This window comes from Geobacillus zalihae, from assembly GCF_030414215.1.
In the GTDB taxonomy this organism is placed as follows: Bacteria; Bacillota; Bacilli; order Bacillales; family Anoxybacillaceae; genus Geobacillus; species Geobacillus zalihae.
In genome coordinates this window covers 280,001-337,671 of the sequence record NZ_CP129217.1, presented here as the reverse complement: position 1 = coordinate 337,671, position 57,671 = coordinate 280,001, and the positions used below count along the sequence as shown (strand labels likewise).

Here is a 57,671-nt window from a genome sequence, read left to right as displayed (position 1 = left end):
GCGTCAAAATCATCTGGATACCGTCCCGACACCCGCCCGAGCAGCGGGTAAAGGACGATCATTCCGGTGTCGTGCTCCACATCGGCCATGCGCCATTCGTTGAGCGCCGCAAGCATTTCGCGGACAAGCTCGACAGCCGACATGTCGCGGTACGTTTTCCCCCACCCCGCCCCGTAACGGCGCCGGCAATCGGCAAGCCAGGCGGAAAATTGTTCAAACGTCAACCGGATGCGGCCGTATTCATCCGGCGGATATTCCCCAAGCCGCTCGCGCACCAAGGCAGAAAAATGAAGGATGATCTCCGACGTTCCTTTCTGGTCGGGAAATGTCGTGTACGGCGCCTGCCGCTCAGGCAGCGTCAACATGGCGGCGTTTTTGTACAACTCGTACCGAAACGGCGTATGCGCTTCGATGTCATCGCGCAGCCGATGGCGGAAGTTGCGCAAGTAGTAAAAGTCTTGCTCGTCCCCTTCCGTCCGATGCACCGCCGGGGATAAAAACAGCTTCCGATACAGGCGATGGCGCCGATAATCTTGCGGCGAGGCTTTCCACTCCTCGGCGAGCAATTCGTCGATCGATTCATATTGCAACAAATCTTTCGGATACGTGCGCATAAAATAACGGGCGAGCACCGGCACTTCGTACAGCGCCTCTTCCTCCACATGCTGGGCGAACGCCTCAATCTCCCCATCCATCCGGCGGACGAGTCCGATTTGTTCCGCTGTCTTCAACACGCGGATGAGCGAGCGCCGATGCGAGTAGTTCGTCCAATCGACCGGTAGATCCCCCGGGTACATGGCGCGAATTTCTTCGCATACGTCAGAAAGCAAAAACTTTTCTTCCACCGTTTTTCCTTCCAAATACGCCATCAAGCAGCAAAACAGCGCATAGTCAAGCGGCTCTTGAAACGACTCGATTCCCATCCACGGCTCCGGTTCGGCGGGAATTTTCTCGAGCTTGGCAAAATAGCGGTGAACGATGAGCCGATAGCCAAACTTCTCCTCCACATACCGTTTCAACACATGTTCGCGCTCACGGACGAGCTGGTACAAATCCGGCTCTTGGTCGCGAATGATCCAAAACTGCTCAAACAGCGCGGCGAGCGCTTCTTTCGCCTTGTCGTCAAACGCCGTTTCCATCCTCACTCACCTCCCGAAAGCACATGAATTTCGTAGTTCGGCATCACGAGTTCCCCATCTTCTGCGCGAAGGCAAATCGTCCCCTCTTTGTTCACCACTTTGACCACCCACCCGTTTTCCGTCTTCATTGCTTGCCCCTCGCGCCCCATCGCTTTGGCGATCCAGCCGAGCAGCGTTTTCCGTACGTATGGGGTCACCTCGGGAAGGTCGGCAAGCACGATTTTCCCGTCGGTCACAAGCTGTCTGAGCGCCGCTTCCTCGCGCGCTTTTTCTTCCAAATAGCGAAGGCGGGCTTCTTCTTTCTCCCGTTCTTTGTCTTCAATCGCCTGCGGCTTTTTCTTTTCCCCGTAATGGCGGACGCGCGGCTTCGTCACCCACTCGGCTGGCGGCTCGTCCCATACGTCGCGGTATATGTTGTCGGTTGCTTCCGTGTCAGCGACGAGATGTTTCGTATGGAAGCAGCCGAATACGACCGCTGACAGGCAGTGCGCCTCTTCAATCGATTCAAGGCGGGAAAACCAACGGGCCAAATGCAAGTAGTCGCCTTTGCGGCTGCGAAAATGATGATGCCGCTCGCCAAGCCGCTGCACGACGCGCGTCAGGCGGCGAATCGCCTCATTCGTCTGGTATTGCAAAAACGAAAGCTCGCTCTCGCGCCCGTTGCGGCCTAAAAACCATTCGCACAGGCTGCGCCACGTCTCCCATTTTTCTTCAATCTGCACAGCGCGCGGCGGCAGCGCATCGGCAAAGCGCGGGATCGACCGCTCATAGTCGACGACACGCTCGATGAACTGCCGAACCCCTTCTTCCGGCAGATCTTCAAGCAATTGTTCAATCTGCATCGACGTTTTTTGCAAGGCGACGATAAAATCGCGCAAGTACGCCGTAAACTGCTCTTTATAGACGAGAAACGACTCGGACGTCATCCGCTCTTCCAAGTTTTCACTGTGCAAATAAGCGATATAGTCGGCGGAATTTTGGATGATTTTCTTAAAATAATCGAACGTCTCTTCCCATACTTGATGCATTTCATCCGCTTGTTCTTGAAAATCAGAAGCGATGATCGCCTCCATGCGGGAAAGAGATGCATACAAACGGTCGAACCGTGTTTTCTCGAGGGACCCTCCGAACGAATCCCCGAGCTGCTCAAGGGTACGGATCATCCGCTCGATCTCCACCGTGTACGGGCTGCATTGGTAGCGAAACCGCTTTTTCTTAAACTCTTCAATCGTCCGGACATGGGACGTCTCTTGGCGGGCGATCAAGTTGTTCCATTTGACGAGCTGGTCGAGGTCTTGCTGCAAGTCATCTTCCGTGTAATCCGCAAACTCCTCGTGCTGCTTTAAAAAGGCGTACACTTCTTCCGGAAACAAAAATTGGCGCATCCGCTCGTGCTGGATGTAGAAATAGCGCAAAATCGCCCGGTAGCGGTGCGCGTTTTCCGTTGATAAATATTTTGTTTCGACAATCGGCTTGAGCCATGTGGCGTCCATTTCCGTCCACCTTTGCTTCGGTTTTTTTCCTATGTTTATTGTAACGATTCTCTCCGCTCTTTTTCTAGCAAAAACCGTTTTCCTATTTTTTCTCGCCATCGGCGCGCGTTTTTTGTAAAATAGAGGGGAAAAGGAGGTGAAACGAATGGAAGCGTTGCTGCGGGAAATTTTGCATGAAGTGAAAGCGACGCGCGCGGCGGTCGAATCGCTCGAGCAACGGGTTGGCGCCTTGGAGGGGCAAGTGGCCCAGCTCAATGAACGAACAGGTGCTCTTGAAGCTCAAATGACCAAGCTGAATGAGCGCACGAGCGTTCTCGAACGCCAGGTCGCACAGCTTAACGAACGAACAAGCGCCCTTGAGCAGCAGTTCACTCAGTTGAATGAGCGGACAAGCAACCTTGAGCACCAAGTTGCTCATCTCAACGAACGCATGGGCACTATCGAACATCAAGTCGCCCAACTCAACGAACGCATGGGCACTATCGAACATCAAGTCGCCCAACTCAACGAACGCATGGGCACTGTCGAACATCAAGTCGCCCAACTGAACGAGCAGACGACCACGCTTGCGCAACAAATCGACTTGCTGGATGAGCGCACGAATGAAACGAAGGCGATCGTTGAAGCGCTCCGCCATGGGCAAGAAGTGCTGACCGCCAAATACGAGGCGATGGCGCACGACCTTCACCATATGAAAGGCGACCTCACCCATATCACATCCATCCTCGAAGACAAAGTGCTGCCTGCCCTCGCCGAACATGAAGCGGGACTGCACGTCTTGAACGCCCGCGTTTTCAAAACGGAAAGCACCCTTCATCGCCTTGTTCATGCCTAATGCGTTCCCCATAAAAAACGTTCCACACGGATTCCTTTTTCACCCGGCAGCCGTGGGCTGCCGTTTTTTTGTTCACGTGTCGATCCGTTCGTCTTCGCCATGGAGCCTGCCAACCTTTCGATCAACGGCGCGGGGGAATGCATAGCCAGCATGTTGATGGATAAACGGCGGGCTTGTTCGGACATCTCGAATTCGGAGCATTCTGAAGGATTCGCCAGCATTCCGGAGCATTTTTTAGGATCAAGGAGGAGAGGGCCATCATCACCGCGAGAGCAGGCGAGAGGCAAACATATCGGCTGATACCAAATTTGCCAGTTGCACCCAAATTGCGGTATCCTTTGTTTGTGACGCTTTTTCATCCCCTCCGCGTCTTGTTGCCGCCTTTTTTCATCCCCCTTTATTTGTATGACAACAGCCGAAAAAGGAGGAATTGTGTTGCGAAAATGGATTCGATCTTTGCTCGCTGTCGGGCTTGTGTTTGGGTTAGCGGCCTGCAGCGAAACGAGTGATGCGAAAGGGAAAATCGTCATTAGCGGGAAGAAGTTTACCGAGCAGGTGATTTTGACGCATTTGTTGGCCGAATATGTGAAAGCCCATACGGATTTGGATGTTGAAGTGAAAGACAGTTTAGGCGGCGCGTTTATGTTGCAGCAGGCCATTGAAAATGGCGATGTCGACATGTATGTCGAGTACACAGGGACAGGGTATTTGAACATTTTAAAACAGCCGTACGACCCCAAAAAGACGCCCGAACAAATCTACAATGAAACGAAGAAATTATATAAGAAAAAATACAACATCGCTTGGCTCAAACCACTCGGATTTAACAACACCTACGCCTTGGCGTTGCGCAAGGATCTTGCCGAGAAACTTGGGGTGAAAACGCACTCCGATTTGGCCAAACACTCGTCCTCCCTCACCTTCGGGTCGGACGCCGAGTTTTTTGAGCGAAGCGACGGCTATGACGGGCTTGTCGATACGTACGGGTTTCAATTCAAGAAAAAAGTGACAATCGATCCGGACTTGCAATACGAAGCGGCGAAAAATGGGGAGATTGACGTCATCACGGCCTATACAACCGATGCAAGAATCAAAAAATACGATTTGGTCGTGCTTAAAGATGACAAACACTACTTCCCGCCGTACCACGCCGTGCCGATCATCCGCCAGGAAGTGCTCGATGCCAATCCGGGTCTGGAAGAGAAGCTGAACAAGTTGGCCAATATTTTAACCGATGAAAAGATGATGGAACTCAACGGCCAAGTGAACTTGGAAGGAAAACGGCCGCGCGAGGTGGCGATCGACTTTTTGAAATCGGAAGGACTGATCGACTAGAAAGCGAGGAATGTGGATGATTCGATTTGAGAATGTGACGAAACAGTATGAGGACGGCTTTGTCGCCTTAAAAAATATGAATCTTGAAATCCGCAAAGGTGAGCTTGTCGCCTTGATCGGGCCGAGCGGGTGCGGAAAAACGACGACGATGCGGATGATCAACCGCTTGATCGAGCCGACATCGGGCAAAGTGTACATTGACGGGCAAGACATTTCCGAGCTCGACCCGGTTGAGCTGCGGCGCAACATCGGCTACGTCATCCAGCAAATCGGCTTGTTTCCGCACATGACGATCGCGGAAAACATCGCGCTCGTGCCGAAGTTGAAAAAGTGGGAAAAACACGTCTATGAAAAGCGGGTGGATGAGCTGCTTGAGCTCGTCGGATTGGATCCGTCCACATTCAAGCACCGCTACCCGTCAGAGCTCAGCGGCGGCCAGCAGCAGCGCGTCGGCGTCGTCCGCGCCTTGGCGGCTGAACCGGATATTATTTTGATGGATGAACCGTTCAGCGCGCTTGACCCGATCAGCCGCGAGCAGCTGCAAGATGACATCGTCCGCCTGCAGGAAGAGATTCAAAAAACAATCGTCTTTGTCACCCACGATATGGATGAAGCCATTAAAATCGCCGATCGGATCGCCTTGATGAAGGACGGGGAAATCGTCCAGTTTGCGACGCCCGACCAAATGCTCCGGCGGCCGGCGAACTCGTTTGTCCGCGAGTTTATCGGCGAGGATCGGCTGCGGACCCGCCAGACGGCCGTGCCGACGGCGGAAGATTTAATGTCGGCGGACGTCGCGACGATCTCGCCGCGCCGCGGTTTGGCCGAGGCATTCCGATTGATGAAAGCGAAAAAAGTCGACAGCCTGGTCGTGGTCGATAAAAAGCAGGCCTTTCTCGGCATCGTGACGCTGAAACAAATCGAGGAGCGCTATCGGGAAGAGCATTTGTTAGTCGCCGACATCGCCGATTACGATGTGACGACGTTGGCGAAAGAAGCGGACGTCACGAACGTCGCCGCTCTGTTCCAAGACCCTGATGTGCGCATCATTCCGGTGCTCGATGGCGACCGTCTTATCGGGGGGATTACGCGCTCGAGCATGATGCGCGCACTCGCGGAGTGGACGTTTCAGCAACACGCATAACGGGCAACGGAACATGCGCAGGCAAATCACAGCCGGAAAACTCGATGCCGCAATCGCCTCGCTTGAACAACATGCCTCATGTTGAAAAGGAAAAATGGCCTCGAGCGGTTTGTCAACGGAATTCGTTCTGCTTGCGAATAAAAAGGGATGACCGTTTTTATCTGAACTTCTCACGACGAAGCAGCAGCCATCCGCTGCCGCTTTTTCCGCCAAGGAGGGATACGATGGAATTGTTGCAGACGTTGATCGAACGAAAGAATGATATTTGGATCGCCTTTCAAGAGCATGTGCTCTTATCCGCTATCGCCATGGGCATTGCGATCGTCATCGCCGTGCCGCTCGGCGTCGCATTGACGCGGCATCGCAAACTCGCCGAGCCGATCATTGGCGTGGCCGCCATCATTCAGACGATTCCGAGCCTGGCGTTGCTTGGGTTTATGCTTCCGATTTTCGGCATCGGCAAACTGCCGGCGATCATCGCGTTGACGCTGTACGCCTTGCTTCCGATTTTGCGCAACACGTACACCGGCATTCTCGGCGTCGACCCGGCGCTGGTGGACGCTGGCCGGGGGATGGGGATGACATCGCGGCAAATTTTATGGATGGTTGAACTTCCTCTCTCGCTTCCCGTCATTATGGCTGGCGTGCGCACGGCAACGGTGCTGACGATCGGCGTCGCCGCCTTGGCGACCTTCATCGGCGCTGGCGGGCTTGGCGACTTGATCGACCGCGGCTTGCGCATCGCCGACAAAAACTTGATTTTAGCCGGCGCCATCCCCGCAGCGATCTTAGCGATTGCCTTTGACTGGCTGCTGCGCAAAGTCGAAAAGAAAGTGACGCCAAAAGGGTTTTGACAGGCCACCAGATGTTGACTTCTTCCATACTCTTCAGGCAACCAACAAACACAGTGGCCCTGACGCAAAACTTCCTAAGATGGAAGCCGTCTTGAAAAAGGTGTCCTCCAACAACTATTGTTGAGCTGATTTTTCATTCAATCACCAGCCTTCTAGGCATGAATATGCCCCATTAAGGCACGCGTATTTTCACTGAAACAAGTTCCTTGGAGAATTTTCTCTCCAAGGAACAGCTCCAAGATATAAGCCACTAAACTTGAGTATGGTCTGTAGATGAGCAAATTCACTAACATAAATAACATAAATTGACAACCAAACAAAAAAGGGGTTCATCACCAAAAGATGTACTTGACTTTTAAAGATAAACATGATAGCAATGTTGCTCAAAGAGATGTGTGGTATAAAAAGGAAAAATGCTATTTTGATTGTCTTTATCATAATCGTCTTTCTTTGTCAAGTACACTTTGTGGTGAAGAGCCAAATGTGGCTCTTCACCAAAAGTTGTACTTGATTTTTTCTGAACATACTCTATTTACGCTTGTGAGGGAAAATCAACAAATCAGTGATTTTTGCACATCTTTGGGCAGGAAACCGTATTGCTTGTCAAGTACATGTTGTGGTGAAGAGCCAGCAAATGAACGTTTTGGAAAAATCAAACCGCTTTTTGCCGTTTCTTTTCACGCAAAATTTCAGACTTAATCAAATTTTATACATCATTACTTCGTTTATAATGTGGGCTTTCATTGAAACAGAATTGTTAAAAACTTGTGAATAACTCGGTGTCTAAACTTTTATTAATTTCAATATTTTTTGTTTTTATTGATTCTTTAATGGTGCCTGAGGAATCAAAAACTTCCATTTGTATCATTATTCCAGTGTTTGGCTCTATATTTAATTTGAAAGTTTTTGCGTTATATCGTTTTGAATACTCACTATTCAGTTTACCTTCTATTACTACCGTCTTGACTCCTGCTATATTTTCCTGCCCTGTGATATCCCATCGTGCATCATCTGCTAAAAGTCCCATTGCTATATCTTCTGGAAATAAAGAAGTCTTCGCTATTCCCATATAGGACGGATCTATTCTGTGTATGTAGGCTTTTTCTCCATCTACTGTAGTAATCCGTTCATGGATGGTCGTGTTTTTTAAATAATTACGTTCCTTTTCACTCACTTTTCCTACTTTTACGATAGTTTTTATAGGAACATTGCTTTTAGTAACACTATTCGTTTGATAATCACTAGAACCACTATTGTAATTAATCAAATTTTCTCCATCATATACGCTCACTTCATAGCCTGGTTCAGCTGCAGTAGTTATACCATTCTTATTTTCCTTAGCCAGTCCGCGAACTTTTTCATAAGATTTGGGGCTGTCAGAAAGATCTGTTTGATAATCTACACTGATATGAAAATTACCTGATTCACTAAAATATTCAAACGATCCTTTTGCTGTTTTATAATGATCAATAGAATTTAACATCAAGGTTTGAATTTTAGTTTTTTGTTCATCTGTATTTTGCACTTTTACTTTTTGAATATTTGCGCTTGCCTGAGCCACGTTGTCTTGGCTTCCAGCAATATCTGTACCATTATATACCACTAATGAAACGGCTAATACCACACTAGCAACTCCAGCAATCAAAAATTTTTTCTTCAAAGCACTCACCCCTAATTAATAAGTAATTTTTGTAGCATCTGCTCCCACATTTCCTAACTTGGTAGTTAAAGATGTGTTAATTACAATCATATGATTCCACTCTTTATGGGTTTTAAGAAAATTCCAACCACCAGGTGCTGTATTTTGATTAATATACACAATACCGCCAAACTCATCTATTTGATAAGCTGTTCTTGGATTTGTAAAATCTTTATTGTTTAAGTAGACATAATGAGCGGCATTTTTGTCGTGTGCATAAAATCCCCAAATATACGCATAATCAGTATCAAAGCCATTAACGGTTGCCGAAACGATCCGATAATCATTGTAGTATCCAGAACCTGTCTTGTAGGTCCAATTTCCCTTTTGTTCACAGTATCCAGGGGCACTGCTTAAAGCATCATTATCAACGATATCAGTAGCTGCAAAAGTATTAGTTGAGAAGAAAGTGAATCCCATAACTAGCGAAAGAATAGATAAATAACCTTTTTTGAACATAAAATCCCCTCCCTTGTTCGATTTTTTATGATTCCTAATACTATAAAATGTAAATCAAAACGATCATTTTTTCACCGCCAACTTGTGTCGGAACCCCGCCATTTTTTGACGGTGCGCCCGCCAATTTTGGCGGACTAGACAAAAACGCCCTCATCCATCCGATGAGGACGTTAACAACATATAATGCTCTGGAATGAGTCCCAATTGTTTTGCTTTTTCCACCGCTTCTATCCGAGAAGATACACATAATTTTGAAAAAATACGCGATAGCTGTCTTTCTAGGCTCCGCTGGCTCATGCAGTGCTTTCTTGCAATCTCTTTATTGCTTAAACCGTTGGCAACCTCTATCAATATATTTTGTTCAAACATGTCGAGCGCGATATGTTCCTCCTCTTCTTCCATCCTAGCTTTCACTTCGAAAAGCCGCAGCTGGCGCAGTACATGCACAGGAATAACCGCCTCATCTCTTAACGCACAGCGAATCGCCGTCACTAATTGCTCGCTTGATGCGGTTTTACTGACAAAGCCTGTAATGCCTGATTCAATGAAATAATTTAAAAAAGGAACAATATCATATCCGGTATAGATGACAATTTTCGCATTTGGCTGTTTTTGGAGAATCCGCCTGCTTAATTCGATACCGCTCATATCCGGCATACGCCAATCAAGCAAAAACACATCATATGTACGTTGTTCCATCATCTGTTCCGCTTCTGTGCCAGATGTAACAAGTTCTACTTGGAAATCTTGTTCGCTCTCGAGCATATTCTTTGTCCCTTCACCAACAAGGCGATGATCATCGACAACCAAAATGTGAATCATCTAGTCATTTCTCTCCTTCCTATGCTTATAATGGAATGGTGATCCGTATATCTAGCCCCTCGCCAAGTTGTGATGTCATCTCGCAAGTTCCACCTAAGCCTTGCACACGCTCTTTTATGCCAAACAAACCAAGCTTTCCATCATAATGATTTAATTTTTTCATGTCTATACCTATACCATTGTCAACATAATGAAGTTGAACTTCCTCATTTTGAGTCTCCAATGTTAGTTGAATATACGATGCCTGCGAATGTTTCAGCGCATTGTTTAATAATTCTTGGATCATCCGATATATTGCAAGTTCTCGTTCTTCATCTAATTTGGTTGATACATGAATATTCCACTCCACTTTGATATTTGAACGCAAATGAAATCTTCTGATTAATTCGGCTAATGCTTCTCTTAATCCGACTTGTTCCAAAAACGGCGGTCTTAATTCATGGCACGTTTCTCTTGTTACATCAATCATATCTACGATTTCTTCTTCGATGTCGTTTAGCTGCTTTTTCATTTCTTCCATACGCATATTTTGAAAGCGCAAGCTCTCCACTTTTCGTTTTAAAACAATTAAATCTTGAAGAATCGTATCGTGCAAGTCAATGGCTAACTTTCTTCTTTCCTTTTCCGACCATTGAAAGATCAAACGAGTGAGCCAAACAGAATGGCTTCTTTCCTTTAAATTGTCTAACTCTTTGATGAAATCCTCTACTTTTAACATATTTTCAATCGTGACGCTGGCATAATAGACAATGGTGGATAACCAATCTTTTTGTTCTGCCCGAAATGGAATGGGATGTTTCTTTTTTCCTATCAATAGTAAAGGACTTTGTCGGAATGAGCCTACAAAAACCGCAAACAAACGCTTATTTTCAATCATTTTTCCAATCGAAAGTGGTTGACCATCCATCTTTTTGATTAACTTCATCCACTCTTTTTCATCGCAATGAAAAGGGGCTTGCCTATTTTGGACCGCCAATTGTACAAAAGCCAGATTCTCTATATCTAATACTTCCCTCACTTCTTTTTCCAAGCATTGGATGACTTCTTGCATATTTCTTTGTTTTTTTAATGCTTCACCGATTCGATATATACTTTCTTGATAAAAGTTTTTTTGTACATATAACTTCGTTCTTAATGTTCGATCAAAATATCCTTTTGAATAGAGAACAAGGATATTGATTACATAAATCAGTAAAAACAACAAAGTGAGTTCAGCAAATCTCCTTGCTTCATGAACAAATTTGGCATAAAGCAATGTAACAAGAAAAGCCGGAAATAATGATAAAAGAGCATAGTATACAAAGTGATTGATGGAAAACTGCAATCGAAATAGCCGATCCGTACAAATCAAATAAAGAAAGACGGAAGGCAACACAAAAAACGAAGTAACGGTTAATTCAGCTGGTAGTACCCATTTTCCAATGATTAGAACGGGGAGATCATAAAATAAAACAAATGGTGCGGCAGATAACCCAATTGCGAAAAACACCCCTTTAACCGTATGTCGCTGTTCATCTTTTTTAAAATAAACGAATCCTTTTCCTAACAAAGCGAGAATGATGACCATGTTGATAAAAAATGTCGTCAATAGCACTTCCGCTTCACTTATCGAACGAAACGATAAAGACTCGAGTGAGACAACAAACATCAAAAAGTTAAACCCATAAAGGGAAAAGACAATTTTTTTCGCAAACCACACTTTCTTTTCTTTTTCAAAATAATGATAAACGAAATGCAAAAAGACAGCAGGCAATATTAAAAATATACCGTTAAACATTTGCCGTCCAAACGGTGCATATTTCGCTGATAAGCTGGCACTTATATAACAAATCCCTATCAATAATAAAAAGCAAATAAGCACGGTTGCCGATTTGTCATTCGGCCGCAGACGAAGCAAAAAAATGCTTAAACTAATAGCGAATAGAAAAAAACCCGCCGGTAAGGCAATATAATACAGCCATTGTTCCGTTCCATGCGATTTATAGTCAACCTTCAATGTTTGGATTTGATTTTCTCTCTGAATCGTTATTGTTTTCGCTTGTTCAATTGTTTTGTATTCCCGGACAGTAAAATGGGAGAGCGGAGGCTTTCCATCCACTTTCAGCACTTGATCATTAATATGAATACCATGTTTTTTTGCCCAACCAAACTCGTAAATATCGTTAACAATAATATCACCATTCTTGTTTTCTATTACATCCATACCAATCAATGGATGCCTAACATTTAAAATGGTTAAATATAGCGCTGCAATCAAAGCAACAATCATCGCAATGACTGTTCGATTCATCTTTACCTACTTCCAATATCCAAGCGGCTCCGTCGATTCACTAAATACCTTTACAACCGCTTTTACCTCTAACTCACTTAAACCGATCAAGCTCACCGTACCATTTTGTAATTTTTCGATGACTTCTGGATGTTCTACTAAAAAGCGAATGATTTCTTGCATCGCAGATCTCCCTCCAACATTACAAAATCATTGTTTTCAGTACGGATTTGTACCTATCGTCTACATCCAGTTTCTCGATTTCTTGCAAAGCCTTTTCCTTGTAAATCTGGCTTATCACTTTAGCATAATAAAACGCTCCTTCCTGTTCCATTTGCTGAAGTGCTTTTTCTTTTTGGACATACATCCGATCGTAGTCTATATCGTTGTTGAAATACTGCTTCCACAAGTTATTTTGTTTGCTTTCTAGCATATACAAAATCGGAAGCGACTTTTTCTTTGCTTGAATATCCGCTTTTTTATCCCAGTTGTATAGCGCATCAAGATCATTGTCGATTTGTGCTGCAATGCCGATGTAGCGAGCATATGTTTCAATCGCTGCGATGTCCTCTTTTCCTGCTAATAATGCTCCGATGACACAAGCCATCGCAACAAGAGAGCCTGATTTTTTCTCTACCATTTTTAAATAATCTGCCTCTGTTTGTACGTCACACCCCACATCAAGCTGTTGTCCGTGTACACTTTGCAACAAGCAAGACGTAACATATGACAGTGCCTTTAATTTTTTATTACTAGAAATCGGTACATTCGCAATCGCTTGCTGACCAAGCAGCAAGAACCCGATCGCAATATGAAGAGGAATAGCTGTATCCTCGAAACGATCTTGATCGACTATATCATCAAATAAATCCCCAGCAATCACGATCAATTCAATAGCCGCTGCGATATATGTTGAGTGATCTCCTTGTATCGAAAACAAGTCATAATGCAAATAAGCCAACCGCCCAAACAACAAATCGCTCCCTTTCATATGTTGCTCGATTGCCACGAGCATGTGCGCTTTCAGTTGTGGTTCCGACACCAATTGTTCCACGATTTCTTTCATTTGTTTCGCTATTTTTTTCTTTTTCACTCATCCTATCGCACCTTGAACAAATATTTACAAATAATATTGGACAAATTCAATGAAATTCCTTCCTGAAAAATAAAAAGACTTGTCCAAGATTGTGACAAGTCTGGTAAAAAACATCATCCATGTGTTCTTTTGGCTCTTCACCACAACATGTACTTGACAAGCAATACGGTTTCCTGCCCAAAGATGTGCAAAAATCACTGATTTGTTGATTTTCCCTCACAAGCGTAAATAGAGTATGTTCAGAAAAAATCAAGTACAACTTTTGGTGAAGAGCCATTCTTTTCTTATAAAAACATTAGATTGAGTCATTAATATGAGAACAGCACGGATCTAACAGTCCTATTCTTGCGCTTATGCCAGTCAAGAACCGCCTAGCATGTTCCCATTATGAAAGGAGAATGAACATGGAAGAGTATATGTTAGAAACCCGTCATATAAGCAAAGCGTTTGGGAAACAACTCGCGGTGGATGATGTATCCATAAAAGTCAAGAAACATACCATTTATGGATTGCTCGGGCCAAATGGAGCGGGAAAATCCACTCTTTTAAAAATGCTGACAGGGCTGTTGCGTCCCACAAAAGGGGAAATCGTCATCAACGGCCATCCTTGGAGCAGAAAAGTCCTGAAAGATATCGGCGCACTGATCGAATCCCCGGCTCTTTACGGCAATTTAACAGCCTATGAGAATTTACTCGTTCACGCCAAATTGCTTCATTTGCCCGACTCGCGAATCCAAGAAGTTTTGAACATCGTCGGCTTAGAAAATACGGGGAAAAAGAAAGCATCTCAATTTTCCCTTGGCATGAAGCAAAGGCTAGGAATTGCCAAAGCTCTTTTAAACCATCCAAAACTGCTCATTCTCGACGAACCGACAAATGGCTTGGACCCATTAGGCATCCAGGACTTGCGAACACTCATTAAATCGTTTGCCGAAAACGGGATCACCGTCATCCTATCGAGCCATATTTTGTCCGAAGTCAAACAATTAGCCGATTACATTGGCATTATTCAAAACGGAAAACTCAGGTACGAGGGGAAAATAGACGAGAGTCAAGATCTCGAAAAACTCTTCATCGATGTTGTGAACAAGCAATGAAGGAGGATGGGAGTCATGCTCAATATGTTCCAGTCAGAACACTTAAAATACAAGCGAACGTTTGCCAAAAAACTTATATTCATCGCTCCGCTTTTCTTTGTCCTGTATGCCATGATCACCATGCCAACCATGAATTCAACGCGCCATTATTTTGAATACACGGTATTTAATTGGTGGCCGTTGATTTTTGTTCCCATTGGAACGGCCTTGACTGCTTCCCTTTCAGTGTCAAGGGAGAAAAAGTCCGGAAACGATAAAGCGCTGCGTTGTCTCGACATTAGCATTGTGCGTCTATGGTGGAGCAAAATCGCCGTCATCGCCTATTATATGTTGCTCTCCACTATCGAGCTGATCGTCCTGCTTGTTTTATTGAAATGGTTTTTGCCCAACAGCCTCTCATCCGCTACTGTCGCGGTGTTTGCCAGCTTGGTCATTTGGATGAGTTCTTTATCCTATATCCCGATCGGATTATTTATCGCCGAGCGGTTCGGGATGGCAGCCTCGATCCTTGTCAGTGTCATCGGCCTCGCCTTAGGGGTCGTCATGGCTGCACAGCCTTACTGGCTGTTCATTCCATGGAGCTGGGGAATGAGGATGATGTGCCCGATCGTCGGGGTTCATCCGAACGGCGTTCCTTTGGAAAAAGGGAATTCGCTATTGGATCCTTCTGTCATTCCAATAGGCCTAACGACTGCCCTTGTCATGTTTCTGTTGCTATCTTTTCTGACCGCCGTTTGGTTTTCGCGAAAGGAAGTGCATTGACATGTCGTTTCTTCGCCTTCTGTCATCCGAATGGATCAAAACGAAACGCACAGCAGTTCGGATCATGGTCATCATCATACCAATCCTGTATCCGCTCTTTATGGTATGGTATTTTTCGCACTACCGACATTCCGTGTTTTGGCAGGTGAAAATCTACCAAGGTTTTTTCGAAGTGATGACCGTTTCCTTGCCGATCATCATCTCCTTGCTTACCGGACTGATGTCCTATCAAGAAGAAAAAGCAGGAAATTTCATGAACATCTTGGCCGGCCCTGTATCCAAAATCAAATGGTATGTTGGCAAACTCACGCTGCTCATCTTCATCGCATGCGCGGATATCTTGCTGGCGACGATGGTTATGCTCTTTGGAATGAAATACGTACTCAACGTCGCGCCCATTCATGATCACTTATTTTTGCAAGGAGCCATGCTCTCGATCGTGGGCTCACTGATCCTTTTTTCCTTGCATCTGTTCATCAGCCTTGCCTTTGGAATGGGAGCATCGATTGCCATCGGGAGCGGCGGATTTCTCATTTCCGCCCTTATTGGCGCAACGTCCTTAGGCGATCATATATGGAGCTATGTTCCTTGGGCTTGGGGTGTTCGCCTCTCACAATTTCCGATTTTGATGATGCCCGAAGTAAAGCAAGCATTGGGGGCGCAGTTGTTCAATTCCTATTCGCTATCATTGTGGGAAGGGATGGCCTATGCCCTTCTAGGCTTTATCATCGTGACCATCATCGGTTCAGTCTGGTTTCATCGTTGGGAAGGAAATAAACCACATGAATGAACCCCCGTGGTTCTCTTTCAATGGGATGTTCAAAAAGGAGGGGCCGAAAAGCCTTGATAAATCAACATTTCTAGAGGGAGGTTTTAGAGTGGCGATGAAAAACTTCCTCTTACCCCTCATGTTGATCGGGATCCTCTTTATAGGAGGTTGTTCACTTGTCAGCGACTTAAAAAAGACAGCAACAAAAAATATGGAGATCGATCGGAAATTGCCAAAATATGAGTTGAACAAAGACAATTTGCAAGAAATTCACTATCAAGACCGAACGTACATCATTCAGGCAGCAAAAGTAGATCGACATCAATTGCACAAACCAATCGGGAAAGTAGCGGAGACGATCACCATCAATGAGCATCATCAAATTTTGAGCAAAAAAGAACTGCGAAAGATTGAAATCATTCCCGATCAAAAAGACGAAAAACGAACTCACTTAAACTTCGGATGGGTTTACAGCATCAAAGGTGTAAATCCGGACGAAGAAGTGGCTGTTACGGTGAACCACCAATTTCTCATTGCGAAAAGAAAATAGAGGCTCAGAGATGGGCTAGGGAAATCGGAATCTCCCTAGCCGCCTTCCGTTCTCTACAACAGCGGAAAAGCCATGAGATGGAATGATCAATCAGCCAGCTCCTGAATATAAAATTCAACGGTCGCGCCGCCTTTTTCGTTGTTGTATGCCCAAATTTCACCGCCATGATGATTGACAATTCGTTTGGCAATATACAGCCCTAATCCAACATGATGTTTATACTGCTGATCTTGGTAAAAAGGCTGGAACAACAACGACGTATCGCTTTCTTTAAACCCCGTTCCAGTATCGGAACAGCGAAAATAGATTTTACGCTCATCCCCCTCTTTTTCATCATGCACTTCCAACTTGATTTCTCCGCTTTTGGTAAACCGCAAGCTATTGTATAAAATATTGTCCAACACTCTCATTAACATCGCTTCATCAAGGATGTAACATGATTTTTGCAAATTCACATCAAAGCAAATATTTATCGATTTTTGATGATAAACCATTGTTGTGATCTCTCGTTTTTTCTCATCAAGAATTTGCCTTACATCCACTTCTTTTGCATTCAGTGAGAAGTGGTCATTCTCCACTTTATAGAGCAACGACAAATTATCTGTCAACATGGTCATCTTCCCACAGTTTTTGCGAATAATCTCTAAATGGGGAGTGAGATCAAAGTGGTCCAACTTTCGCAAGTCTTGAATCAAATCAATTTGTCCTTGGATGACCGTCAACGGGGTTCGGATATCATGCGCGATCGATGATACCATCATTCTCCGTTCGTCATCGGTCTTGGCTAAACGTTCCACCATTTCTTTCAGCGCACTGATCATGGTATTAAAGGAATCCTGGATTTTCATAAATTCTTTTCTTTTCAACCCTGAGACTTGAAAATCAAAATCCCCGCTTGCAATGTGATCAGAAGCCTGAAGCAGCAACCTGACATTATGAAACAATGATTTGTACAGCCTTGATGTAAAGAAAATCAAATAGACAATAAAAAAGATCAACGGAGAAATAAGGAGCAAAGCATAAATCAACACGGCTCCGAAGCGATTTTGATTGTTAATGATAAACCCGAAAGGCGCTTTCAACACATACACCGCCTGAATGGCGTTATCATGTTGAACGGGAATGAACCGATACACATAGCTTCCTTTTACAATCTCACGGTTGATCACTTTGCTCATATCCACTTGACCGTCTACAATTCCGCGATCGCCATACAGATGCTTGCCGCTGATGTCTACAACTTCTCCTTTTATCTTTTCGCTGTAACGATGGATGGGAATGAGTCTCCCCTTGAAAATAGCTTCTTCGTTTTCTTTCACCTTTTTCTCAATCAAATCCAAATCTTTCACGAAATAATTGGTCGGTTTCACCACATGGTTGGTGGTTAATGTCATAATCAAATAGATGATGCATATATAAGTAAAGGCCGAAGTAATCGCCGTTGCCAGCACAACTTTCACAACTAACAAATAAAAATCTCGTTTAATCGTTTTATTGTTTTTCATCGGTCACATCCCATTTATAACCGAGCCCATATAATGTTTGAATATAAGAGGTGTCTGGATCGACGGCCTTGATTTTCTTTCGAATATTTTTAATGCTTTCTGCCACCGTGTCTAACTGGCTTTCAGAGTCAATCCCCCATACTCGTTCAAATATTCGTTCTTTCGAGAAAACGATCTTTTGGTTCAGCATCAACAACTTCACAATCTCATATTCTTTTTTTGTGAACGGCAATTTCTTTCCTTTACAAAAGACCTCATTAGCCAAAAGATCAATCGTCATATTTTTAGAACTCAAAAGATATCTCTCGTTCGAACGAATCCGTTCCTCCCTTCTTAAATGGCAATCAATTCTCGCCTTTAACTCCTTTAAGCTGAATGGTTTAGTGATGTAATCATCTCCACCGATCGCCAAAGCTTGAACCTTATCTTCCTCCAGCGTCTTTGCGCTGACAAAAACAATAGGGACATCGACGCGGTCACGAATCAAGCGACACAACTCCATTCCGTCAATTCCTTCCATCATGATATCCAACACAATCAAGTCAAAATCGTTGTTCATCATCTTCAACGCTTCTACACCGCTATGAACCGTTTCTACCTGATAATGATGAAGCTCCAAATATTGCTTGATTGTGCAGCAAATATCTTCATCATCATCAACAAGCAAAATCTTCTTTTTGTTCATGTTTTGATCCCCCCATACAGTTGAATAACAAACTGATTTCATCCCCTATATCCTGAATCTCATGTCACCGATGCCTTGTTGATAGAGACATTTTCACATTCAAAATAGATTAAAATCATAAGATTTTTCTAATGTTTCGGTATGTACCTTTTGGAGAAGATCGTACCGAACTCTCTCAAAGCATGTCATGCTCTCTGTTGAAGGAAGAAATCAGCAAATCGGGCTATTTTGGTGCATGTGAAAACACGGGAACCCCCCATACCCGTCAAGTTTAGCGGTATAAAATTTTTAAGACGATACTCGTGTTCATCCCCTCAGTGAATGATGAGGATCACCTCCATTATTAGGCATACCAAATCCCCCTCCAGAAGAGGGGTATTTGGTATTTATATCCAACCATATCTCTAATTTCGTTACGATATCTGATGCCGTTTCTTCCCCTTTCCTTCGACCTTTCTTGGCATGTTTTCGCAACAGGGAAAGGAGAGAGAAAAGGTTGATTTCCGCCATATGCGAACGCAAAAGCAACTGATGCCAATACGACTGGAGAAGATCGAGCGCTTTCCGTTCACTGATTTGAATGTCTTCCTTTTGATGCCAATACATCCGAGCTTGAAACAGAAACGTCTGGGTGGCCACAATGGCAATCAACGTCCCGTATAAATGGCATTCGACACATTCTTTTTTCATCTCCTTGACTTTCTCCAAATCCAATACGGATTTCCAGGCTTTAAACAACCATTCCATTTGCCAGCGCAGGGAATAGAGCTCATAAACCTGTTTGACCATCAAAGGACTCTTGTGGTAAATTCGTCAGTAAGATGTGGTATTTCTTTTGTTCGAGGGTTTGGCGTGCCAGCGCCTTCCCTTTTCTTTTTTCCTTTTTCCGCACATACGTCATCCGTTTTTGCCATTCTTCCGCCGTCAGACGGCGGAAAACCAACCGTGGAACATACAAGCGTTCCTTTCCGATGTACATATGTTCCATTTCCACTGATTCCCCTCCCTCTCATTGATTCCTAAGAGATTCCCAATCCCATTCCTTCCACTGGCCATTCTCCTTGATATACACGTTCATATCGGAACGGAGCCGAGTAATATCATACGCTCCACGGCGTCGATCTCAGCCAGTGCGGCAACGGAGAAAAAGCCCAAATCCCGAATCCATAGGTCATTCGGTAAAATCGTGTGTTGGGCATGATAAGCAAAACGAGCGTCCGAGTCATTGGCCGATTGAACGCATAGCTGAAGGCAGGCGCCGGATAACAAGTCATATTCAAACTGAATTTTCACCCCCGACGAAACGGAACCTCGATAGTCTTCCCCATAGTCAGCGGAAACCAAAAAGCTGGTGGAGTCCAAAATCCGCAGGCGGGTAAAACAAGTTCGATAGGTCTCCATGGCTGACAAAAGCAATGGACGTTGATGCAGGAGGAGAAGGAAAAACACTTCTCGCAAAAATGCCACGGCTTGATCGGTAAAAGGCTGATTCAAGCCTTCGCTTGAAAGGGAACAGCCATGCCAGAGCGTCAAGGCCGCACACAACCGCTGAAGCGACTGTTTGGCCAGTGAGCCATCTCCCCATGCACAGAGAGTCAGAAAGGCTTCCGCCGTTAACGAACGCTGCCGCCGGATAAAGCCTGTTTTCCGTGCGAGACGGGTTCATTCTCCGGGAGAAAAGAGTTGACGAATGGTTTGAATCCATGCTTTCATTTGTTTTTCCATGAAAAAAGAGCGCCCTAGTTTGTCGATTAGGGCGCTCTTTCTATTTTCTAAATGGTTCTCGCTTCGTTGCTTCTACTTCACCCCCACCGTCTGGCTTTGACGAATGGCTTGGCGCAAGTCGTCCAAAATGTCGTCGATCGCTTCCGTGCCGACGGACAGACGCACAAGGCCCGGGGTGACGCCGGCGGACAGCTGTTCGTCCGGGCTCAGCTGCTCGTGCGTCGTGCTGGCCGGGTGGATGATGAGCGATTTCGAATCGCCGATGTTGGCCAAATGGGAGAACAGCTTGACCGAGTCGATCAGTTTTTTGCCAGCTTCGACGCCGCCTTTGATTTCAAACGTGACGATCGCGCCCTGCCCATTCGGCAAATACTTTTTCGCCAGTTCATGCGACGGATGGCTCGGAAGCCCTGGGTAGTTGACCGATTCAACTGCTTCTTCCTCTTCTAAAAACTTGGCGACGGCAAGGGCGTTTTCGCTATGGCGCTGCATCCGCAAATGGAGCGTCTCCAACCCTTGCAAAAGCAAAAACGCGTTAAACGGCGACAGCGCCGCTCCTAAGTCGCGCAAGAGCTGGATGCGCGCTTTCGTGATGTACGCTGCTTCGCCGACGGCGTCCACATACACCAACCCGTGGTAGCTTGGGTCTGGCTCGGTGAACTCCGGAAACTTGCCGCTCCCTTTCCAGTCAAACTTGCCGCTGTCGACAATCACACCGCCGATCGAATTGCCGTGCCCGCCGATGAACTTTGTCGCTGAGTGGACGACGATGTCGGCGCCGAATTCAATCGGCCGCAACAAATAGGGGCTGGCCACCGTGTTGTCGACGATGAGCGGAATGGCGTGGCGATGGGCGATGTCGGCGACCGCTTCAATGTCAAGCACATCGTTTTTCGGGTTGCCGATCGTTTCCGCAAACAACGCTTTCGTTTTGTCGGTGATGGCCTTCTCAAAGTTTTCCGGGTCAGACGGATCGACAAACTTCACCGTAATGCCGAACTTGCGCAGCGTATGGGCGAACAAGTTGTACGTTCCGCCGTAAATGGACGACGACGAGACGATTTCATCGCCCGCCGAGGCGATGTTGATGATCGAATAAAACACCGCCGCCTGCCCCGATGACAGCGCAAGCGCTCCAATGCCGCCTTCAAGCGCCGCGATCCGTTTTTCGAACACGTCGTTCGTCGGGTTCATAATGCGAGTGTAAATGTATCCTTCCTCTTTCAAGCCAAATAAATTGGCTGCGTGCTCGCTGTCGCGGAATACATACGAGCTTGTTTGGTAAATCGGCACCGCCCGCGCGCCCGTTTCCGCATCCGGTTTTTGCCCGGCGTGGATGGCGAGCGTCTCCGGGCGGAAGGTTTGTTTATTGCTCATCGTTTCCTCTCCCCTTTTTGACCCTTCGAGATTTCATATCCTACTAAATCAATTGGTTTTTTCTTATAAAAAATCTATCATTCGATCACAACGTTTGTCAATTGTATTTTTTTAATAGTGCAAAAATTTTTATTGAAAACAGAGCCTGCCGGTGGGCAGGCCTCCTATTGTTTCATTATCGTTTTCCAATTTCCTCTACTAACAGCTTATTGACAAGCGGCGGATTCGCTTGTCCTTTCGTCGCTTTCATCACTTGGCCGACAAGGAAGCCGAGCGCGCGGTCTTTGCCGTTTTTATAGTCTTCCACCGACTGCGGGTTGGCGTCAAGCACTTCGAGCACAATTTTGCGCAACGCTCCTTCGTCGGAAATTTGCACGAGCCCTTTTTCTTTGACGATTTTCTCTGGGTCGCCGCCGTGTTCGACGAGTTCTTTGAACACTTTTTTCGCGATTTTCGACGAAATCGTGCCGTTTTGGATGAGTTTGATCATCCCAGCCAAACTTTCCGGCGTCAACGCGATGTCATGGAGCTCTTTTTGCTCGGCGTTTAAGTACCCGGATACTTCGACCATGAGCCAGTTCGACGCCAGTTTCGGATCGGCGCCGTTTGCGACCGTTGCTTCGAAGAAATCCGCCATTTCTTTGGTCAGCGTCAGCACTTTGGCGTCGTATTCCGGCAAGCCCCACTCCTCGATATACCGCTTCCGGCGGGCGTCCGGCAGCTCCGGAATCGAGGCGCGGACACGCTCTTTCCATTCGTCGTCAATATAGAGCATGACCAAGTCCGGCTCCGGGAAGTAGCGGTAGTCTTCCGATCCTTCTTTGACGCGCATGAGGACGGTCGTTTTCGTCGCTTCGTCAAAGCGCCGCGTTTCTTGGCGGATGACGCCGCCTGAAAGCAAAATTTTCTCCTGCCGCTTCGCCTCATACTCGAGCCCCATGCGGACGAAGTTGAACGAGTTTAAGTTTTTCAACTCCGTTTTCGTGCCGAATTGGTCCGATCCGATCGGGCGGAGCGAAATGTTGGCATCGCAGCGGAGCGATCCTTCTTCCATTTTGCAGTCGGAGACGCCCGTGTATTGGATGATCGCCTTTAATTTTTCCAAGTAGGCGTACGCCTCTTCCGGCGAGCGGATGTCTGGTTCGGAGACGATCTCGATGAGCGGCGTCCCTTGGCGGTTAAAATCAACGAGCGAATAGCCGTCGCCCGTATGCGTCAGCTTGCCGGCGTCTTCTTCCAAGTGAATGCGGGTGATGCCGATTTTTTTCTTTTTCCCGTTCACTTCGATTTCGATCCAGCCGTTTTTGCCAAGCGGCTGGTCGTATTGCGAAATTTGGTACGCTTTCGGGTTGTCCGGATAAAAGTAGTTTTTGCGGTCGAATTTCGTCTCGGTCGCGATTTCGCAGTTTAACGCCATCGCCGCTTTCATCGCAAACTCGACCGCCTGCCGGTTCAACACCGGCAGCACGCCCGGATACCCTAAGTCGATGACGTTCGTTTGCGTGTTCGGGGGCGCGCCGAACGCGTTCGGGCTGCTGGAGAAAATTTTCGATTTCGTTTTCAGCTCGACGTGCACCTCAAGTCCGATGACCGTTTCAAAGTTCATCACCTAACCCCCCCTTACAACACCGGTTTTTGCTTATGGTAGTCGGTCGCTTGTTCAAAAGCGTGGGCGACGCGGTAGACAGTGCTTTCATCAAAGTGCTTGCCGATGATTTGCAAGCCGACCGGCAAGCCATCGACAAAGCCGCACGGCACGGAAATGGCCGGCACGCCTGCCAAGTTGACTGGAATCGTTAAAATGTCGTTCATATACATCGTCAGCGGATCGTTCGTTTTCTCACCGATTTTAAACGCCGGTGTCGGTGTCGTCGGGCCGATGATGACGTCATATTGTTCAAAGACGTTCTCAAAATCTCGTTTGATCAATGTCCGCACTTTTTGCGCTTTTTTGTAATACGCATCGTAATAGCCCGAGCTTAACGCGAACGTCCCGAGCATAATGCGGCGCTTGACCTCCGCCCCAAACCCTTCGCTTCGCGTCAGTTTATACATATCGATCAAGTTTTTCGCGTTGTCCGTCCGGTAGCCGTAGCGGACGCCGTCAAAGCGAGCCAAGTTCGCTGATGCCTCGGACGAAGCGAGCAAATAGTACGTCGCGAGCGCATATTTCGAATGCGGCAGCGACACTTCTTCCCACGCCGCACCCAGCTTCTCAAGCACGGCAAGCGCCGCAAGCACCGACTGGCGCACGCCTTCATCGACGCCCTCACCTAAATATTCTTTCGGCACGGCGATTTTCAATCCTTTGATGTCCCCGGTCAACGCCTCCACATAGTTTGGCACCGGAACATTTGCCGATGTCGAATCCATCGGATCGACACCCGCTATCGCCTGCAATAAGTAGGCGTTGTCTTCGACCGTGCGCGTAATCGGGCCGATTTGGTCAAGCGACGAGGCAAACGCGACGAGGCCAAAGCGCGAGACGCGTCCGTACGTCGGCTTCAAGCCAACAACCCCGCAAAACGCCGCCGGCTGGCGGATCGAACCGCCCGTATCAGAACCTAAAGCAAACGGCACTTCGCCGGCCGCCACCGCCGCCGCCGAACCGCCGCTCGAGCCGCCCGGAACGCGCTCTACGTCCCACGGGTTGCGCGTCAGCTGAAAGCCGGAGTTTTCCGTCGACGAGCCCATGGCGAACTCGTCCATGTTCAGCTTCCCGATCGTGATCGCCCCTGCGGCATGCAGCCGCTCCATGACAGTAGCGTCATAAATCGGGTCAAAGTTGTATAGAATTTTGCTGGCGCATGTCGTGCGCAATCCTTTTGTGACGATGTTGTCTTTAATGCCGATCGGCAAGCCGAACAGCGGGTTCGTTTCTTCACCTTTGGCGAGCCGGTCATCGAGCTCCTTCGCTTTCGCCCTCGCCTGTTCTTCATTTAATGTTAAAAACGCTTGCACTTTCTCTTCCACTTCGCCGATGCGGCGGTACGATTCGTCGACGAGATCGGAAACGGACACTTCTTTTTTCTGCAGCAACGTATGTAATTCTTGCACGGAATGGTCAAAAAGCGACATAAATCCCCCTCCTTACTCTAAAATGGCCGGCACACGGAACTGGCCGTCTTGCTGATCCGGCGCGTTTTTCAACACTTCTTCGCGCGGCAGCCCCGGTTCTGGAATATCCTCGCGCATCACGTTTCTCATATCAAGCACGTGCGAAGTCGGCGGAACATTCTCCGTATCCAATTCATTCAACTGCTCGGCAAATGTAATGATCGCATCGAGCTGTTTCGCAAACATCTCCGCCTCTTCATCCGTAATCGCCAATCGCGCTAGGTCGGCGACGTGTTTGACTTGGTCAATCGAAATTCGCGACATGGTTTCACCTCCAACGAGTTCGACCTATCACAATACCATGATGATACCAAACTTTCAACGAATGAAGCAACAGTTGCCGCGTGTTCTGAGCGAGAATCAATCTACATATTCGCGATGCAAATGAATACAACGTTCCATAACACCCCCCAATAGCGAAGGCAGGCGTGAAACCGGGAGGATTTAATTTTGATGTAGGAATATTTCGTTTTCCTGAACAGCGCACAATAGGACGTCACTCGCATGAGTAAACGGTTGATGGGAGAAAAAGGACGCGCTCCTAATTTAGACACAGGAAGGAATCGCTCGTGACGCCTTTTTTTATTCAAAGAAATACGATAAAATGAAAGCACAAGGAGGGAAATTGCATGTCGCTGCCAAATCAAAATCATCCATGGACATATGCAGATTACGTAAACTTCCCTGAGGAAAAACGATATGAGGGAATTGACGGCGTCCTATTTATGACTCCTTCACCTACACCAAGACATCAACGTATCGTGACAGCTTTGTCAGCACAGTTTTTCGACTTTCTACACCATTCCTCGTGTGAAGTATTTGTCGCACCGATCGATGTATGTTTATTCGCAACAAAAGATACTCCTCTTCATGACATTAAAGATTGGTATATTCCCGATTTCATTGTTGTTTGTGACAAACAAAAAATTGGTGATGAGCGAATTTATGGGGCGCCTGATCTTATCGTAGAAGTTCTTTCTCCATCTACCGCCAAACACGACCGCATTACGAAATTTCACAACTACGAACAAGCTGGTGTCAGAGAATACTGGATTGTCGATCCGGTTCATGAGACCGTCGAAAAATATGCCTTGCAAGATCAAAAGTTTCACCAAGCGGGAGTGCACTATAAAGATGAAACGATTTGCCCTCATATTTTTCCAAAGCTCTTCATCTCATTGCCAAAAGTATTTGCTTCCATGTGAACATCTCATATTTTGGATGCTGCTGACAAAAATCGGGAGGATTGTTGGGCATCGATATGGAATAAACCGTTGACAAACAAGGAATGGGAAGGAGTTTGTCCGCCATGGATGTTCAAATTTTCTTGATTGACAACCCCGAACATATGTACTATAATGGCCATAACAGACGAAAAAAGGGGGAATCATGACGATGAGTGACGCTTTGCTCGCCCAAGTGCTTGATCGCCTGAACGCCATGGACAGCACACTGCAAAAGCTCGTAGAAGGCCAAGAGCGGCTCGAGCGTGAACAAATCGCCATTCGCCAGGAACAAGAAGAAATTCGGAAAGAGCAACAAGAAATTCGGAGAGAACAGCAAGAAATCCGAAAAGAGCAGCAGGAAATCCGTTTGGAACAACAGCGTCTGCGTCAAGAACAAGATTCGCTTCGCGCTGGGCAAACGGAATTGAACGGCATCGTGGCTGCTCTCCTCCACCGCCAAGACGAAACAGACGCCAAACTGGAAGCTCTCGCTGCTGACATCCACCAGCTTCACCGGGAATTTTCCTCATTGAAACAAACGGTGGACCGCCTCGAACAAAAAATGGATTCCCGTTACGAACAATTGTCCACCCAAATCGAAGACATCAAGCTCGATTTGAATTTTATCGCCCACCGCACCGTCGATAACGAACGAATCATTTACAAGCTCAAAGAAATGCTGTTCCGCTGATCGATTCCATCTAGGAGGAGGCCGCCGCCATGCATGTCGTGTTTGACCATCTCGTCCATCTGGTCGAACGACCCGAGCAAGCGAAAACGGCGTTTGAACAATGGGGGTTTACAGCCATCCATGGCGGCCGCCATCCGTCATGGGGAACGTACAACGCCTTATGTTACTTTGAGCATTTGCGCTACATTGAATGGATCGGCATTGCTGATAGACAGGCGGCGAGAACGTGCGGAAATCCGCTCATCGCCCAGCTTGTCGCCGACCGCCAAGAAGGAAACGGCTTCTCCCAATTTGCCTTCCGCACGAACAACATCGAAGCGGTGGCGGCACATCTCAAACGAAACGGGTTTACCCCAATCGGTCCGCTCCCCGGCAGCCGCGAGCGCGATGACGGCAAGCGGCTGACATGGTCGATGCTGTTTATCGAAGACGACACAGACGGTGCATTTCGCTATCCGTTTTTCATCCAATGGGGCGACGGCGATGACGTGCGGATGAACGAGCTGGCACCGCTCATGAGACACCCGATTGGCTCTGTTTCGCTGTCGTCAATTAGCATCTACACCCTCGATCTCCAGCGGGCAGTCAACGGCTACCGCCGGCTGTTTGACTTGCCCAAACCCGATGTGGGGCGCGATGAGGCGGGAGCGTATGCGAAGCTCGCTGTCGGCGGCATTGCGATTCGGTTCTATGAGGCTGACCGACGTCATCCATCAACGCGCCCGTTTTCGTGCCGGATTGTGGGGGTGCAGGAACAGCGCTCCATCGAAATCGATGGCGCGACGTATATCGTTTCCAGGCCGTGACGGGCATTCCTATTCTCACATACTCCCCTTTGCCGCGGAATAAGATGGAATAACCGCACCTTCATCCTCGCGCGGTGAAAACGGCAAAGGGGGAGTCCAACCGTGTCCCACCCGTATGTTTCTCCAAAACTCTCAATGGAAACGATGATCTCGATTATTCGCCACGGCTTAAAGAAAACGACGGCGCCTCAACATATCGTCATCATCGGCGCCGGGATGGCCGGGCTTGTCGCAGCGTCATTGCTGAAGCAAGCCGGCCATCGCATCACCATCTTAGAAGCATCCGAGCGGGTCGGCGGCCGCATCTACACGCTCCGCTCCCACTTTCGCGACGACCAGTATCTCGAAGCCGGCGCGATGCGCATCCCGCACACCCATCAATTGACATTGGAATATATCAAAAAATTCAACTTGCCGCTCCACCCGTTTATCAACAGCACCCCGCGCGACATTTTATATTTCCGCGGTGTGAAAGCACGCCTTGGCGAATATGAGCGGCATCCCGGCCTCTTTGGCTTTCCCGTCGCCCCCCACGAACGGGGAAAAACCGCTTCCGAGTTATTGCAGATGGCCATTCGTCCGGTCGTTCAATTCATTGAACAAAATCCGGAAAACCATTGGCCAATTGTCATCGAACGGCTCGACCGCTATTCGCTGGACGCCTATTTGCGTTACAATCCGTTTGGCCTATCGTTGTCCATCGGCGCCATCGATATGATCAAAGCCGTTCTTTCGCTTGGGGGATTGCCGGAACTGTCGTTTCTGGAAATGTTGCGTGAATTGATGGTGCTGTTTACCCCGAACATCCGTTTTTACGAAATCGTCGGCGGAAACGACCGGCTTCCAAAAGCCTTTTTGCCGCAGCTGAAAGATGATATCCTTTTCAGCCACAAAGTGCAAAAAATCGTCCAGCGCGAAAACGGCGTCACCATCCACGCCACGCACACCAAAATTCTTCAACCGTTTCAAGTCACCGCCGATCGAGCAATCGTCACCATCCCATTTTCGATTTTGCAGTTTGTCGACATCGAACCCCGCCATTCATTTTCCGAAAACAAATGGAAAGCCATTCGTGAACTTCACTATGCCGGTTCGACGAAAACGGGCATCCAGTTTAAAACGCGGTTTTGGGAAAAAGAAGGCATGTTTGGGGGCAGAGCGGTTTCCGATCTGCCGATTACGTATACACAATATCCAAGCCAAGGCATTGGCACCACGGGGCCAGGTGTCGTATTGGCGAGCTATACGTGGGAAGATGACACCATTCCTTGGGACAGCTTGGGCGATGAAGAGCGACTGGAATATACGCTGAAAAATTTAGCGATCCTCTATGGAGAGCAAGTATACCGTGAATTTGAAACCGGAACGAGCCATAGCTGGGTTCGCTATCCGTACTCCGGCGGTGCCTTCACGATGATGAAGCCGAATCAAGTGACGGAGCTGTCGCCGTATATCGCCACTCCCGAAGGGAGGGTGCATTTTGCCGGGGAACACGCTTCCACCCACCACGGATGGATTCAAGGCGCCATTGAATCCGGCATTCGCGTCGCCCATGAAGTGAACAATGCACAGGCTTGATGAACCACTGGCAGCCCGCACCATCGTTTTGATTGGCCTTGAAAGATCAAATGCACCGTCATGATCGCATAAAAAGACCCGTCATCACTGTCTACGATGATGGCGGAACAGGCTCATCCGCTCATACAGCGTCGGAACGTCTTCGGCGCTGACGATCAGCTTGAGATCTTCCGGCGCGGCAAATCCGTTTTCGACTGTATGCCGAAGCAAATGAAGAAGAGGATCGAAAAACCCTTCCACGTTAAGCAGGCCAATCGGTTTTTGGTGGAGGCCGACGCGCGACCATGAGAGCACTTCAAACAGCTCTTCATACGTCCCATACCCGCCTGGCAAGGCGATAAACCCGTCGGCCGCTTCATACATTTTCGCCTTGCGCGTATGCATCGTATCGACGACCACCAGCTCGCTCAACCGGTCATGCGCCACTTCCCTGTCTTTTAAAAACTGCGGAATGATGCCGATCACACGCCCTTGATGGCGAAGCGCCGCCTCCGCGATTTCCCCCATCAAGCCGCGTTTTCCGCCGCCGTAAATAAGCGTCGTGCCGCTTTGGGCGAGAAACGTTCCGAGCGCTTTCGCCGCTTCCTTGTATTTTACACTTTGTCCATAACTTGATCCGCAAAACACACAGATGGCTTTCATGATCGCGACACACCTTTACTCGCATCTAGGTCTTCATTATTTTATCAGTCTGTCCCCCATCCGGCAAATCACACCGACAGGCTGCCACCGAATCCGTTTACAACAGCCTTTTCGAACCGCAACGTCGCAAAAACCGCATCCCCTCTGGCTCGTCCAGAGAGGATGCGGCACGTTGTCATTGATAAATATGCACAAACGGCTCGTCTGCTTTCGCCTGACGCACGATGAGGCTTTCCGGCTGGCCGGCCGAGGCGATGTAGACATTAACGGTGATGTAGTCCGGGAATTTTTCCATCACCAAACCGGTCACGTATTGGGTAAAGCCGATCACTTCCGCTTTGCCGTAAAACGGCATCGTAATGTTGATCGTTAACTTCTGAAGCTGGTCGTTGACGTACAACCCTCTGCCGACGATGCCGGTGTAGTTCGGGAAAAAGTCTTCAACATCTGATTTAAAATTGTTGAATTTGAGCCAGTCATCACGATGGTTCTCTTCCGCCTCATCAGACGGGAATACATAATATTCCTCGTTCACCGCCTCCCAATCATCGATGGTGCTGCTTCCTTCATCGACATGGGCGACGGCGAAAAAGTGGCCTGGAACAACAGATGAACGGGGCGCTTGTTTGTACAGGGCGATCGTAATCGGCACGTTCCCAAGCCCTTTCATGCTCCGCAGCCGCTTCAGCACCTCGGCGGCGATCCGCTTTCCTTCCCGTTCGATGACATCGTCTTTGATTTTGACCTCCCGCGGATAGCCTTGCTCGGTCGAATAATAGTGGACGGAGTTTAACGCCAGGCCGATAGCGATGCCGCCGAGCTTCACTTTGTCGTTGTCGATCTTCACCAAATAATCATGTTCCAAAATGCTCGCCAAATAAATCGGGCTTTGTTTGTTTTTTTGTTCGTTTGTTCCCGTGTCGCCAATCGGTGGGTTTAAGCCGATGTTGTCTTCCGGCTTCATTTTCTCTTCCTTCAGCTGGCGAGCCGTCTTCTTGCGAGCGAGCCATTTTCCAACCGTCTCACTGTCTAAATATTGCCCTTCTTGGAACAAGTACTCATCTGCCGGAAACTGCTCAGTGGCCAAGCGCATGAGCCCCGTCTCAAATTCGTCGACATCAAGGCGCGTATTTACATCATTGACGACCTCCCCACGGGCCCCGGACGGTTTGAACGGAAGGATGACGCGGTAATACGAGTCGGCAATGTTGTATTTCGGGATGACGGCTTCTTGCTGTTTGCTGCCTTTGTCTTGCACGACTTCCTCACCTTTGTCAAACTTCGGCGCACACGCAGACAACAAACAAATCGAAGCGAGGCCGACAGCGGCCAACCGCTTTCGGGCCCGATTCGTCCAACGGCAGGCAACCAAACTGCGAAGTGGTGAGATTCGTTTCATCGTTTCCCCCTGTTGATCTCTTGCAAAAATCGTGATTCGTCCCAAATCTCAATGCCAAGCTGCTGGGCTTTCTCCAGCTTCGATCCGGCGTCCTCACCGGCGATGACGATGTCGGTGCTGCGGCTGACGCTGCCGGTGACGCGCCCGCCGAGCCGTTCAATCTCTTCTTTTGCCTCATTGCGCGACATCGACGCGAGTTTGCCGGTCAAGACGACCGTTTTGCCGGCGAAGGCGGAGTCAGCAGGCGCTTCAGCCGCCCGCTTCGGCCCTTTGTATGCCATGTTGACGCCGTAAAGCCGCAGCTCATGGAGCAGCTCGGCCGCTTCTGGCTGGGAAAAGAAGGCGATGATCGAGTCCGCCATTTTCTCGCCAATTTCCGGCACGGCCATCAATTCCTCTTTCGTCGCTTTTTCCAGCCGCTCCATCGTTTCAAAATGCTCAGCCAAAAGTTGGGCGGCTTTCGCCCCGACGTAGCGGATGCCAAGACCGAACAGCAACCGCTCGAGCGAGTTTTGCTTCGATGCCTCAATCGCTGCAAGCAAGTTGGTTGCTGACTTTTCGCCCATCCGTTCCAAACTGATGAGCTGTTCTTTCGTCAAGCAGTACAAATCGGCGACATCGTGGACGAGGCCAGCGTTAAACAGTTGGGTGACGACTTTTTCGCCCAACCCTTCAATGTTCATCGCTGCTCTTGAAGCAAAATGGATGAGCCGTTCGCGCAGCTGGGCCGGGCATTTCGGGTTTAAGCAACGGAGCGCCACTTCTCCATCCAGGCGGACGAGCTCGCTTTCGCATTCCGGACAATGCGTCGGCATGACAAACGGCGTTTCATCCCCGTCGCGCCGGTCGACGACGACGCCGACCACTTCCGGGATGATGTCGCCCGCTTTTTTAATGATGACCGCATCGCCGATGCGAATGTCTTTTTCCCGTATAAAATCTTCATTATGAAGAGTGGCGCGCTGCACGGTCGTGCCAGCGACGCGGACCGGCTCTAAGATCGCGGTCGGCGTGACGACGCCCGTGCGGCCGACGTTCACCTCAATGCCGATGAGCGTCGTCACCACTTCCTCGGCTGGGAATTTGTAGGCGATCGCCCAGCGCGGGCTTTTTGCCGTCGTACCAAGCTCCCGCTGTTGGGCGAACGAGTCGACTTTAATGACGATGCCGTCGATTTCGTACGGCAGCTGCGGCCGTTTTTCGTGCCACTCGTTGACGAAGGCGATCACCTCATCGATGTTGGCGCAGCGCCGCCGCTCGGGATTCACTTTAAACCCAAGCGCCTGTAAGTAGTCGAGCGCCTCGCTGTGCGACTCAATGCCAAGCTCTTCAGCATTGGCCAAACCATAAACGAACAAATCGAGCTGGCGCGACGCCGCCACTTTCGGGTCGAGCTGGCGGAGCGAGCCGGCCGCCGCGTTGCGCGGGTTGGCAAACAGCTCCTCGCCGCGGGCTTTTCGCTCCTCATTCAAGCGCAAAAACGACGCTTTCGGCATAAACGCTTCGCCGCGCGCCTCAAGCGACACCGGTTCTTTCAGGCGGAGAGGCAGCGAGCGGATCGTTTTCAAATTTTCTGTAATGTCCTCGCCCGTCGTTCCGTCGCCGCGCGTCGCTCCTTGCACGAAATAACCATCTTCATAGCGGACCGAGACGGCGAGGCCGTCGATTTTCAACTCGCATACGTACGCTGCTTCGCCGACTTCCTGGCGGATGCGGCGGTCAAAATCGCGCAAGTCGCCTTCGCCAAACGCGTTCGCGAGACTCATCATGGGAACAACATGCGTCACTTTGCGAAACGCCTCAAGCGGCGGGCCGCCGATGCGCTGGGTCGGCGAGTCGCTCGTTTTCAATTCCGGATACTGTTCCTCGATGGCCATCAACTCTTGCATGAGCCGGTCATACTCGGCGTCCGGGACGGACGGCCGGTCGAGCACATAATATTCGTAGCCATAGCGGTGCAACAGTTCGCGCAGCTCGGCCGCGCGCCGTTCGGCTTGTTGGCGGTCCATACGTTCACCCGTTCTCCTTTCTATACTTTCTCAATCGGCGCAAATTTAGCGAGCAGACGTTTAATGCCGATCGGGCTCGGGAAGGCGATATCGAGTTCTTGGTCGTCACCTTCGCCACGGACACTGACAACCGTACCGATTCCCCATTTCCGATGGTTCGCCCGGTCGCCGACTTTCCACACCCCGATGGCGCCGCCTGCCTGCAAGCGAGCGGACGCTGAACGGGAAACAGACGGTTTCCCGCGCGAGACTGTCTCCAGCAAATGCGCGGGAATCTCATCTAAAAAGCGCGACGGCCGGTTCATTTGGATGTTGCCAAACAGCGTCCGCATTTGCGCGTTCGTCAATACGAGCTCTTCCTCGGCCCGAGTGATGCCGACATACGCCAGCCGCCGCTCTTCTTCCATTTCATCCTCATTCTCCAGTGAACGAAGATGCGGAAAAATGCCTTCTTCCATGCCAATCAAAAACACGACCGGAAACTCAAGCCCTTTGGCGGCGTGCAGCGTCATGAAGACGACGGCATCGCCCTCGGCCGCCTGATCTGTCCCATTCAGCTCGTCCAAATCAGAAATGAGCGCCAAGTCGGTTAAAAAGGCGATGAGCGATTTATCGTCGCTCACATTTTCAAAATGCTTTGTCACCGACAAAAACTCGTCCAAGTTCTCAAGCCGGCTTTGCGCTTCAATCGTCCGTTCCGCCTTGAGCATCTCGCGGTAGCCCGATTGGTCGAGCACTTCCTCCACAAGTTCCGTCACCGGAACGTATTCTTGCAGCTGCGTCCATTGCTCAAGCTGTCCGCGAAACGCGGCGAGCGCCCCGGCCGTCTTCGCGCTGAAGCCGATCATCTCCAGCTCGCCGAGCGCTTCAAACAAGGACAGCTCATGCTCGGCCGCATAGCGGACAAGTTTGTCGATCGTAGAGGCGCCGATGCCGCGCTTTGGCACGTTGATGATGCGAAGCAAGCTCAAATCGTCATCGGGGTTGGCGATGACGCGCAAGTAAGCGAGAATGTCTTTAATTTCTTTCCGGTCATAGAACTTTAAGCCGCCGACGATTTGGTACGGAATGTTCGCTTTTAAAAACATTTCCTCGATGACGCGCGACTGGGCGTTCGTCCGATAAAGCACGGCAAAATCGCGGTAGCGGCGCTCCCCGCTCTCAACCGCCTCTTGAATGCGGCGGGCGACAAATTGCGCTTCGTCCACTTCGTTCATCGCTTCATAATAGACGATCGGCTTCCCTTCCGGGTTTTCCGTCCACAACCGCTTTGGCTTTCGATTGACGTTATGCGCAATGACTTCATTTGCCGCCTGCAGAATGCGTTTCGTCGAGCGGTAGTTTTGTTCAAGCAAAATGACTTTCGCGTTCGGGTAGTCGCGCTCAAACGATAAAATGTTGCGAATGTCCGCCCCGCGCCACCGGTAAATCGACTGGTCAGCGTCGCCAACGGCGCAAATGTTCTGAAAGCGTTCTGCCAGCTTTTTGACAAGCGTATATTGGGCGCGGTTCGTGTCCTGATACTCATCAATATGGATGTACTGGAACTTATATTGGTAATAGTGGAGCACATCCGGCACGCGGTCAAACAAGTGGATCGTCGTCATGATCAAATCGTCGAAATCGAGCGAATGATTCCGGAGAAGGCGCTGTTGATACTCTTGGTACACGTCGCCGACGATCTTTTCGTAGTACGTCGATGCCCGCTTCGCGAATTGCTCGGGCGTGAGCAAATCGTTTTTCGCCCCGCTGATCGTCGCTAAAATCGTCCGCGGCTCAAATTTTTTTGGATCGATATTTTTGTCTTTCAAAATCGCTTTGATGACCGAAAGCTGATCCGTCGGGTCAAGGATGGAAAAATTGCGATTGATGCCGATGCGGTCAATGTCGCGGCGCAGCATGCGGACGCACATCGAATGGAACGTCGAAATCCACACGTCTTCCGCCGCCCCGCCTAAGAGCGCCTGCACCCGCTCCTTCATTTCACGCGCCGCTTTGTTCGTAAACGTAATGGCTAAAATATTCCACGGCGCCACCTGTTTTTCCGCCATCAAATAGGCGATCCGGTGCGTCAGCACGCGCGTTTTTCCGCTGCCCGCTCCCGCCATGATGAGCAATGGGCCTTCTGTCGTTTTAACGGCTTCTTGCTGCTCTTTGTTTAAATGCGCAAGCAGCTTTTCCGATAAAAAATTCATCATGTCCACCACCAATAAACCATATGTTCTATTTTCCATCATCGCCGCTGCGTTGACCAGCCATCTGCTTCACCGCCGCCACCGTCGCCAACGCCTGTTCGAACGCGTCGTAAATCGCGTTGCCGACGACCACCGTATCGGCATAACGCGCCATATGCTCCGCCTGCTCAGGCGTTGTGATCCCTCCACCATAAAACAGCTGCGTCTGATCAAGCACTTGTTTCACTTTTTCCACTAAAGACGGATCGCCATAGACGCCGCTATACTCAAGGTAAAAAATCGGCAACCTGTACAAATGTGCGGCGAGGCGGGCGTACGCCACGACATCATCATCGGTGAGCGCCGCGTCGGCCTCGGCTAGCTCCGCCGCTTTGCAGGCTGGATTTAAAATGCAGTAACCTTCAGCGAAAATCTCATCCCAGTTCATGACATCGCCGTATTGTTTCACCGCCTCATGATGACGGCCGATGATCCACTCCGCCTGCCGGCTGTTTAACACGATCGGAACCAAATATACGTCAAATCCCGGCGTCAGCGCTTCGACGTCGGTGACTTCGAGCGCGCATGGCACCGAAAAACGGCGGATGCGAGCCAATAAATCCAGCACGTTGTCGATGGTCACCCCGTCGGTTCCGCCGACGATGACGGCATCCGTTCCCGACTCGCAAAGGCGCTCAAGGCGCTCGTCATCAATCGGTTTATTCGGGTCGAGTTTAAACACATGGCGCCAAGCGCGAATCTCCTCCATAGCGGCAACCCTCCACTCCGTCTCCATTGTTCCATTATAACAAATCCGCAAAAAGAAAAGGAGTTCCTTTGCAAATGGAAGGAATCTCCTTGCCGCGTCAGTCTGTGACCGCTTCGTTGGCTTCTTTCTCTTCTTGCTGTTGCTCCTCTTTAATGCGATCGAGCGCCATGGCGTAAGCATCATTGCCGTAGTTGAGGCAGCGCTTGACGCGCGAAATCGTCGCCGTGCTCGCTCCGGTTTCCGTTTCGATTTTGTGATACGTATATCCTTCGCGCAGCATGCGGGCGACCTCAAGCCGCTGGGCGAGCGCCTGGATTTCATTCACGGTGCATAAATCATCAAAAAAACGGTAACATTCTTCTAAATCGCGCAGCGATAAAATCGCTTTAAACAGTTGATCCAACTCTCTGCCGCGCAGTTTGTCAATTTGCATAGCTGCTTCCTCCTTGCGTTTTGGCGGGAAAAATGTTGTAGCCAACCAATCTGCGAATCCACCGCCCCTTTGCCTTGCAACAGACAAGGCGGTTATGATTTCCACTGGACGATCGCCAGTTCCGGCACGATATTGATCCACGTTTTTCCCGACACGAATCCGATCGGAGCCCCGTTATGGTACGGCAGCAGCCGGCCGTCGACGTTTTTCCATTCGATCAGCTGCATGACGCCGCCCTGCAGCAAGTACCCCTTGCCGCCGGAGACGAGGTCGATGTCGCGCCGCCCGTGGCTGTCAACCACTTGATGGTGGGCGGCGATGATCATGACGTTTTGCACGACAACCGGCTTATGCGTATCATAATCGATCGTTTGCTCGCCGCCGCTGTACCGGTAATACCCCTTTTGTTCCGAAACATATTGGTATTCGACCTGGGCATAGGCGCGATGCGAATAGGCGATGTGAACCGTCCCGACCTTTTGGCCGCTCGGCTCATCGGTGCGAAACGATAGCGGGGCAACGTGGTCCGTCCAAGCATACCCGTTTTGTTCCGCCCCTTTTTCAATGTTGGCAAACGTAATGTACGAGTTGTGCGGCGCCTTGCGGAACGGGACGCGCTGAAACAATGTGCCGTCATAAAACAATCCGTTCAAATAGTCGATTCCGCCTCCCTCAAGACGCGCTTTCGCCTCCGGACTCCAGCCATGGCATACATACAGTGCATGGTAACCTTCACTCAAGTCAATATAGTAATCACGCGCGCTTCGCACCGGTCCGACCCGCTCCGGCAATTCGCTTTGATACAACGCCAACAAACGGGTGATATCGCCCTCGGCGAGCACCTCATACACGATGTCCGCCTTGCTTAATCCCGACTGTGGGCGCGCCTTCGGGTGGTTGTTGATCATCACGCCGACGACCCGCTGATGGATGTTCCCTTTCGCCGGCAGCCCCGTCAGCGGGAACGTTTGTTGTTCCTCCGCCCGAGGCTTGGACGGCTGCTCCTGCCGAGGAGCCGGTTCGGCGTGCTTCGGCTCGCTTTTGGTCGTGCAGCCGCCTAACAACAATACCGCGCAACTGACAGCGAACAGCCAATGTTTCAATGGACACACAACCTTTTCTTTTTTATTTTACCGCATTATCGAAGGAAAGAGTACCGTTTTGTGCATGACATCATAAATCCCGCGTTGCGTGACACGCACATACGGCAGGTGGGTTGACTGTAAAAACAGCAGCGAATACACCGGGTCTTCGAATGGATATCCGCGCTCACGCAGCAAACGGACGAACGTTTTTTCTTCGTTGATCAATTCATCCACCTCCAAGGAGGACATCATGCCGCCTAAAGGAAGCGAGAGCTCAAACAAAATCTCTCCGTCCTCAGCGAGCACAATGCCGCCGCCGATCTCCTTCATCCGCCGGAAGGCGAGCATCATATCTTCCTTATGCTTGCCGATCAAAATCAAATCCCCGGTGTTCGAGTAAGAACTCGCCAGCCCGCCAAGCACCGATGAAAAACCTTTTAACATCGTATTGACGCGCCAGCGGCCGTTTCGGTCAAACAAGGCCAGAAAACACTCATCATGGTCATGCCCTAAACGATCGCGCGACGTATCAATCGACACGGAATACGGTTTTAAAATGACGGCGTTTTCCATGCGCAGTCCCATCGGCATCGAAAACTGCAAATCATTCCAGTCCACCTCCCATGGCAACGATAACGGCCGAATGCCAAACTGCCCCCATTCCAGATCTGGCCAGAGAGGCGGCGCTTCTCCATCGCGCTTCACCCATTCGCCTTTGGCGAGCACTTGCGCCGGCGTCGGATCGTGAGCCGAGCGCAAAAAGTTGATATGAGCGATGCGGCCGGTGGCAATGCTGCCGTGAAGATGCTCGATGCCGTAGTGGCGGGCGGCGTTGATCGTCGCCATCGCATAGGCATCGATCACCGGCACGCCATGCTCGATCGCGATGCGGATCAGCCAATCGATCACTCCATTCTCATAAAACGATGGCGGCGAGCCATCCGTCGTCAACAAGCATTTATCATAATGCCGGATGCCAAGCGCTTTCATCTCTTCAAGCAGCACCGGCAAATCGGGGCGAATCGAGGAATGCCGAAGCGCGACGGTATAGCCGTGCCAAAGGCGCATGCGCACTTCCTTTCCCGTCATTGCCTCATGATCGCCATCTGCGCCAAAGAGCGCCATTTTGACAAGCGTCTTTTCCGACGCCCCCGGAAAATGCCCTTCAATTTTGCGGCGTCGCCGATGCGCTTCTTGCATCCAGTACAAGATGATGTCATCGCCGCTCGCCACTTTTGGCCATGAGGTCAACTCACCGCCTTGAAGCACCGCCTCTTGGTCAAGCCAGCGCTTGATCCGAGCATTGGACACTTGTTCCTCTTCGCGCTCGAGCTCCGTTTGCCCATCAAATCGGCACCACCAATACATCGACGTTGGAAGCGCATTCATTTCTTGTAAAAAGAAAAGCGCTTCTTCATCATCGAGCTGCAAAAGCAAAAACAAGTTATCGTTGAGGAGTGTTGTTGTTCCGTGCGCCGCTGCATAACGGGCAAATGAATGGGGATTATATAATTGAAATGGATGGACATGCGGCTCGATGTAGCCGGGAACGAGCACATATCCACGGCAGTCGACGATTTCACACGCCTCGTCGACCTGATCAGGAAGACGCTCTCCGGCATACACGATGCGATCTCCATGGATCCATATGTTTCCTTTTACCCATTCACGAAAATACGAGTGCAAATACGTCGCATTCACCAATACTTTCGTCGGCGATTGTTTGCCATCAATCACCGCTGCTTGTGCACGCAGTTCGCTGCCTTTCCATCGGTAACGTTGTTCGCCCATTGATACCCCGTCCCTTGTTTCCTAATCGTTCCATACAACCATTTTAACGCACAAAAGCGACTTTCACAATAAAAAATATTAAGGAGGGGACAGACCGATGGCGAATATCGGCATTGTGAACGCATTGATTCGCATCACGGTTGGCCTGACTGTCATCGCCTGGGCCACCGCCCGCCTGGCTCGGCGGCCTTGGTGCACATCCTATTTGTGGGCCGCTTTGCTTGGAGCGATGAAAGTCGGAGAAGGGATCACCCGTTTTTGTCCGATGACCGCTCTGTTTGACAATATGCAGCGCCGACAGCTGCTTGAAGAGGAAAAGGAAGCGGTCGTCAATCCGACATGAGGGAGGACATCCGTTCGACGTTGCGCACCGCTTTTTCCAATATCCTCCATACCACCGTCATTCGGCAACATTTTTCGCATCGTGAGTGATGCGTGCTGCTTCGGTATCGAAGCGGCCCGTGAAGAGTGCAGACTGTCAACGAAAGAGAAGAAAGCAACATGATTCGCGGCTTGGCATTGTGGACTAGCCAAACATCATCAAAAAAGGTGTCCCATACTTGGGACACCTTCGACTACAAAGGAGTGAACCACCTTGCTGCTCGAGTATATGACCGATATGTCGTTCGTATTGGCCGCGTTAATCGGCGGCATTATCGCCCTTTCATACGTGTATATGCGGCGGAGGCGCGTTCGATAGCGCGCCGGCCGATATCGCGGCGGTAAAATAAACCGTCACAGTCGATCGCGGCCAATTGCTCGTACGCTCTTTCCTTCGCTTCGGCAAGCGTCTCCCCTTTGGCCGCTAACAGGAGAACGCGTCCGCCATTGGTGTACCATGCGCCGCCTTCTCGTTTGGTGCCAGCATGGAACAACAACGCATCAGGGGAAATTCGGTCCAACCCGCGGATTTCGGCCCCGCGCTCGTACGCGCCGGGGTAACCTTTCGCTGCCAGCACGACGCCAAGCACCGCCTCGTCCGTCCATTCAAGCTCCAACTCTTTTCCATCCATCACCGCTAGTACCGCTTCCACCAAATCGGTCTTCAGCCGCGGTAGCACGACTTGTGCCTCTGGGTCGCCAAAACGGGCGTTGAATTCGATCACTTTCGGCCCCGTTGCTGTTTCGATCAGCCCGGCATACAGCACGCCGGTAAACGGCCGGCCTTCAGCCACTAACGCTTTGGCGGCCGGACGCAAGATCGTCTCCAGCGCTGTTTCCACCGTCTCCGCCGAGATTTGCGGCACCGGCGAGTAGGCTCCCATGCCGCCGGTGTTCGGTCCTTCGTCTCCGTCATACGCCCGCTTATGGTCTTGGGCGATGGAGAGCGGATACACCTTCTCGCCGTTAACGAACGCCATAAACGAAAATTCTTCCCCTTCTAAATACTCCTCAATGACAACTTGACTGCCGGCTGTGCCGAATTGTCCGTCGACAAGCGCTGCCTTCGCCGCGGCAAGCGCGTCTTCCACCGTTTGGGCGACGGTGACGCCTTTTCCGGCGGCCAATCCGTCCGCTTTCACGACGATCGGCGCGCCTTTTTGTTCAATGTACGCTTTCGCTTCTTCGTATGACGTAAAGGTCGCATGGTCCGCCGTTGGGATGCCGTATTTCTTCATCAGCTCTTTGGCAAACGCCTTGCTTCCTTCGATGAGCGCCGCCCTCTGGCTTGGGCCGAAAATGCGAAGCCCCTCGGCCATAAAACGGTCAACAATGCCGGAAGCAAGCGGCGCTTCCGGCCCGACGATCGTCAAATCGATCGCCTGTTGTTTCGCAAACTGCACCAATGCCTCAATATCGAGCTCATCAATAGGAATCAGTTCCGCCACGTCCGCGATGCCCGGGTTTCCCGGCGCTACATACAGCTTGCCAACAAGCGGGCTTTGCGCCGCTTTCCAGGCGATGGCGTGCTCGCGCCCGCCTCGTCCGATGACCAGTACATTCATCGTCTCCCTCTCCTTTGCCACACTTAATGTTTAAAGTGGCGCACGCCGGTGAAGACCATGGCGATGCCGTATTCATCCGCTTTGCGGATCGAGTCGGCGTCGCGAATCGAGCCGCCCGGCTGAATGATCGCGGTAATGCCGGCTTTCGCCGCCGCCTCGACCGTATCGTCCATCGGGAAGAACGCATCGGACGCCAACACGGCGCCAACCGCCTGTTCCCCAGCCTGTTCAATCGCAATTTTGGCCGCGCCGACCCGGTTCATTTGCCCGGCGCCAACGCCGACCGTCATCCCGTTTTTGGCCAGTACAATCGCATTCGATTTCACATGTTTGACAACCTTCCAAGCAAACCGAAGCTGTTCGCGCTCAGCCTCGGTCGGCTCGCGCTTCGTTACGACATTCCATTCGGCGTCTTCAAGCGTGAACGTATCGGCCTCTTGGACGAGCAAGCCGCCATTGACGGAAACGAGCATGTTTTCCTTGACGTCCGGCGCGGTAAAATCAAGCGTCAACAGACGGATGTTTTTCTTTTTCGTCAAAATGGCAAGCGCCTCGTCGCTGAATGACGGAGCGATGACGATTTCCAAAAAGATGTCGTGCATCCGTTCGGCTGTTTCTTTGTCCACTTCACGGTTGACCGCAATAATGCCGCCGAAAATCGAGACTGGATCGGCTTCGTACGCTTTCGTAAACGCCTCAAGAAGCGTCGCGCCGACGCCGACGCCGCACGGGTTCATATGTTTGATGGCGGCCACAGCCGGCTCTTGAAATTCGCGAATGAGGTTGATCGCCGCATTGGCGTCGTTAATGTTGTTGTACGACAACTCTTTGCCATGCAGCTGTGTCGCGTTGGCAATCGAGAACGCCGCACCGAGCGGCTTGGCATAAAACGCTGCCGATTGATGCGGATTCTCGCCATAGCGCAATGATTGTTTTTTCGTATACGTGACCGTGAGCGTTTCCGGATAGTTCTCTCCGGTGAGGTTTGTCAAATACTCCGCAATCATCGCGTCATACGCCGCCGTATGGCGGAACGCTTTCGCCGCCAGTTGTTGCCGCGTTTTTACTTGGATCGAACCGGTCATTTTCAGTTCTTCAATCACTATCGGATAGTCGGCTGGATCGACGACAATCGCGACATCAGCATAGTTTTTCGCCGCCGCCCGCACCATCGTCGGGCCGCCGATATCGATGTTTTCAATCGCCTCGGCGAGCGTCACATCCGGTTTGGCGATCGTTTGTTGGAACGGATACAAGTTGACGACGACCAAATCGATCGGGCGAATGCCGTGCTCTTTAAGCGCCGCTTGGTGGCGCTCATCGCTGCGCACCGCCAAAATGCCGCCGTGAATGGCCGGATGCAATGTTTTGACGCGCCCGTCCAAAATTTCCGGAAAGCCGGTGACATCGGAAATCGAAATGACGGGAACGCCGGCGTCTTCAAGCGCTCGTTTTGTCCCACCGGTCGAAATGATATCAATGCCAAGTTCAGCCAGCTGCTTCGCAAACGGAATGATGCCTTCCTTATTGGACACGCTGATCAATGCTCGTTTCACTGCCATCGTTCTCGATCCTTTCTTCCTGTTGTTCCTTTTCCCCTAGCAGCATGCGCAACACCGTCGGGTACAGCTCGTGTTCGACTTGATGGATGCGCGCCTCAAGCGCCTCGATCGGCTCGCCCGGCACGATCGGAACAACGCGCTGGGCGATGACCGGCCCGGTGTCCATCCCTTCATCAACGTAATGAACGGTGACCCCTGTTTCCAAAACGCCAGCCCGATACGCTTGGCCGATCGCATCCTTGCCCGGAAACGCGGGCAACAGCGACGGATGGATGTTGACGATTTTCCCTTCATAGGCGGAAAGCAAAGTCGGCCCGATCAAGCGCATATAGCCGGCCAACGCAATCCAGTCGATTTGGCGTTCCTTTAGCTCACGCAAAATCTCGCTCTCAAACGCCGCTTTGGACGGGTAGTCTTTTGGAGAAAACACAAACGCCGGCACGTTTTCGCGCGCCGCTCGTTCAATGACTTTCGCACCTGGGCGGTCGCAGACCAAAAGCGCCACACGAGCCGGCAAATCGCCGCGCTTGGCCGCGTCGACGATCGCTTGAAAGTTCGTGCCGCTTCCTGAGGCGAACACCGCCAGCCGCTTCATGCCCGGCCCCCTCCAGCAAACGACACGCCCGCTCCTTCGGCCACTTCGCCGATGATGTACGCCGGTTCGCCTCGTTCCGAAAGCCACTCAACAAGAGGCGCCGCCGTTTCCGGACTGACAGCGAGCACAAGGCCGATGCCCATATTAAAGACGGAAAACATCTCTTCTTCCTCAAGCTCGCCTTTTTGGCGCAACAAGTCAAAAATTGGCAAAACCGGCCATGAACCGAGCTGAATGCGCGCGCCGATTCCTGGCGGCAGCATGCGCGGAATGTTTTCGATCAACCCGCCGCCGGTAATATGCGCCATCCCTTTGATCGTAAACCGCTCGCGCACAGAGCGCAACAGTTTCGCATAAATGCGCGTCGGCTTCAATAACTCCTCGCCGAGCGGAACATCAAGCGGCTCGTAAATCTCATTAAGCGACAATTTCGCTTGTTCAAACACGATGCGGCGCACAAGCGAATAGCCGTTGCTGTGAAGGCCGCTTGATGGCAGGCCGACAAGCGCATCGCCCGCTTGAATCGTCTCTCCGGTTATGAGTCGCTCTTTTTCCGCAACGCCGACCGCAAACCCAGCCAAATCATACTCATCTTCATCATACATTCCTGGCATTTCCGCGGTCTCCCCGCCGATCAAGGCGCAGCCGGCTTCGACGCAGCCGTCGGCCACCCCTTTGACGATGGCGGCGATTTTCTCCGGCACCGCCTTGCCGCAAGCGATATAGTCGAGGAAAAAGAGCGGCTCCGCCCCTTGGACAATAATATCGTTGACACACATAGCGACACAGTCGATGCCGATCGTATCATGCCGGTCAAGCAAAAACGCTAGTTTCAACTTCGTTCCGACACCGTCCGTGCCGGAGACAAGCACCGGCTGGCGGTAACCAAGCGCGGATAGATCAAACAAGCCGCCAAACCCGCCGATCCCACCCAGCACTTCGGGACGCATCGTTTTTTGCACGTGCTCTTTCATGAGGGCGACGGCCTGATAACCAGCCTCGATGTCGACCCCTGCTTGTTTGTATGCCTTTGCCACGTCAACTCCTCCTTTTCGCCGCCCATCACGCTCAGGACGCCAGGCGACGCTCTTGTTGCGCAGCGTTTCTCTCGTGGAAACGCGCCACCACACTCGTCAGCTGCACCGGTTATACTTCCTCCATCATTTCATCGTCAGACATGGCCGCGCCGTTTGACCGAGACGGGTCGGATATTGGCCAGTGAAACACGCCAAACATTGCCCGCGCTCTGGCGAGACGTCCGGACGCCCGATGGCCTCAAGCATCCCTTCCTGGCTGATAAAGGCGAGGGAATCAGCGCCAATCAAGCGCCGAATCTCTTCAACAGTGCGATTCGCCGCGATCAATTCTTCCTTTGACGACGTATCAATGCCGTAAAAGCAAGGATGGGTGATCGGCGGCGCGCTGATGCGCACGTGCACTTCGACCGCTCCCGCTTCGCGGAGCATCGAGACGATGCGCCGGCTCGTCGTCCCGCGCACGATTGAATCGTCGACCATCACAACCCGTTTGCCGGCCACAACCCCGCGCACCGGCGACAGCTTCATTTTCACTCCTTGCTCGCGCAACGCCTGCGACGGCTGGATGAACGTCCGCCCGACATATCGGTTTTTAATCAACCCCAATTCGTATGGAATGCCGCTCGCCTCAGCATAGCCGATGGCAACGGAGATGCTTGAGTCCGGCACGCCGGTGACGATGTCAGCGTCGGCCGGAGCCTCGAGCGCCAGCCGTTTTCCTAAATTTTTGCGGGCCGTATGGACGTTGATGCCATCGACATGGCTGTCCGGACGAGCGAAATAAATGTACTCCATGCTGCAAATCGACCGCGGCTGCCTAGAAGCGAACCGTTCTGAACGCACCCCTTCGCGGCTGATGATGAGCAATTCCCCAGGCGCCACTTCCCGCTCGTATGTGGCGCCGATGACGTCAAACGCGCACGTTTCCGACGCCACGACATACGCCGAGCCGAGCCGGCCGAGCGACAGCGGCCGAAACCCGTGCGGATCAAGCGCCGCATAGAGCGCCTTTTCCGTCAGCAGCAAAAACGCAAACGCCCCTTCGATCTGACTGAGCGCCTCTTTCATTTGCTCGACAAACGTCGGCGCTTGGCTGCGGCGGATGAGATGGGCGAACACTTCCGTATCCGATGTCGTCTGAAAAATGCTTCCTTGTCCTTCAAGCGCGAGCTTCAACTCGATGGCGTTTGTCAAGTTGCCGTTATGGGCCAACGCCATCGCGCCGGTTTGCGAGCGGAACAAGAGCGGCTGCACGTTTTCATAGCCGCCCCCACCCGCCGTCGAATAGCGGACATGACCGATGGCCGCCGCCCCTTTGAGTGCATCGAGCGTGCCGCTTTGAAACACGTCCGTCACCAGCCCCAGCCCTTTATGACCGGATAAGCTCCCGTTATGCGCCGCCACGATGCCGGCCCCTTCCTGCCCACGGTGCTGCAGGCTGTGAAGCCCGTAGTATGTGAGCCGGGCGGCGTCTTCATGCCCCCAAATGCCGAAAATGCCGCACTCCTCGTTCAATCCTTTGATTTCAGCAAGCATGGAATAGCCCCTTTCCAGACATTTCGCATCTTGGCAACGGAAAGGTGAATGAGCGTCTCACCGTGCTCCCCGTTCACCACGAATGCGCCATCGTCTGTCACTTCGCCGATTTGTTTCGCTTCAACCAGTTGCTCAAACGCCTCTTTTTGCTCTTTTTTCACCGAGACAACAAAGCGTGATTGCGTTTCGCTGAACAGTTCACTGACGAGGTCACCGCCGATCGTCACCTTGGCGCCAAGCCCCGAGGCACCCATGACACACTCAGCAAGCGCAACGGCTAATCCTCCTTCGGCAATATCATGCGCTGACGCCACCACCCCCGCGCGGATCGCTGCAAGCAGCTGGCGCTGGCGGCTTGCTTCCACCTCTAAGTCAATCTCCGGTGCTTTTCCAAAAATGCGGCCTTCCAGCCATTTTTGCAACTCGCTGCCGCCAAACTCCGGCTTCGCCTCGCCGATCACGTAAATGAGGTCGCCCGCTTGCTTAAACGACTGAGTCGTAATATGGGAAAGATCATCAATGAGACCGACCATGCCAACGACCGGGGTTGGGTACACGGCCTCGCCGTTCGTTTCATTGTACAGCGAGACGTTGCCGCTCACGACCGGCGTCCCGAGCGCCCGGCACGCTTCGCTCATCCCGTCGACTGCTTTTTCGAGCTGCCAGAAAATCTCCGGCTTTTCCGGGCTGCCAAAGTTGAGGCAGTCCGTAATGGCGAGCGGCTTCGCTCCGGAGCAGACGACATTGCGCGCCGCCTCGGCGACGGCGATTTTCCCGCCCGTTTCCGGATCCAAATACAAGTAGCGCGAGTTGCAATCCGTCGTCAGCGCGAGCGCCTTGTTCGTGCCGCGGATGCGCACGACCGCCGCGTCCGATCCCGGGGCGACGACCGTATTCGTCCGCACCATATAGTCGTACTGGTCGTACACCCATTCTTTGCTCGCAATCGTCGGCTGGGCGAGCAGCCCGAGCAATGTTTGGTTGTAGTCTTCGATGTGCGGAGTATACGGCGGCATCGCTTGAAACTCGCGGTAATAAGCCGGCTCGGCAGACGGTTTATGATACACCGGCGCGTCTTTCGCCAAGGCGTCCACCGGAATTTCCGCCGCCACCTCGCCTCGGAACAAGAGGCGGAGCATTTTGTCATCGGTCACTTTGCCGATTGCTTTGGCCTCTAGGCCGTATTTGGCAAAAATCGCGGCGATTTCGTCTTCACAACCTTGCTTGACAACAAGCAACATCCGTTCCTGCGATTCGGACAGCATCATTTCATACGGCGTCATGCCTGCCTCACGCTGCGGGACGAGATCCAAATTCATTTCAATGCCAAATCCGCCTTTGCTTGCCATCTCGGCGGATGAACTCGTGAGTCCTGCCGCCCCCATATCTTGAATGCCGACTAACGCATCGGACTTGACTGCTTCAAGACACGCCTCAAGCAGCAGTTTTTCCATAAACGGGTCGCCGACTTGCACGGCGGGACGCTTTGCTTCCGACTGTTCGCTCAACTCTTCCGAAGCAAACGTCGCCCCGTGGATGCCGTCGCGGCCCGTTTTCGCCCCGACGTACATGACCGTGTTGCCGACCCCGGTCGCCACGCCGCGCTGAATGTCCTCATGGCGGATGATCCCGACGCACATGGCGTTGACCAATGGGTTGCCTTCATACGCCGGGTCGAACTGCACCTCGCCGCCGACAGTTGGGATGCCGACGCAGTTGCCGTACCCGGCAATGCCAGCGACGACCTGCTCAAACAAATATTTGACGCGCGGCGACGTCAGTTCGCCAAACCGAAGCGAGTTCAAAAGCGCGATCGGCCGCGCCCCCATCGAAAAGACGTCGCGGATGATGCCGCCGACCCCGGTCGCCGCCCCTTGATACGGCTCGATCGCTGACGGATGGTTATGGCTTTCGATTTTAAACGCCACCGCCAGCCCGTCCCCAATATCGACAATGCCCGCACCCTCACCCGGCCCTTGCAGCACGTGCGGACCATCAGTCGGGAATTTTTTCAGCACCGGCTTCGAGTTTTTGTAGCTGCAATGCTCCGACCACATGACGGCAAAAATGCCGGTTTCCGTGTAGTTCGGCAGCCTCCCCAAAATCGCTTCAATGCGCGCAAACTCTTCATCTGTTAACCCCATCTCACGGTACAACTTTTGTTCTTTGATCATCGCCGCGCTCGGCTCAAGCAGTAACGACATGCGTCTCCCTCCAATAGTTGACGATCGATCGGAATAGTTTCAATCCGTCCGCGCTGCCGAGCAAGGCGTCGACCGCCCGCTCCGGATGCGGCATCATGCCGAGCACATTGCCCCGTTCATTGACGATGCCGGCAATATCCGCCAAGCTGCCGTTCGGATTTTCTCCATGGTAACGGAACACGATTTGCCGGTTCTTGACAAGGCGCTCGAGCGTCTGTTCATCGCAATAATAATTCCCTTCGCCATGGGCGATTGGAATTGTAATGACTTCGCCTTTTTCGTAGGCAGACGTAAACATCGTTTCATGATTTTCCACCGTCAGCTGGACCGGCCGGCAGATGAATTTCAACCCTTGATTGCGGCGCATCGCCCCAGGAAGCAAGCCGGCTTCGAGCAAAATTTGAAACCCGTTGCACACGCCAAGCACCGGTTTTCCGGCGTCAGCTGCCTGTTTGACGGCAGCCATTACTTTCGAAAAGCGGGCGATCGCCCCCGAACGCAAGTAATCGCCGTACGAAAAGCCGCCTGGAAGCAAAATGGCGTCAAAACGGTCTAGATCGTCCTCGTCATGCCAAACGTATTCGACCTCTTCGCCAAGTTCATCGGCGATCGCATGATACATATCGACATCGCAATTCGATCCCGGAAACACAACGACGGCAAACTTCATCGGGCGACGGCCTCCTCGATTTCATAGCGGTAGTCTTCAATCACCGGGTTGGCAAGCAGTTTTTCACACATCTCGCGAACGAGCTCGTTGATGTCGCGGTCGCTCTCTTCAATCACGAGCTCCATAAACTTCCCGATTCGTACATCTTTCACTTCCGTATACGATAAGCTGTGCAGCGCCCCTTTTACAGCGATCCCTTGCGGATCCAACACACTCTCTCGCAACGTGACATACACTTTTACTTTGTACATGCCGATTCTCCCCCTAACCGTTGTAAAATGACTTCGTATGCGTCCGTCAAACTGCCCAAGTCGCGGCGGAACACGTCTTTGTCGAGCTTTTCGTTCGTCTTTGCGTCCCATAACCGGCACGTGTCCGGTGAAATCTCATCCGCCAAGAGGATGGCTCCGTCTGCTGTACGGCCGAACTCAAGCTTAAAATCAATCAACCGCACGTTCCGCTCGGCAAAATGGAGGCGCAGCACGTCATTCACCGCCAGCGCGGCCTGCTTCAGCGCGGCGATTTCCTCGCGGCTGGCGAGTTTTAAAATGAAGATATGATCTTCCAACAACAACGGGTCGCCAAGGTCGTCGTTTTTGTAATAAAACTCAACAAGCGGCGCCTCAAGCGGCGTCCCTTCCTCTAGACCGATCCGCTTGGCTAAACTTCCCGCTACCACATTGCGGACAACGACTTCAAGCGGGATGATCGTCACGCGCCGGACCAATTGTTCCGTTGGCGACAGCTTTTCAATAAAATGATTGGCAATGCCTGCTTCGCGCAGCTTCAAAAACAACAAGCTGGAAATCTCGTTATTGAGCCGCCCCTTGCCGGCGATCGTCGCCTTTTTTTCGCCGTTAAACGCCGTTGCGCTGTCTTTGTACTCGACCCAAAGCACATCTGGCTCGTCAGTCGCGTAAATTTTTTTCGCTTTCCCTTCATATAACAGCTGTTGTTTCGTCGGCACGATCAACGCCTCCGTTTATCCAGAAGATTGAAAATCTTTTGTATAGCCGGCCGGCTTCGACCAGCCGGCAGCCGCTCACTCCAACCCTAAGCGGGCAAAAATCGTATCGACATGTTTCAAATGATGACGATAATCAAAACAATCATCGAGTTCCTCTTTCGTCAGCCGGCTCATGATCCGCTCATCCGCTTCAAGAAGCGAGCGGAACGGCACTTGTCTCTCCCACGCTTCCATCGCTTTCGGCTGCACCAAATCGTACGCCTCCTCGCGCGTCATCCCCTTGTCGATCAAGGCAAGCAAGACTCGCTGTGAATAAATGAGCCCGAACGTGCGCTCCATATTTTTTTTCATGTTTTCCGGGTACACAAGCAAATGTTTCACGATATTCGCGAATCGGTTCAACATATAATTCAACGCAATCGTCGCATCCGGCAAAATGATGCGCTCGGCCGACGAATGGGAAATGTCGCGTTCATGCCAAAGCGGCACGTTTTCGTACGCTGTCACCATATACCCGCGGATGACGCGCGCCATGCCGGTCATGTTTTCCGAACCGATCGGATTGCGCTTATGCGGCATCGCTGATGAGCCTTTTTGTCCTTTGGCAAAAAACTCTTCGACTTCGCGGACTTCGCTTTTTTGCAAGCCGCGAATCTCGACGGCAAATTTTTCAATCGATGTCGCAATTAAGGCCAATGTCGCCATATAGTAAGCGTGGCGGTCGCGCTGCAGCGTCTGCGTCGAAATCGGCGCCGGCGTCAAGCCGAGTTTTTCACAAACATACTGCTCCACAAACGGATCCACGTTGGCGTACGTGCCGACTGCGCCGGAAATTTTCCCTACTTCCACCATCTTGGCTGCTTGTTCAAACCGCTCCAAGTTCCGTACCATCTCGGCATACCAAAGCGCCAGCTTCAGCCCGAACGTCGTCGGTTCGGCATGAACGCCGTGCGTGCGCCCCATCATGACCGTGTATTTATGTTCGCGCGCTTTCTCTTTCAGCACTTGAATGAAGTTTTCCAAATCACGCCGCAAAATCGCGTTCGCCTGCTTTAACAAGTAGCCGAGCGCCGTATCGACAACATCGGTCGACGTGAGACCATAATGCACCCATTTTCGTTCTTCCCCAAGCGTCTCAGAAACGGCGCGGGTGAAGGCGACGACATCGTGGCGCGTTTCTTCTTCGATTTCCTTAATGCGGTTGACGTCAAACGACGCGTTTTCACGCAGGCGGCGGACATCTTCTTTTGGGATGACGCCAAGCTCGGCCCACGCCTCGCACGCGAGCAGTTCCACCTCAAGCCATGCCTTAAAGCGGTTTTCCTCGGTCCAAATCGCTCCCATTTCCGGTCTTGTGTAACGTTCAATCATCCTCGTTCCAGCCTCCGATCATGCCAAATTTGCCACGATTCGATTCGCGCCAACGCCGCCTCGACATCGTCTGCCAGCACCGTCACATGCCCCATTTTCCGCTTCGGCTTCGCTTCGTGTTTGCCGTACAGATGGACGTAGGTCCCCCCGTCGAACGCACCGATATGCCGAATGACCGGCTCGACGTGCTCGCCTAAAATATTGACCATCACCGCCGGCTTCAACAATTCGGTCGATCCGAGCGGCCAGTTGCAAACAGCGCGGATGTGCTGGGCAAACTGCGACGTCGCGCATGCATTGATTGTATAATGTCCGGAGTTGTGCGGTCTAGGGGCCAGCTCATTAATATAAATATCCCCGTCCGCAGTCAAAAACATTTCCACCGCCAGCGTCCCAACGAGCGAAAACGATGCGGCCAACACTTCCGCGTAGCGAATGGCCCGCTCTTGCACGCTTTCCGGAATTCGGGCCGGAACGATCGTTTGATGCAAAATGTTCTCGACATGAACATTTTCCGCCACTGGAAAAACAGCCGTCTCACCATCGAGGTTGCGGGCGACAATGACCGACATTTCCTTCACAAACGGCACCCAGCCTTCCAAAATGCATGGGCCAAGCCCAAGCAAATCAGCCGCTTTGGCTAGATCGCCTTCGCCGCGCAGCACATATTGCCCTTTGCCGTCGTAGCCGCCGCGCCGCGTTTTCAAGACGCACGGAAAGCCGATCATGGCAACGGCCTGTTCCAACTCATCCCATCCGTCCACTTCCCTATACGGCGCCACCGGCAACCCGGCCTCCACAATCGCCGCTTTCTCCAACGCCCGGTCTTGTGTCACCGCCAGCAGTCGGCTTCCTTGCGGGACATAGGCGTTTGCCTCCAGCCACTCAAGCGCTCGCGCATCGATATTTTCAAATTCGTACGTAATGACATCGCTCACGCAGGCCAGTTCAGCGATGGCGTCCAAATCATGATAAGGCGCCGTAATCTCCACATCGGCCACTTGCCCGCACGGGGAGTCAGGCGTTGGGTCGAGCACGGCAATGCGAAAACCCATCTCGCGCGCCGCCAAAGCCATCATCCGCCCGAGCTGCCCCCCGCCGATGATGCCGATCGTCTGCCCAGGAACGATCCGTTGCTTAGTCAAATTGATCACTGCTTTCTACGATTTGTTTGCGAATCGCTTCCCGCCGAGCTTTGAGCGCCTCCATATAGCGTGGCTCAAGCAGTCCAAGAATCGATGCGGCGAGCAGTCCGGCGTTGGTCGCCCCCGCCTTGCCGATCGCCACCGTCGCTACCGGCACCCCGCCTGGCATTTGCACAATCGACAATAACGAGTCAAGTCCATTCAATGCTTTTGACTGCACGGGCACCCCAATCACCGGCAGCGTCGTTTTCGCCGCGATCATCCCCGGCAAATGAGCCGCCCCGCCAGCGCCGGCAATGATCACGCGGATGCCGCGCTCCTCGGCTGTCTCCGCATACCGAAACATCTCATCCGGCGTCCGGTGCGCCGATACGACTTTTTTCTCAAACGGAACACCCAATTCCTCCAAAATGGCGCAAGCATGTTTCATCGTTTCCCAATCCGAATGGCTTCCCATGATCACCCCAACGAGCGGGCTCATACCGTTTCACTCCTTTTGCTAGCACAACAAAACCCAGAACATGCGTTCCCATCCGTAAACGAGGGAAAGCATCGTTCCGGGCTTTGACAGTTGCTGATCGAAAAAAAGCCAAAACCGATCCTTTCCCTCATAGTCCAATCATTTACGGTGATTGGGTAGAAACTTTTGGGCCATATTCCCAAAATTATATGAGGGATCTTCTCATACACTATGAAGTTACCTTTATAGTAGCAGGTTTTTTTTCGGCGTGTCAAGGAAAAAATCGAACATTTAGTATTTCATCAAAGCAAATGTTCGTGTTTTTTGAATCACCAAACGAAGAAGACGGCATATGATGAAGGAGCGGAGGAGGGAGACGTTATGACCAACGAAAATCCATTTATGCCGTTTTCCGATTGGACAAAACATTGGCAGCAATTTTTTCAAAATGATTTTTGGGGAAGCATCCAGCCGTTGCTGCCGTCATCGAACAAGCCATCATCCGGTATGAACATTTACAAAAAAGACAACGAGCTGCTCGTTGTCATCAGCCTCCCGGGGCTCGAAAAAATCGAAGATGCAGAAGTGTATGTATCATACAAAACGTTGGAAGTGAAGGCAACCATTAATCTAAACTTCAAAGGGTTTGAGCTAGTAGAAGAAGGCCTTTTCCAAGGCCAATTCCAAAAAACAATCCCACTGCCGTTCGCCGTCAAAGAGGACCGCATCGAAGCAACATACCATAACGGCCTGTTGTTCATCCACCTGCATCGACTCATCCCTGACGAGCCGAAAAAGAAAATTGTCATCAAAAAAAGCGAATAATCTCCCCCACGAGTCCAAAAAAGGAGATACCTGCCTTTCCGAAAAAAATAAAAAAAGAGGGTGTCCATGCCGTACAGGACACCCTTACGCGAGTTTCCGTTTCCTATCGCTTTTATGAAAAAGGGGGTCTAGGAAACGATGATCACGCTTTACATTTTGGGGGAGAGGATTGAAAATGGCGTCATTCAAAATGACTCATTTCCCATTAGGCAAAAATAATGAGAGAACCATTCAGCTCCCTCATTTTTTTGCCTGCCTAGCAGCGACCTACTCTTGCAGGGGCGCTGGCCCCAACTACCATCGGCGCTGGAGGGCTTAACTTCCGTGTTCGGGATGGGAACGGGTGTTTCCCCTCCGCCATAGCCACTAGGCAAGCGGTTGGATTTTGACATCATTTATTATACTTGAAAAACAAACAATGTCAAGAAGGAAATTCATTCCTTCAAAACTAGATAACCGTCGGAAGAAGCCGCTCGCCTGCGCTTTTCGCATTGTCCAGCTCCGGCTCGCCGCCGCTCGGGGTCAAATAACCTTCGCCTTCGGGATGTGAACATCCCTGCAGGCGAAGAACATTTGCCCGTCGCGGCGACCCGCTCGCCTGCGCTTTTCACTGTCTAGTTCCGGCCGCCATCGGCTCGCGACGCTTCGGTCCTGCTGCGGCGGCGACAGCCTCCTCGCAGGCCCTCCAGCGCACCTCGCCGATAAGCGGGCGGCCTCCACTTTTCTTGCTGTCCAGTTCCAGCGCCTAGCTCTCTTCTGCCAAATAACCTTCCCCCTCGGGGTGCAAGCACCCCTGCGGGTGAAGAACATTTGGCTTCGAGAGCTAAACGCGGCGCTTTCACTTTTCTAGGTTAAGCCCTCGATCGATTAGTATCCGTCAGCTCCACGTGTCGCCACGCTTCCACCTCGGACCTATCGACCTCGTCATCTTCGAGGGATCTTACCCGCCTGACGCGGTGGGAAATCTCATCTTGAGGGGGGCTTCACGCTTAGATGCTTTCAGCGCTTATCCCGTCCGCACATAGCTACCCAGCGGTGCCCCTGGCGGGACAACTGGTACACCAGCGGTGCGTCCATCCCGGTCCTCTCGTACTAAGGACAGCTCCTCTCAAATTTCCTCCGCCCGCGACGGATAGGGACCGAACTGTCTCACGACGTTCTGAACCCAGCTCGCGTACCGCTTTAATGGGCGAACAGCCCAACCCTTGGGACCGACTACAGCCCCAGGATGCGATGAGCCGACATCGAGGTGCCAAACCTCCCCGTCGATGTGGACTCTTGGGGGAGATCAGCCTGTTATCCCCGGGGTAGCTTTTATCCGTTGAGCGATGGCCCTTCCATGCGGAACCACCGGATCACTAAGCCCGACTTTCGTCCCTGCTCGACCTGTCCGTCTCGCAGTCAAGCTCCCTTGTGCCTTTGCACTCTCCGAATGATTTCCAACCATTCTGAGGGAACCTTTGGGCGCCTCCGTTACCTTTTGGGAGGCGACCGCCCCAGTCAAACTGCCCACCTGACACTGTCTCCCACCCCGTTAAGGGGTGCGGGTTAGAATTTCAATACCGCCAGGGTGGTATCCCACCGCCGCCTCCACCGAAGCTGGCGCTCCGGCTTCCCAGGCTCCCACCTATCCTGTACAAGCGATACCAAAATTCCATATCAGGCTGCAGTAAAGCTCCACGGGGTCTTTCCGTCCTGTCGCGGGTAACCTGCATCTTCACAGGTAGTATAATTTCACCGGGTCTCTCGTTGAGACAGCGCCCAAGTCGTTACACCTTTCGTGCGGGTCGGAACTTACCCGACAAGGAATTTCGCTACCTTAGGACCGTTATAGTTACGGCCGCCGTTTACTGGGGCTTCGGTTCGCACCTTCGCTTCCGCTAAGCGCTCCCCTTAACCTTCCAGCACCGGGCAGGTGTCAGCCCCTATACGTCGCCTTTCGGCTTCGCAGAGACCTGTGTTTTTGATAAACAGTCGCTTGGGCCTTTTCACTGCGGCTCTTCAGGGCTCTTCACCCCAAAGAGCACCCCTTCTCCCGAAGTTACGGGGTCATTTTGCCGAGTTCCTTAACGAGAGTTCTCCCGCGCGCCTTAGGATTCTCTCCTCGCCTACCTGTGTCGGTTTGCGGTACGGGCACCTCTTCCCTCGCTAGAGGCTTTTCTTGGCAGTGTGAAATCGGGGACTTCCGGATCACTCCGTCGCCGTCACCGCTTGGCCTTATGATCCGCGGATTTGCCTGCGGATCAGCCTCACGGCTTGGACAGGCTCTTCCATCCGCCTGCTCGCCCTATCCTCCTGCGTCCCCCCATCGCTCAAACGGGAAGAAGGTGGTACAGGAATCTCAACCTGTTGTCCATCACCTACGCCTTTCGGCCTCGGCTTAGGTCCCGACTAACCCTGAGCGGACGAACCTTCCTCAGGAACCCTTAGGCTTTCGGCGCAGAGGATTCTCACCTCTGTTTTCGCTACTCATACCGGCATTCTCACTTCTAAGCGCTCCACCAGTCCTTCCGGTCTGGCTTCTCTGCCCTTAGAACGCTCCCCTACCGATGACCAACGGTCATCCCGCAGCTTCGGCGGCACGTTTAGCCCCGGTACATTTTCGGCGCAGAGTCACTCGACCAGTGAGCTATTACGCACTCTTTAAATGGTGGCTGCTTCTAAGCCAACATCCTGGTTGTCTTTGCAACTCCACATCCTTTTCCACTGAACGTGCACTTCGGGGCCTTAGCTGGCGGTCTGGGCTGTTCCCCTCTCGACCACGGATCTTATCACTCGCAGTCTGACTCCCGGGCATAAGTCATTGGCATTCGGAGTTTGACTGGGTTCGGTAACCCGGTTTGGGCCCCTAGCCCAATCAGTGCTCTACCTCCAAGACTCCTAAACCCGAGGCTAGCCCTAAAGCTATTTCGGGGAGAACCAGCTATCTCCAAGTTCGATTGGCATTTCACCCCTACCCACACCTCATCCCCGCACTTTTCAACGTGCGTGGGTTCGGGCCTCCAGCCGGTGTTACCCGGCCTTCACCCTGGACATGGGTAGATCACCTGGTTTCGGGTCGACGACGACGTACTCACACGCCCTGTTCAGACTCGCTTTCGCTGCGGCTCCGCCTCTTCGGCTTAACCTCGCACGCCATCGTCACTCGCCGGTTCATTCTACAAAAGGCACGCCATCACCCATCAACGGGCTCTGACTACTTGTAGGCACACGGTTTCAGGTTCTCTTTCACTCCCCTCCCGGGGTGCTTTTCACCTTTCCCTCACGGTACTGGTGCACTATCGGTCACTAGGGAGTATTTAGCCTTGGGAGATGGTCCTCCCTGCTTCCGACGGGATTTCCCGTGTCCCGCCGTACTCAGGATCCGCTCGGGAGGGAACGAAGTTTCGACTACAGGGCTCTCACCTTCTCTGGCCGGCCGTTCCAGACCGGTTCGTCTACCCCGTCCCTTTCTCACTCCCATCGTGAGCGGTCCTACAACCCCAAGAGGACATGCCTCTTGGTTTGGGCTGTTCCCGTTTCGCTCGCCGCTACTTGGGGAATCGCGGTTGCTTTCTTCTCCTCCGGGTACTAAGATGTTTCAGTTCCCCGGGTGTGCCCTCCATGCCCTATGGATTCAGGCATGGATACTGCCCCATTACGGACAGTGGGTTCCCCCATTCGGACATCTCCGGATCAACGCTTGCTTACAGCTCCCCGGAGCGTTTCGGCGTTTGCCCCGTCCTTCATCGGCTCCTAGTGCCAAGGCATTCACCGTGCGCCCTTTCTAGCTTAACCTATTGCGCTCTCGGCTTCTTCCTTTGCTTTTCCGGTTATCTAGTTTTCAAGGAACGAAGTTGCTGCCTTGAACCTGCTTCTTCGCTGGTTTGCGTCGAGGAATTCGGCTTCTCCGAATCCGCTTGTAGACGCAGACGCAAACGAGACTACTTCTTGAATTCACTTCTCTGCAGTCTTGCATCGAGGAATCCCACTTCCTCGAATCTGCTAGAAGACGCAGATGCAAAGTAGCTCCTTTGAA

Annotated in this window: 53 protein-coding genes, 2 rRNA genes and 1 riboswitch (1 of these 56 cut by a window edge); of the genes, 15 read left to right on the top strand and 40 right to left on the bottom strand. The window is 51.3% G+C overall.

Annotated features, from left to right (window positions below; genetic code table 11):
• Together QWV57_RS01785 and QWV57_RS01780 are read right to left on the bottom strand one after the other, a co-directional pair.
• Positions 1-1,139, bottom strand: the 5' portion of a protein-coding gene (locus tag QWV57_RS01785; RefSeq protein ID WP_301100206.1) for a TIGR02678 family protein. Its footprint begins 58 nt before the window's first position; the window shows 1,139 of its 1,197 coding nt (coding positions 1-1,139); it begins with the start codon at positions 1,137-1,139; the stop codon falls past the left edge of the window.
• Positions 1,140-1,141: 2 nt separating this feature from the next.
• Positions 1,142-2,632: a TIGR02677 family protein gene (locus QWV57_RS01780; RefSeq protein WP_020755712.1), complete on the bottom strand. Its 1,491-nt coding sequence runs from the start codon at positions 2,630-2,632 to the stop codon at positions 1,142-1,144.
• A gap of 145 nt (positions 2,633-2,777) precedes the next feature.
• Between QWV57_RS01780 and QWV57_RS01775 the strand changes: the two genes are divergently transcribed.
• Positions 2,778-3,467, top strand: coding sequence for a hypothetical protein (locus tag QWV57_RS01775; RefSeq protein WP_129446990.1), 690 nt, complete (start codon positions 2,778-2,780; stop codon positions 3,465-3,467).
• Here QWV57_RS01775 and QWV57_RS01770 read toward each other — a convergent pair.
• On the bottom strand, positions 3,464-3,826 hold the full coding sequence (locus tag QWV57_RS01770) for a hypothetical protein (RefSeq protein WP_128723143.1): 363 nt from the start codon (positions 3,824-3,826) through the stop codon (positions 3,464-3,466). The genes QWV57_RS01775 and QWV57_RS01770 overlap by 4 nt on opposite strands.
• Before the next feature lie 73 nt (positions 3,827-3,899).
• Here QWV57_RS01770 and QWV57_RS01765 point away from each other — a divergent pair, with 73 nt between their 5' ends.
• From QWV57_RS01765 to QWV57_RS01750, 4 genes are all read left to right on the top strand, one after another.
• Positions 3,900-4,802 (top strand): glycine betaine ABC transporter substrate-binding protein, encoded by a 903-nt coding sequence (locus QWV57_RS01765; RefSeq protein WP_301100205.1) that lies wholly within the window; start codon positions 3,900-3,902, stop codon positions 4,800-4,802.
• A 16-nt stretch (positions 4,803-4,818) separates the two neighbouring features.
• Positions 4,819-5,946: a betaine/proline/choline family ABC transporter ATP-binding protein gene (locus QWV57_RS01760; protein WP_301100204.1), complete on the top strand. Its 1,128-nt coding sequence runs from the start codon at positions 4,819-4,821 to the stop codon at positions 5,944-5,946.
• A gap of 224 nt (positions 5,947-6,170) precedes the next feature.
• Entirely contained in the window at positions 6,171-6,800 is a 630-nt protein-coding gene (locus QWV57_RS01755) for an ABC transporter permease (protein ID WP_033024563.1), read from the top strand.
• Positions 6,801-7,142: 342 nt separating this feature from the next.
• The gene (locus QWV57_RS01750; RefSeq protein WP_190300182.1) at positions 7,143-7,499 is read left to right on the top strand and encodes a hypothetical protein; all 357 of its coding nucleotides are present in this window, start codon (positions 7,143-7,145) and stop codon (positions 7,497-7,499) included.
• Positions 7,500-7,557: 58 nt separating this feature from the next.
• Here QWV57_RS01750 and QWV57_RS01745 read toward each other — a convergent pair whose 3' ends face one another.
• The 6 genes from QWV57_RS01745 to QWV57_RS01720 all read right to left on the bottom strand — a co-directional run bounded on the left by QWV57_RS01745 (position 7,558) and on the right by QWV57_RS01720 (position 13,115).
• Entirely contained in the window at positions 7,558-8,469 is a 912-nt protein-coding gene (locus QWV57_RS01745) for a hypothetical protein (RefSeq protein WP_301100203.1), read from the bottom strand.
• Between the two features lie 6 nt (positions 8,470-8,475).
• A complete protein-coding gene (locus QWV57_RS01740) occupies positions 8,476-8,958 on the bottom strand; it encodes a hypothetical protein (RefSeq protein WP_020756630.1) in 483 nt (160 codons plus the stop codon).
• 150 nt (positions 8,959-9,108) lie between these two features.
• On the bottom strand, positions 9,109-9,780 hold the full coding sequence (locus QWV57_RS01735; protein WP_020756631.1) for a response regulator transcription factor: 672 nt from the start codon (positions 9,778-9,780) through the stop codon (positions 9,109-9,111).
• 25 nt (positions 9,781-9,805) lie between these two features.
• Positions 9,806-12,070 carry an ATP-binding protein gene (locus tag QWV57_RS01730; RefSeq protein WP_301100202.1) on the bottom strand — a complete coding sequence of 755 codons (2,265 nt, stop codon included), beginning with the start codon at positions 12,068-12,070 and terminating at the stop codon, positions 9,806-9,808.
• Between the two features lie 6 nt (positions 12,071-12,076).
• Positions 12,077-12,232: a competence pheromone ComX gene (comX, locus tag QWV57_RS01725; RefSeq protein ID WP_013144165.1), complete on the bottom strand. Its 156-nt coding sequence runs from the start codon at positions 12,230-12,232 to the stop codon at positions 12,077-12,079.
• A 19-nt stretch (positions 12,233-12,251) separates the two neighbouring features.
• Positions 12,252-13,115 (bottom strand): polyprenyl synthetase family protein, encoded by an 864-nt coding sequence (locus QWV57_RS01720; RefSeq protein WP_050483815.1) that lies wholly within the window; start codon positions 13,113-13,115, stop codon positions 12,252-12,254.
• 434 nt (positions 13,116-13,549) lie between these two features.
• On the opposite strand from QWV57_RS01720, the gene QWV57_RS01715 reads away from it, so the two are divergent.
• The 4 genes from QWV57_RS01715 to QWV57_RS01700 all read left to right on the top strand — a co-directional run bounded on the left by QWV57_RS01715 (position 13,550) and on the right by QWV57_RS01700 (position 16,323).
• Complete coding sequence (locus tag QWV57_RS01715) at positions 13,550-14,242, top strand: lantibiotic protection ABC transporter ATP-binding protein (protein WP_013144163.1); 693 nt, start codon at positions 13,550-13,552, stop codon at positions 14,240-14,242.
• Positions 14,243-14,257: 15 nt separating this feature from the next.
• Positions 14,258-15,004 (top strand): lantibiotic immunity ABC transporter MutE/EpiE family permease subunit, encoded by a 747-nt coding sequence (locus QWV57_RS01710; RefSeq protein WP_033005348.1) that lies wholly within the window; start codon positions 14,258-14,260, stop codon positions 15,002-15,004.
• A gap of 1 nt (position 15,005) precedes the next feature.
• Entirely contained in the window at positions 15,006-15,794 is a 789-nt protein-coding gene (locus QWV57_RS01705; RefSeq protein ID WP_020754733.1) for a lantibiotic immunity ABC transporter MutG family permease subunit, read from the top strand.
• A gap of 94 nt (positions 15,795-15,888) precedes the next feature.
• Entirely contained in the window at positions 15,889-16,323 is a 435-nt protein-coding gene (locus QWV57_RS01700; protein ID WP_033005353.1) for a NisI/SpaI family lantibiotic immunity lipoprotein, read from the top strand.
• An 86-nt stretch (positions 16,324-16,409) separates the two neighbouring features.
• Here the strand turns inward: QWV57_RS01700 and QWV57_RS01695 are convergent, their stop codons facing one another.
• From QWV57_RS01695 to gatC, 9 genes are all read right to left on the bottom strand, one after another.
• Positions 16,410-17,828 carry a HAMP domain-containing sensor histidine kinase gene (locus QWV57_RS01695; RefSeq protein WP_301100201.1) on the bottom strand — a complete coding sequence of 473 codons (1,419 nt, stop codon included), beginning with the start codon at positions 17,826-17,828 and terminating at the stop codon, positions 16,410-16,412.
• On the bottom strand, positions 17,815-18,513 hold the full coding sequence (locus QWV57_RS01690; RefSeq protein ID WP_081212839.1) for a response regulator transcription factor: 699 nt from the start codon (positions 18,511-18,513) through the stop codon (positions 17,815-17,817). The genes QWV57_RS01695 and QWV57_RS01690 overlap by 14 nt, the downstream gene beginning before the upstream one ends.
• A 306-nt stretch (positions 18,514-18,819) precedes the next feature.
• On the bottom strand, positions 18,820-19,302 hold the full coding sequence (locus QWV57_RS01685; RefSeq protein WP_301100200.1) for a transposase: 483 nt from the start codon (positions 19,300-19,302) through the stop codon (positions 18,820-18,822).
• Positions 19,283-19,507 (bottom strand): hypothetical protein, encoded by a 225-nt coding sequence (locus QWV57_RS01680; RefSeq protein ID WP_223810860.1) that lies wholly within the window; start codon positions 19,505-19,507, stop codon positions 19,283-19,285. The genes QWV57_RS01685 and QWV57_RS01680 overlap by 20 nt, the downstream gene beginning before the upstream one ends.
• Positions 19,508-19,587: 80 nt before the next feature.
• Complete coding sequence (locus tag QWV57_RS01675) at positions 19,588-20,046, bottom strand: transposase (RefSeq protein WP_223810859.1); 459 nt, start codon at positions 20,044-20,046, stop codon at positions 19,588-19,590.
• A gap of 264 nt (positions 20,047-20,310) precedes the next feature.
• A complete protein-coding gene (locus QWV57_RS01670; RefSeq protein WP_020753974.1) occupies positions 20,311-21,615 on the bottom strand; it encodes a homocysteine synthase in 1,305 nt (434 codons plus the stop codon).
• Between the two features lie 175 nt (positions 21,616-21,790).
• Positions 21,791-23,221: an Asp-tRNA(Asn)/Glu-tRNA(Gln) amidotransferase subunit GatB gene (gene gatB, locus QWV57_RS01665; protein WP_129446982.1), complete on the bottom strand. Its 1,431-nt coding sequence runs from the start codon at positions 23,219-23,221 to the stop codon at positions 21,791-21,793.
• 14 nt (positions 23,222-23,235) lie between these two features.
• Positions 23,236-24,693 (bottom strand): Asp-tRNA(Asn)/Glu-tRNA(Gln) amidotransferase subunit GatA, encoded by a 1,458-nt coding sequence (gene gatA / locus QWV57_RS01660; protein ID WP_015373828.1) that lies wholly within the window; start codon positions 24,691-24,693, stop codon positions 23,236-23,238.
• A 12-nt stretch (positions 24,694-24,705) separates the two neighbouring features.
• Positions 24,706-24,996, bottom strand: a complete 291-nt coding sequence (gatC, locus tag QWV57_RS01655; protein WP_013144149.1) for an Asp-tRNA(Asn)/Glu-tRNA(Gln) amidotransferase subunit GatC — start codon at positions 24,994-24,996, stop codon at positions 24,706-24,708.
• Between the two features lie 365 nt (positions 24,997-25,361).
• Here gatC and QWV57_RS01650 point away from each other — a divergent pair, with 365 nt between their 5' ends.
• From QWV57_RS01650 to QWV57_RS01635, 4 genes are all read left to right on the top strand, one after another.
• Positions 25,362-25,937: a Uma2 family endonuclease gene (locus QWV57_RS01650; RefSeq protein ID WP_015373827.1), complete on the top strand. Its 576-nt coding sequence runs from the start codon at positions 25,362-25,364 to the stop codon at positions 25,935-25,937.
• A 184-nt stretch (positions 25,938-26,121) separates the two neighbouring features.
• Complete coding sequence (locus QWV57_RS01645; protein WP_301100199.1) at positions 26,122-26,649, top strand: hypothetical protein; 528 nt, start codon at positions 26,122-26,124, stop codon at positions 26,647-26,649.
• 29 nt (positions 26,650-26,678) lie between these two features.
• Positions 26,679-27,455 carry a VOC family protein gene (locus tag QWV57_RS01640; RefSeq protein WP_020753983.1) on the top strand — a complete coding sequence of 259 codons (777 nt, stop codon included), beginning with the start codon at positions 26,679-26,681 and terminating at the stop codon, positions 27,453-27,455.
• Positions 27,456-27,557: 102 nt separating this feature from the next.
• Entirely contained in the window at positions 27,558-29,033 is a 1,476-nt protein-coding gene (locus QWV57_RS01635) for a flavin monoamine oxidase family protein (protein ID WP_015373824.1), read from the top strand.
• 84 nt (positions 29,034-29,117) lie between these two features.
• Here QWV57_RS01635 and QWV57_RS01630 read toward each other — a convergent pair whose 3' ends face one another.
• The 8 genes from QWV57_RS01630 to QWV57_RS01595 all read right to left on the bottom strand — a co-directional run bounded on the left by QWV57_RS01630 (position 29,118) and on the right by QWV57_RS01595 (position 39,335).
• A complete protein-coding gene (locus QWV57_RS01630; RefSeq protein WP_020753986.1) occupies positions 29,118-29,675 on the bottom strand; it encodes an LOG family protein in 558 nt (185 codons plus the stop codon).
• A 175-nt stretch (positions 29,676-29,850) separates the two neighbouring features.
• Positions 29,851-31,074, bottom strand: a complete 1,224-nt coding sequence (locus QWV57_RS01625) for a CamS family sex pheromone protein (RefSeq protein ID WP_033004787.1) — start codon at positions 31,072-31,074, stop codon at positions 29,851-29,853.
• Positions 31,071-33,083 (bottom strand): NAD-dependent DNA ligase LigA, encoded by a 2,013-nt coding sequence (ligA, locus tag QWV57_RS01620; RefSeq protein ID WP_020753988.1) that lies wholly within the window; start codon positions 33,081-33,083, stop codon positions 31,071-31,073. The genes QWV57_RS01625 and ligA overlap by 4 nt, the downstream gene beginning before the upstream one ends.
• Before the next feature lie 20 nt (positions 33,084-33,103).
• Positions 33,104-35,278, bottom strand: coding sequence for a DNA helicase PcrA (gene pcrA, locus QWV57_RS01615; RefSeq protein ID WP_060788548.1), 2,175 nt, complete (start codon positions 35,276-35,278; stop codon positions 33,104-33,106).
• A 28-nt stretch (positions 35,279-35,306) separates the two neighbouring features.
• Complete coding sequence (pcrB, locus tag QWV57_RS01610; protein ID WP_053414305.1) at positions 35,307-36,026, bottom strand: heptaprenylglyceryl phosphate synthase; 720 nt, start codon at positions 36,024-36,026, stop codon at positions 35,307-35,309.
• 97 nt (positions 36,027-36,123) lie between these two features.
• Entirely contained in the window at positions 36,124-36,459 is a 336-nt protein-coding gene (locus QWV57_RS01605; RefSeq protein WP_011229782.1) for a YerC/YecD family TrpR-related protein, read from the bottom strand.
• A gap of 92 nt (positions 36,460-36,551) precedes the next feature.
• Positions 36,552-37,562 carry a DUF3048 domain-containing protein gene (locus tag QWV57_RS01600; RefSeq protein ID WP_301100198.1) on the bottom strand — a complete coding sequence of 337 codons (1,011 nt, stop codon included), beginning with the start codon at positions 37,560-37,562 and terminating at the stop codon, positions 36,552-36,554.
• Positions 37,563-37,589: 27 nt separating this feature from the next.
• A complete protein-coding gene (locus QWV57_RS01595) occupies positions 37,590-39,335 on the bottom strand; it encodes an adenine deaminase C-terminal domain-containing protein (protein WP_301100197.1) in 1,746 nt (581 codons plus the stop codon).
• A gap of 97 nt (positions 39,336-39,432) precedes the next feature.
• Here QWV57_RS01595 and QWV57_RS01590 point away from each other — a divergent pair, with 97 nt between their 5' ends.
• A complete protein-coding gene (locus tag QWV57_RS01590) occupies positions 39,433-39,678 on the top strand; it encodes a YgaP family membrane protein (RefSeq protein WP_013522825.1) in 246 nt (81 codons plus the stop codon).
• Positions 39,679-39,988: 310 nt separating this feature from the next.
• Here the strand turns inward: QWV57_RS01590 and purD are convergent, their stop codons facing one another.
• The 12 genes from purD to purE all read right to left on the bottom strand — a co-directional run bounded on the left by purD (position 39,989) and on the right by purE (position 52,849).
• Positions 39,989-41,281, bottom strand: a complete 1,293-nt coding sequence (gene purD / locus QWV57_RS01585; RefSeq protein ID WP_013522824.1) for a phosphoribosylamine--glycine ligase — start codon at positions 41,279-41,281, stop codon at positions 39,989-39,991.
• A gap of 23 nt (positions 41,282-41,304) precedes the next feature.
• Positions 41,305-42,843: a bifunctional phosphoribosylaminoimidazolecarboxamide formyltransferase/IMP cyclohydrolase gene (purH, locus tag QWV57_RS01580; protein ID WP_060788540.1), complete on the bottom strand. Its 1,539-nt coding sequence runs from the start codon at positions 42,841-42,843 to the stop codon at positions 41,305-41,307.
• Complete coding sequence (gene purN, locus QWV57_RS01575) at positions 42,806-43,438, bottom strand: phosphoribosylglycinamide formyltransferase (RefSeq protein WP_015373815.1); 633 nt, start codon at positions 43,436-43,438, stop codon at positions 42,806-42,808. The genes purH and purN overlap by 38 nt, the downstream gene beginning before the upstream one ends.
• Positions 43,435-44,475 (bottom strand): phosphoribosylformylglycinamidine cyclo-ligase, encoded by a 1,041-nt coding sequence (gene purM / locus QWV57_RS01570; protein WP_081132872.1) that lies wholly within the window; start codon positions 44,473-44,475, stop codon positions 43,435-43,437. Before purM ends, purN begins: the two co-directional genes overlap by 4 nt.
• 123 nt (positions 44,476-44,598) lie before the next feature.
• Complete coding sequence (purF, locus tag QWV57_RS01565; protein ID WP_060788538.1) at positions 44,599-46,011, bottom strand: amidophosphoribosyltransferase; 1,413 nt, start codon at positions 46,009-46,011, stop codon at positions 44,599-44,601.
• On the bottom strand, positions 45,987-48,215 hold the full coding sequence (gene purL / locus QWV57_RS01560) for a phosphoribosylformylglycinamidine synthase subunit PurL (RefSeq protein WP_301100196.1): 2,229 nt from the start codon (positions 48,213-48,215) through the stop codon (positions 45,987-45,989). Before purL ends, purF begins: the two co-directional genes overlap by 25 nt.
• Positions 48,199-48,885: a phosphoribosylformylglycinamidine synthase subunit PurQ gene (gene purQ, locus QWV57_RS01555; protein ID WP_020756421.1), complete on the bottom strand. Its 687-nt coding sequence runs from the start codon at positions 48,883-48,885 to the stop codon at positions 48,199-48,201. The genes purL and purQ overlap by 17 nt, the downstream gene beginning before the upstream one ends.
• The gene (gene purS / locus QWV57_RS01550) at positions 48,882-49,136 is read right to left on the bottom strand and encodes a phosphoribosylformylglycinamidine synthase subunit PurS (protein WP_013522818.1); all 255 of its coding nucleotides are present in this window, start codon (positions 49,134-49,136) and stop codon (positions 48,882-48,884) included. The genes purQ and purS overlap by 4 nt, the downstream gene beginning before the upstream one ends.
• The gene (purC, locus tag QWV57_RS01545) at positions 49,124-49,852 is read right to left on the bottom strand and encodes a phosphoribosylaminoimidazolesuccinocarboxamide synthase (protein WP_013522817.1); all 729 of its coding nucleotides are present in this window, start codon (positions 49,850-49,852) and stop codon (positions 49,124-49,126) included. Before purC ends, purS begins: the two co-directional genes overlap by 13 nt.
• Positions 49,853-49,927: 75 nt before the next feature.
• The gene (gene purB, locus QWV57_RS01540) at positions 49,928-51,223 is read right to left on the bottom strand and encodes an adenylosuccinate lyase (RefSeq protein WP_013144127.1); all 1,296 of its coding nucleotides are present in this window, start codon (positions 51,221-51,223) and stop codon (positions 49,928-49,930) included.
• Positions 51,220-52,368 carry a 5-(carboxyamino)imidazole ribonucleotide synthase gene (purK, locus tag QWV57_RS01535; RefSeq protein ID WP_015373809.1) on the bottom strand — a complete coding sequence of 383 codons (1,149 nt, stop codon included), beginning with the start codon at positions 52,366-52,368 and terminating at the stop codon, positions 51,220-51,222. Before purK ends, purB begins: the two co-directional genes overlap by 4 nt.
• Complete coding sequence (gene purE / locus QWV57_RS01530) at positions 52,361-52,849, bottom strand: 5-(carboxyamino)imidazole ribonucleotide mutase (RefSeq protein WP_013144125.1); 489 nt, start codon at positions 52,847-52,849, stop codon at positions 52,361-52,363. The genes purK and purE overlap by 8 nt, the downstream gene beginning before the upstream one ends.
• Before the next feature lie 110 nt (positions 52,850-52,959).
• A riboswitch (purine riboswitch) is annotated at positions 52,960-53,061 on the bottom strand.
• Positions 53,062-53,209: 148 nt separating this feature from the next.
• On the opposite strand from purE, the gene QWV57_RS01525 reads away from it, so the two are divergent.
• The gene (locus QWV57_RS01525) at positions 53,210-53,653 is read left to right on the top strand and encodes an Hsp20/alpha crystallin family protein (protein ID WP_081132875.1); all 444 of its coding nucleotides are present in this window, start codon (positions 53,210-53,212) and stop codon (positions 53,651-53,653) included.
• Between the two features lie 254 nt (positions 53,654-53,907).
• On the opposite strand, the gene rrf is transcribed toward QWV57_RS01525, so the two are convergent.
• Together rrf and QWV57_RS01515 are read right to left on the bottom strand one after the other, a co-directional pair.
• Positions 53,908-54,024 (bottom strand): 5S ribosomal RNA (rrf, locus tag QWV57_RS01520).
• Between the two features lie 476 nt (positions 54,025-54,500).
• Positions 54,501-57,430, bottom strand: a 23S ribosomal RNA gene (locus QWV57_RS01515).
• Positions 57,431-57,671 lie beyond the last annotated feature (241 nt).

Excerpts from the sequence above, each read along its gene's own strand:
- QWV57_RS01695 (WP_301100201.1), bottom strand. The coding sequence starts at position 17,828 with ATGAAAAACAATAAAACGATTAAACGAGATTTTTATTTGTTAGTTGTG.
- purH (WP_060788540.1), bottom strand. The coding sequence starts at position 42,843 with ATGGCAGTGAAACGAGCATTGATCAGCGTGTCCAATAAGGAAGGCATC.
- QWV57_RS01710 (WP_033005348.1), top strand. The coding sequence starts at position 14,258 with ATGCTCAATATGTTCCAGTCAGAACACTTAAAATACAAGCGAACGTTT.
- QWV57_RS01670 (WP_020753974.1), bottom strand. The coding sequence starts at position 21,615 with ATGAGCAATAAACAAACCTTCCGCCCGGAGACGCTCGCCATCCACGCC.
- gatC (WP_013144149.1), bottom strand. The coding sequence starts at position 24,996 with ATGTCGCGAATTTCGATTGACCAAGTCAAACACGTCGCCGACCTAGCG.
- purF (WP_060788538.1), bottom strand. The coding sequence starts at position 46,011 with ATGCTTGCTGAAATCAAAGGATTGAACGAGGAGTGCGGCATTTTCGGC.
- gatA (WP_015373828.1), bottom strand. The coding sequence starts at position 24,693 with ATGTCGCTTTTTGACCATTCCGTGCAAGAATTACATACGTTGCTGCAG.
- purB (WP_013144127.1), bottom strand. The coding sequence starts at position 51,223 with ATGATTGAACGTTACACAAGACCGGAAATGGGAGCGATTTGGACCGAG.
- QWV57_RS01720 (WP_050483815.1), bottom strand. The coding sequence starts at position 13,115 with ATGAAAGAAATCGTGGAACAATTGGTGTCGGAACCACAACTGAAAGCG.
- QWV57_RS01525 (WP_081132875.1), top strand. The coding sequence starts at position 53,210 with ATGACCAACGAAAATCCATTTATGCCGTTTTCCGATTGGACAAAACAT.
- purL (WP_301100196.1), bottom strand. The coding sequence starts at position 48,215 with ATGTCGTTACTGCTTGAGCCGAGCGCGGCGATGATCAAAGAACAAAAG.
- QWV57_RS01750 (WP_190300182.1), top strand. The coding sequence starts at position 7,143 with ATGTACTTGACTTTTAAAGATAAACATGATAGCAATGTTGCTCAAAGA.
- gatB (WP_129446982.1), bottom strand. The coding sequence starts at position 23,221 with ATGAACTTTGAAACGGTCATCGGACTTGAGGTGCACGTCGAGCTGAAA.
- QWV57_RS01705 (WP_020754733.1), top strand. The coding sequence starts at position 15,006 with ATGTCGTTTCTTCGCCTTCTGTCATCCGAATGGATCAAAACGAAACGC.
- QWV57_RS01625 (WP_033004787.1), bottom strand. The coding sequence starts at position 31,074 with ATGAAACGAATCTCACCACTTCGCAGTTTGGTTGCCTGCCGTTGGACG.
- QWV57_RS01730 (WP_301100202.1), bottom strand. The coding sequence starts at position 12,070 with ATGAATCGAACAGTCATTGCGATGATTGTTGCTTTGATTGCAGCGCTA.
- purQ (WP_020756421.1), bottom strand. The coding sequence starts at position 48,885 with ATGAAGTTTGCCGTCGTTGTGTTTCCGGGATCGAATTGCGATGTCGAT.
- QWV57_RS01770 (WP_128723143.1), bottom strand. The coding sequence starts at position 3,826 with ATGAAAAAGCGTCACAAACAAAGGATACCGCAATTTGGGTGCAACTGG.
- QWV57_RS01760 (WP_301100204.1), top strand. The coding sequence starts at position 4,819 with ATGATTCGATTTGAGAATGTGACGAAACAGTATGAGGACGGCTTTGTC.
- QWV57_RS01645 (WP_301100199.1), top strand. The coding sequence starts at position 26,122 with ATGACGATGAGTGACGCTTTGCTCGCCCAAGTGCTTGATCGCCTGAAC.
- QWV57_RS01780 (WP_020755712.1), bottom strand. The coding sequence starts at position 2,632 with ATGGACGCCACATGGCTCAAGCCGATTGTCGAAACAAAATATTTATCA.
- purD (WP_013522824.1), bottom strand. The coding sequence starts at position 41,281 with ATGAATGTACTGGTCATCGGACGAGGCGGGCGCGAGCACGCCATCGCC.
- QWV57_RS01605 (WP_011229782.1), bottom strand. The coding sequence starts at position 36,459 with ATGCAAATTGACAAACTGCGCGGCAGAGAGTTGGATCAACTGTTTAAA.
- QWV57_RS01700 (WP_033005353.1), top strand. The coding sequence starts at position 15,889 with ATGAAAAACTTCCTCTTACCCCTCATGTTGATCGGGATCCTCTTTATA.
- QWV57_RS01715 (WP_013144163.1), top strand. The coding sequence starts at position 13,550 with ATGGAAGAGTATATGTTAGAAACCCGTCATATAAGCAAAGCGTTTGGG.
- QWV57_RS01685 (WP_301100200.1), bottom strand. The coding sequence starts at position 19,302 with ATGGTCAAACAGGTTTATGAGCTCTATTCCCTGCGCTGGCAAATGGAA.
- purE (WP_013144125.1), bottom strand. The coding sequence starts at position 52,849 with ATGAGCCCGCTCGTTGGGGTGATCATGGGAAGCCATTCGGATTGGGAA.
- pcrB (WP_053414305.1), bottom strand. The coding sequence starts at position 36,026 with ATGGAGGAGATTCGCGCTTGGCGCCATGTGTTTAAACTCGACCCGAAT.
- QWV57_RS01650 (WP_015373827.1), top strand. The coding sequence starts at position 25,362 with ATGTCGCTGCCAAATCAAAATCATCCATGGACATATGCAGATTACGTA.
- QWV57_RS01755 (WP_033024563.1), top strand. The coding sequence starts at position 6,171 with ATGGAATTGTTGCAGACGTTGATCGAACGAAAGAATGATATTTGGATC.
- QWV57_RS01640 (WP_020753983.1), top strand. The coding sequence starts at position 26,679 with ATGCATGTCGTGTTTGACCATCTCGTCCATCTGGTCGAACGACCCGAG.
- purS (WP_013522818.1), bottom strand. The coding sequence starts at position 49,136 with ATGTACAAAGTAAAAGTGTATGTCACGTTGCGAGAGAGTGTGTTGGAT.
- QWV57_RS01775 (WP_129446990.1), top strand. The coding sequence starts at position 2,778 with ATGGAAGCGTTGCTGCGGGAAATTTTGCATGAAGTGAAAGCGACGCGC.
- QWV57_RS01690 (WP_081212839.1), bottom strand. The coding sequence starts at position 18,513 with ATGAACAAAAAGAAGATTTTGCTTGTTGATGATGATGAAGATATTTGC.
- QWV57_RS01630 (WP_020753986.1), bottom strand. The coding sequence starts at position 29,675 with ATGAAAGCCATCTGTGTGTTTTGCGGATCAAGTTATGGACAAAGTGTA.
- QWV57_RS01595 (WP_301100197.1), bottom strand. The coding sequence starts at position 39,335 with ATGGGCGAACAACGTTACCGATGGAAAGGCAGCGAACTGCGTGCACAA.
- QWV57_RS01590 (WP_013522825.1), top strand. The coding sequence starts at position 39,433 with ATGGCGAATATCGGCATTGTGAACGCATTGATTCGCATCACGGTTGGC.
- purN (WP_015373815.1), bottom strand. The coding sequence starts at position 43,438 with ATGAAGCGGCTGGCGGTGTTCGCCTCAGGAAGCGGCACGAACTTTCAA.
- ligA (WP_020753988.1), bottom strand. The coding sequence starts at position 33,083 with ATGGACCGCCAACAAGCCGAACGGCGCGCGGCCGAGCTGCGCGAACTG.
- QWV57_RS01735 (WP_020756631.1), bottom strand. The coding sequence starts at position 9,780 with ATGATTCACATTTTGGTTGTCGATGATCATCGCCTTGTTGGTGAAGGG.
- QWV57_RS01740 (WP_020756630.1), bottom strand. The coding sequence starts at position 8,958 with ATGTTCAAAAAAGGTTATTTATCTATTCTTTCGCTAGTTATGGGATTC.
- comX (WP_013144165.1), bottom strand. The coding sequence starts at position 12,232 with ATGCAAGAAATCATTCGCTTTTTAGTAGAACATCCAGAAGTCATCGAA.
- pcrA (WP_060788548.1), bottom strand. The coding sequence starts at position 35,278 with ATGAATTTTTTATCGGAAAAGCTGCTTGCGCATTTAAACAAAGAGCAG.